Origin of the sequence: Streptomyces sp. NPDC000229 (assembly GCF_040300825.1) — a bacterium.
Classification (GTDB): domain Bacteria; phylum Actinomycetota; class Actinomycetes; order Streptomycetales; family Streptomycetaceae; genus Streptomyces.
This window is the reverse complement of the sequence record NZ_JBEPEL010000008.1, coordinates 1-56,936: the sequence shown is the minus strand read 5'-3', so window position 1 is coordinate 56,936 and position 56,936 is coordinate 1. Positions and strand designations below refer to the sequence as shown.

51 protein-coding genes, 4 pseudogenes and 1 riboswitch (1 of these 56 running past the window's edge) are annotated in these 56,936 nt (G+C 70.6%); of the genes and pseudogenes, 34 read left to right on the top strand and 21 right to left on the bottom strand.

Annotated elements, in window-relative coordinates; translation table 11 throughout:
* From ABT360_RS07170 to ABT360_RS07155, 4 genes are all read left to right on the top strand, one after another.
* Positions 1-924, top strand: partial view of a M16 family metallopeptidase gene (locus ABT360_RS07170; RefSeq protein ID WP_351812011.1) — the 3' portion only. Its footprint begins 420 nt before the window's first position; the window shows 924 of its 1,344 coding nt (coding positions 421-1,344); the start codon falls outside the window, past its left edge; the stop codon is at positions 922-924.
* The gene (locus ABT360_RS07165) at positions 921-2,315 is read left to right on the top strand and encodes a M16 family metallopeptidase (RefSeq protein ID WP_351812008.1); all 1,395 of its coding nucleotides are present in this window, start codon (positions 921-923) and stop codon (positions 2,313-2,315) included. The genes ABT360_RS07170 and ABT360_RS07165 overlap by 4 nt, the downstream gene beginning before the upstream one ends.
* 204 nt (positions 2,316-2,519) lie before the next feature.
* A riboswitch (cyclic di-AMP (ydaO/yuaA leader) is annotated at positions 2,520-2,683 on the top strand.
* A gap of 13 nt (positions 2,684-2,696) precedes the next feature.
* Positions 2,697-3,485: a M23 family metallopeptidase gene (locus ABT360_RS07160; protein WP_351812005.1), complete on the top strand. Its 789-nt coding sequence runs from the start codon at positions 2,697-2,699 to the stop codon at positions 3,483-3,485.
* 202 nt (positions 3,486-3,687) lie between these two features.
* Complete coding sequence (locus ABT360_RS07155) at positions 3,688-4,398, top strand: GntR family transcriptional regulator (RefSeq protein WP_351812003.1); 711 nt, start codon at positions 3,688-3,690, stop codon at positions 4,396-4,398.
* A 288-nt stretch (positions 4,399-4,686) separates the two neighbouring features.
* Here ABT360_RS07155 and ABT360_RS07150 read toward each other — a convergent pair whose 3' ends face one another.
* Entirely contained in the window at positions 4,687-4,968 is a 282-nt protein-coding gene (locus tag ABT360_RS07150) for an HPr family phosphocarrier protein (protein ID WP_030021209.1), read from the bottom strand.
* A gap of 176 nt (positions 4,969-5,144) precedes the next feature.
* On the opposite strand from ABT360_RS07150, the gene ABT360_RS07145 reads away from it, so the two are divergent.
* From ABT360_RS07145 to ABT360_RS07130, 4 genes are all read left to right on the top strand, one after another.
* Positions 5,145-8,063 carry a bifunctional acetate--CoA ligase family protein/GNAT family N-acetyltransferase gene (locus ABT360_RS07145; protein WP_351811999.1) on the top strand — a complete coding sequence of 973 codons (2,919 nt, stop codon included), beginning with the start codon at positions 5,145-5,147 and terminating at the stop codon, positions 8,061-8,063.
* 99 nt (positions 8,064-8,162) lie between these two features.
* A complete protein-coding gene (locus ABT360_RS07140) occupies positions 8,163-8,747 on the top strand; it encodes a DUF5998 family protein (RefSeq protein WP_073755400.1) in 585 nt (194 codons plus the stop codon).
* The gene (locus ABT360_RS07135) at positions 8,747-9,952 is read left to right on the top strand and encodes an alkaline phosphatase family protein (RefSeq protein ID WP_351811996.1); all 1,206 of its coding nucleotides are present in this window, start codon (positions 8,747-8,749) and stop codon (positions 9,950-9,952) included. The genes ABT360_RS07140 and ABT360_RS07135 overlap by 1 nt, the downstream gene beginning before the upstream one ends.
* Positions 9,953-9,993: 41 nt before the next feature.
* A complete protein-coding gene (locus ABT360_RS07130) occupies positions 9,994-10,641 on the top strand; it encodes a thymidine kinase (RefSeq protein WP_351811993.1) in 648 nt (215 codons plus the stop codon).
* A gap of 14 nt (positions 10,642-10,655) precedes the next feature.
* Here ABT360_RS07130 and ABT360_RS07125 read toward each other — a convergent pair whose 3' ends face one another.
* A complete protein-coding gene (locus tag ABT360_RS07125; RefSeq protein ID WP_351811990.1) occupies positions 10,656-11,429 on the bottom strand; it encodes a VOC family protein in 774 nt (257 codons plus the stop codon).
* Between the two features lie 279 nt (positions 11,430-11,708).
* Here ABT360_RS07125 and ABT360_RS07120 point away from each other — a divergent pair, with 279 nt between their 5' ends.
* Positions 11,709-12,536, top strand: a complete 828-nt coding sequence (locus ABT360_RS07120; protein ID WP_351811987.1) for a sulfurtransferase — start codon at positions 11,709-11,711, stop codon at positions 12,534-12,536.
* Positions 12,537-12,666: 130 nt separating this feature from the next.
* Here the strand turns inward: ABT360_RS07120 and sepH are convergent, their stop codons facing one another.
* A complete protein-coding gene (gene sepH / locus ABT360_RS07115) occupies positions 12,667-13,710 on the bottom strand; it encodes a septation protein SepH (protein ID WP_351811984.1) in 1,044 nt (347 codons plus the stop codon).
* 598 nt (positions 13,711-14,308) lie between these two features.
* Between sepH and ABT360_RS07110 the strand changes: the two genes are divergently transcribed.
* Positions 14,309-15,028 (top strand): hypothetical protein, encoded by a 720-nt coding sequence (locus ABT360_RS07110; protein WP_351811981.1) that lies wholly within the window; start codon positions 14,309-14,311, stop codon positions 15,026-15,028.
* A 19-nt stretch (positions 15,029-15,047) separates the two neighbouring features.
* On the opposite strand, the gene ABT360_RS07105 is transcribed toward ABT360_RS07110, so the two are convergent.
* Positions 15,048-16,379, bottom strand: coding sequence for a D-arabinono-1,4-lactone oxidase (locus tag ABT360_RS07105; RefSeq protein ID WP_351811978.1), 1,332 nt, complete (start codon positions 16,377-16,379; stop codon positions 15,048-15,050).
* Positions 16,327-17,586 carry an MFS transporter gene (locus ABT360_RS07100; protein ID WP_351811975.1) on the bottom strand — a complete coding sequence of 420 codons (1,260 nt, stop codon included), beginning with the start codon at positions 17,584-17,586 and terminating at the stop codon, positions 16,327-16,329. The genes ABT360_RS07105 and ABT360_RS07100 overlap by 53 nt, the downstream gene beginning before the upstream one ends.
* Before the next feature lie 181 nt (positions 17,587-17,767).
* Between ABT360_RS07100 and ABT360_RS07095 the strand changes: the two genes are divergently transcribed.
* Positions 17,768-18,895: a ferrochelatase gene (locus ABT360_RS07095; protein WP_351812176.1), complete on the top strand. Its 1,128-nt coding sequence runs from the start codon at positions 17,768-17,770 to the stop codon at positions 18,893-18,895.
* Positions 18,896-18,904: 9 nt separating this feature from the next.
* On the top strand, positions 18,905-19,714 hold the full coding sequence (locus ABT360_RS07090) for an inositol monophosphatase family protein (RefSeq protein WP_351811972.1): 810 nt from the start codon (positions 18,905-18,907) through the stop codon (positions 19,712-19,714).
* A gap of 188 nt (positions 19,715-19,902) precedes the next feature.
* Here ABT360_RS07090 and ABT360_RS07085 read toward each other — a convergent pair whose 3' ends face one another.
* Positions 19,903-20,076 (bottom strand): hypothetical protein, encoded by a 174-nt coding sequence (locus ABT360_RS07085; protein WP_351811970.1) that lies wholly within the window; start codon positions 20,074-20,076, stop codon positions 19,903-19,905.
* Between the two features lie 338 nt (positions 20,077-20,414).
* Here ABT360_RS07085 and ABT360_RS07080 point away from each other — a divergent pair, with 338 nt between their 5' ends.
* The 4 genes from ABT360_RS07080 to ABT360_RS07065 all read left to right on the top strand — a co-directional run bounded on the left by ABT360_RS07080 (position 20,415) and on the right by ABT360_RS07065 (position 23,927).
* The gene (locus ABT360_RS07080) at positions 20,415-21,068 is read left to right on the top strand and encodes a response regulator transcription factor (protein WP_351811967.1); all 654 of its coding nucleotides are present in this window, start codon (positions 20,415-20,417) and stop codon (positions 21,066-21,068) included.
* 5 nt (positions 21,069-21,073) lie between these two features.
* Entirely contained in the window at positions 21,074-22,297 is a 1,224-nt protein-coding gene (locus ABT360_RS07075) for a sensor histidine kinase (RefSeq protein WP_351811964.1), read from the top strand.
* A 394-nt stretch (positions 22,298-22,691) separates the two neighbouring features.
* The gene (locus tag ABT360_RS07070; protein ID WP_003955561.1) at positions 22,692-22,988 is read left to right on the top strand and encodes a DUF4193 domain-containing protein; all 297 of its coding nucleotides are present in this window, start codon (positions 22,692-22,694) and stop codon (positions 22,986-22,988) included.
* A 12-nt stretch (positions 22,989-23,000) separates the two neighbouring features.
* Positions 23,001-23,927, top strand: coding sequence for a hypothetical protein (locus ABT360_RS07065; protein ID WP_351811960.1), 927 nt, complete (start codon positions 23,001-23,003; stop codon positions 23,925-23,927).
* A 64-nt stretch (positions 23,928-23,991) separates the two neighbouring features.
* Here ABT360_RS07065 and ABT360_RS07060 read toward each other — a convergent pair whose 3' ends face one another.
* A complete protein-coding gene (locus ABT360_RS07060; protein ID WP_351811957.1) occupies positions 23,992-24,477 on the bottom strand; it encodes a DUF3093 domain-containing protein in 486 nt (161 codons plus the stop codon).
* Between the two features lie 58 nt (positions 24,478-24,535).
* Here ABT360_RS07060 and ABT360_RS07055 point away from each other — a divergent pair, with 58 nt between their 5' ends.
* The 8 genes from ABT360_RS07055 to ABT360_RS07020 all read left to right on the top strand — a co-directional run bounded on the left by ABT360_RS07055 (position 24,536) and on the right by ABT360_RS07020 (position 31,911).
* Complete coding sequence (locus tag ABT360_RS07055; RefSeq protein WP_351811954.1) at positions 24,536-25,111, top strand: PaaI family thioesterase; 576 nt, start codon at positions 24,536-24,538, stop codon at positions 25,109-25,111.
* A complete protein-coding gene (gene dut / locus ABT360_RS07050) occupies positions 25,111-25,623 on the top strand; it encodes a dUTP diphosphatase (RefSeq protein ID WP_156691883.1) in 513 nt (170 codons plus the stop codon). The genes ABT360_RS07055 and dut overlap by 1 nt, the downstream gene beginning before the upstream one ends.
* 1 nt (position 25,624) lies before the next feature.
* A complete protein-coding gene (locus ABT360_RS07045) occupies positions 25,625-26,389 on the top strand; it encodes a DUF3710 domain-containing protein (protein WP_351811950.1) in 765 nt (254 codons plus the stop codon).
* A 192-nt stretch (positions 26,390-26,581) separates the two neighbouring features.
* Positions 26,582-27,310 (top strand): ABC transporter ATP-binding protein, encoded by a 729-nt coding sequence (locus ABT360_RS07040; RefSeq protein ID WP_351811947.1) that lies wholly within the window; start codon positions 26,582-26,584, stop codon positions 27,308-27,310.
* Between the two features lie 143 nt (positions 27,311-27,453).
* Entirely contained in the window at positions 27,454-30,009 is a 2,556-nt protein-coding gene (locus tag ABT360_RS07035; RefSeq protein WP_351811945.1) for a sensor histidine kinase KdpD, read from the top strand.
* On the top strand, positions 30,006-30,689 hold the full coding sequence (locus ABT360_RS07030; protein ID WP_351811942.1) for a response regulator: 684 nt from the start codon (positions 30,006-30,008) through the stop codon (positions 30,687-30,689). The genes ABT360_RS07035 and ABT360_RS07030 overlap by 4 nt, the downstream gene beginning before the upstream one ends.
* Positions 30,690-30,723: 34 nt before the next feature.
* Positions 30,724-31,122 carry an OB-fold nucleic acid binding domain-containing protein gene (locus ABT360_RS07025; RefSeq protein WP_351811939.1) on the top strand — a complete coding sequence of 133 codons (399 nt, stop codon included), beginning with the start codon at positions 30,724-30,726 and terminating at the stop codon, positions 31,120-31,122.
* 3 nt (positions 31,123-31,125) lie between these two features.
* Positions 31,126-31,911, top strand: coding sequence for a DUF3159 domain-containing protein (locus tag ABT360_RS07020; RefSeq protein WP_351811936.1), 786 nt, complete (start codon positions 31,126-31,128; stop codon positions 31,909-31,911).
* A 236-nt stretch (positions 31,912-32,147) separates the two neighbouring features.
* On the opposite strand, the gene ABT360_RS07015 is transcribed toward ABT360_RS07020, so the two are convergent.
* Together ABT360_RS07015 and ABT360_RS07010 are read right to left on the bottom strand one after the other, a co-directional pair.
* Positions 32,148-32,825, bottom strand: a complete 678-nt coding sequence (locus ABT360_RS07015) for a potassium channel family protein (RefSeq protein WP_351811933.1) — start codon at positions 32,823-32,825, stop codon at positions 32,148-32,150.
* Positions 32,825-33,493 (bottom strand): potassium channel family protein, encoded by a 669-nt coding sequence (locus ABT360_RS07010; protein WP_351811930.1) that lies wholly within the window; start codon positions 33,491-33,493, stop codon positions 32,825-32,827. Before ABT360_RS07010 ends, ABT360_RS07015 begins: the two co-directional genes overlap by 1 nt.
* 349 nt (positions 33,494-33,842) lie before the next feature.
* On the opposite strand from ABT360_RS07010, the gene ABT360_RS07005 reads away from it, so the two are divergent.
* Both ABT360_RS07005 and ABT360_RS07000 read left to right on the top strand, forming a co-directional pair.
* Complete coding sequence (locus ABT360_RS07005) at positions 33,843-35,891, top strand: APC family permease (RefSeq protein ID WP_351811927.1); 2,049 nt, start codon at positions 33,843-33,845, stop codon at positions 35,889-35,891.
* Between the two features lie 70 nt (positions 35,892-35,961).
* Positions 35,962-37,287, top strand: a complete 1,326-nt coding sequence (locus tag ABT360_RS07000; protein WP_351811924.1) for a class I SAM-dependent RNA methyltransferase — start codon at positions 35,962-35,964, stop codon at positions 37,285-37,287.
* A 128-nt stretch (positions 37,288-37,415) separates the two neighbouring features.
* On the opposite strand, the gene ABT360_RS06995 is transcribed toward ABT360_RS07000, so the two are convergent.
* The 3 genes from ABT360_RS06995 to ABT360_RS06985 form a co-directional block, all read right to left on the bottom strand.
* Positions 37,416-38,051 (bottom strand): very short patch repair endonuclease, encoded by a 636-nt coding sequence (locus ABT360_RS06995; protein WP_351811921.1) that lies wholly within the window; start codon positions 38,049-38,051, stop codon positions 37,416-37,418.
* Positions 38,052-38,221: 170 nt separating this feature from the next.
* Positions 38,222-38,617, bottom strand: a complete 396-nt coding sequence (locus tag ABT360_RS06990; RefSeq protein ID WP_351811918.1) for a hypothetical protein — start codon at positions 38,615-38,617, stop codon at positions 38,222-38,224.
* Between the two features lie 26 nt (positions 38,618-38,643).
* A complete protein-coding gene (locus ABT360_RS06985; RefSeq protein ID WP_351811915.1) occupies positions 38,644-40,269 on the bottom strand; it encodes a hypothetical protein in 1,626 nt (541 codons plus the stop codon).
* Between the two features lie 696 nt (positions 40,270-40,965).
* On the opposite strand from ABT360_RS06985, the gene ABT360_RS06980 reads away from it, so the two are divergent.
* Complete coding sequence (locus tag ABT360_RS06980) at positions 40,966-41,355, top strand: helix-turn-helix domain-containing protein (RefSeq protein WP_351811912.1); 390 nt, start codon at positions 40,966-40,968, stop codon at positions 41,353-41,355.
* Positions 41,356-41,945: 590 nt separating this feature from the next.
* On the opposite strand, the gene ABT360_RS06975 is transcribed toward ABT360_RS06980, so the two are convergent.
* Both ABT360_RS06975 and ABT360_RS06970 read right to left on the bottom strand, forming a co-directional pair.
* On the bottom strand, positions 41,946-42,341 hold the full coding sequence (locus ABT360_RS06975) for a hypothetical protein (RefSeq protein ID WP_351811909.1): 396 nt from the start codon (positions 42,339-42,341) through the stop codon (positions 41,946-41,948).
* Entirely contained in the window at positions 42,338-45,208 is a 2,871-nt protein-coding gene (locus tag ABT360_RS06970) for a wHTH domain-containing protein (protein ID WP_351811906.1), read from the bottom strand. Before ABT360_RS06970 ends, ABT360_RS06975 begins: the two co-directional genes overlap by 4 nt.
* Before the next feature lie 52 nt (positions 45,209-45,260).
* Between ABT360_RS06970 and ABT360_RS06965 the strand changes: the two genes are divergently transcribed.
* Positions 45,261-45,662 (top strand): DUF2399 domain-containing protein, encoded by a 402-nt coding sequence (locus ABT360_RS06965; RefSeq protein ID WP_351811903.1) that lies wholly within the window; start codon positions 45,261-45,263, stop codon positions 45,660-45,662.
* A 54-nt stretch (positions 45,663-45,716) separates the two neighbouring features.
* On the opposite strand, the gene ABT360_RS06960 is transcribed toward ABT360_RS06965, so the two are convergent.
* From ABT360_RS06960 to ABT360_RS06950, 3 genes and pseudogenes are all read right to left on the bottom strand, one after another.
* Entirely contained in the window at positions 45,717-46,115 is a 399-nt protein-coding gene (locus ABT360_RS06960) for a PIN domain-containing protein (RefSeq protein ID WP_351811900.1), read from the bottom strand.
* Positions 46,112-46,427: pseudogene (locus tag ABT360_RS06955) on the bottom strand (hypothetical protein). The gene ABT360_RS06960 and the pseudogene ABT360_RS06955 overlap by 4 nt, the downstream one beginning before the upstream one ends.
* A 302-nt stretch (positions 46,428-46,729) precedes the next feature.
* A complete protein-coding gene (locus ABT360_RS06950; RefSeq protein ID WP_351811897.1) occupies positions 46,730-47,278 on the bottom strand; it encodes a tellurite resistance TerB family protein in 549 nt (182 codons plus the stop codon).
* A 386-nt stretch (positions 47,279-47,664) separates the two neighbouring features.
* Between ABT360_RS06950 and ABT360_RS06945 the strand changes: the two are divergent.
* Positions 47,665-47,928: pseudogene (locus ABT360_RS06945) on the top strand (SCO5918 family protein); the annotation flags it as partial.
* Here ABT360_RS06945 and ABT360_RS35345 read toward each other — a convergent pair.
* Positions 47,910-48,099: pseudogene (locus tag ABT360_RS35345) on the bottom strand (hypothetical protein); the annotation flags it as partial. The pseudogenes ABT360_RS06945 and ABT360_RS35345 overlap by 19 nt on opposite strands.
* A gap of 48 nt (positions 48,100-48,147) precedes the next feature.
* Positions 48,148-48,483, bottom strand: a complete 336-nt coding sequence (locus ABT360_RS06940; RefSeq protein ID WP_351812173.1) for an ATP-binding protein — start codon at positions 48,481-48,483, stop codon at positions 48,148-48,150.
* A gap of 893 nt (positions 48,484-49,376) precedes the next feature.
* Between ABT360_RS06940 and ABT360_RS06935 the strand changes: the two genes are divergently transcribed.
* From ABT360_RS06935 to ABT360_RS06920, 4 genes and pseudogenes are all read left to right on the top strand, one after another.
* A complete protein-coding gene (locus tag ABT360_RS06935) occupies positions 49,377-49,715 on the top strand; it encodes a MerR family transcriptional regulator (protein WP_351811895.1) in 339 nt (112 codons plus the stop codon).
* Positions 49,716-50,006: 291 nt separating this feature from the next.
* Positions 50,007-50,594 (top strand): annotated as a pseudogene (gene trhA / locus ABT360_RS06930) (PAQR family membrane homeostasis protein TrhA).
* 174 nt (positions 50,595-50,768) lie between these two features.
* Positions 50,769-51,125 (top strand): PRC-barrel domain-containing protein, encoded by a 357-nt coding sequence (locus tag ABT360_RS06925; RefSeq protein WP_351811892.1) that lies wholly within the window; start codon positions 50,769-50,771, stop codon positions 51,123-51,125.
* Positions 51,126-51,161: 36 nt separating this feature from the next.
* Positions 51,162-51,329: a hypothetical protein gene (locus ABT360_RS06920; RefSeq protein ID WP_351811889.1), complete on the top strand. Its 168-nt coding sequence runs from the start codon at positions 51,162-51,164 to the stop codon at positions 51,327-51,329.
* Between the two features lie 81 nt (positions 51,330-51,410).
* Here the strand turns inward: ABT360_RS06920 and ABT360_RS06915 are convergent, their stop codons facing one another.
* Both ABT360_RS06915 and ABT360_RS06910 read right to left on the bottom strand, forming a co-directional pair.
* A complete protein-coding gene (locus tag ABT360_RS06915; protein ID WP_351811886.1) occupies positions 51,411-52,649 on the bottom strand; it encodes a PP2C family protein-serine/threonine phosphatase in 1,239 nt (412 codons plus the stop codon).
* A gap of 1,020 nt (positions 52,650-53,669) precedes the next feature.
* Positions 53,670-53,810, bottom strand: coding sequence for a hypothetical protein (locus tag ABT360_RS06910; RefSeq protein ID WP_351811884.1), 141 nt, complete (start codon positions 53,808-53,810; stop codon positions 53,670-53,672).
* Between the two features lie 600 nt (positions 53,811-54,410).
* Between ABT360_RS06910 and ABT360_RS06905 the strand changes: the two genes are divergently transcribed.
* Positions 54,411-56,936 (top strand): RICIN domain-containing protein (locus tag ABT360_RS06905; protein WP_351811881.1); only part of this gene is annotated, 2,526 nt, incomplete at its 3' end.

The window sequence follows — 56,936 nt, the reverse complement described above, 5'->3', positions numbered from 1 at the left end:
GTCAAGAACGAGCGCCGCCAGCGGTACGACAACGTTCCGTACGGCACCGCCTTCGAGAAGCTGACCGCCCTCGCCTACCCGGAGGGCCACCCTTACCACCACACCCCGATCGGCTCCATGGCCGACCTGGACGCCGCCACCCTCGAGGACGCGCGGAACTTCTTCCGTACGTACTACGCGCCGAACAACGCCGTCCTGTCGGTCGTCGGCGACATCGACCCCGAGCAGACGCTGGCGTGGATCGAGAAGTACTTCGGCTCCATCCCGCCGCACGACGGCAAGCAGCCGCCGCGCGACGGGACGCTGCCCGAGATCATCGGCGAGCAGCTGCGCGAGGTCGTCGAGGAGGAGGTTCCGGCCCGCGCCCTGATGGCCGCCTACCGCCTGCCGCACGACGGCACCCGCGAGTGCGACGCCGCCGACATCGCCCTCACCGTCCTGGGCGGCGGCGAGTCGTCGAGGCTCCACAACCGCCTGGTGCGCCGCGACCGCACGGCCGTGGCGGCCGGCTTCGGCCTGCTGCGCCTGGCCGGGGCGCCCTCGCTCGGATGGCTGGACGTCAAGACGTCCGGCGGCGTCGAGGTGCCCGACATCGAGGCCGCCGTCGACGACGAGCTGGCCCGGTTCGCCGCCGAGGGCCCCACCCCGGAGGAGATGGAGCGCGCCCAGGCCCAGCTTGAGCGCGAGTGGCTGGACCGGCTCGGCACGGTCGCCGGCCGCGCCGACGAACTGTGTCGGTACGCCGTCCTGTTCGGCGACCCGCAGCTCGCCCTGACCGCCGTCCAGCGCGTCCTGGACGTCACCGCCGAGGAGGTGCAGGCGGTCGCCAAGGCCCGCCTCCGCCCCGACAACCGGGCGGTGCTGGTCTACGAACCCGTCAGCACCGACCACAGCGACCAGGCAGAAGAGGGGGCCGACCAGTGAGCGACGCCGCTGTGTCCCTGACGTCCATGGAGTTCCACCCGCAGCCCCGCCCCGGGACCGCCAAGCCGTGGGCCTTCCCCGCCCCCGACCGCGGCACGCTCGGCAACGGCCTGACCGTGCTGCGCTGCCACCGTCCCGGCCAGCAGGTCGTGGCCGTCGAGATCTTCCTCGCCGCCCCGCTGGAGGCCGAGCCCGAGGGCCTCGACGGCGTCGCCACGATCATGGCGCGGGCCCTGTCCGAGGGCACCGACAAGCACTCGGCCGAGGAGTTCGCCGCCGAACTGGAGCGCTGCGGCGCCACCCTCGACGCACACGCCGACCACCCCGGCGTACGGGTCTCCCTCGAGGTCCCGGTCTCCCGGCTCGGCAAGGCCCTCGGGCTGGTCGCCGAAGCGCTGCGGGCCCCCGCCTTCGCCGACAGCGAGGTCGAGCGCCTCGTCCGCAACCGGCTCGACGAGATCCCGCACGAGATCGCCAACCCGGCCCGCCGTGCCGCCATGCAGCTGTCCAAGGAGCTGTTCCCGGCCACCTCCCGGATGTCGCGTCCCCGCCAGGGCTCGGAGGAGACCGTCGCCCGGATCGACGCCGCGGCCGTACGCGCCTTCTACGAGGCCCACATCCGCCCCGCCACCGCCACCGCGGTCGTCGTCGGCGACTTCACCGGTGTCGACCTCGACGCGGTGCTCGCGGACACCATCGGCGCCTGGACCGGCGACAGCGCCGAGCCCCGCCCCGTACCCCCCGTGACGGCCGACGACACCGGCCGCGTCGTCATCGTCGACCGCCCCGGCGCCGTACAGACGCAGCTGCTCATCGGACGGATCGGCCCCGACCGGCACGACCGCGTCTGGCCGGCCCAGGTGCTCGGCACCTACTGCCTGGGCGGCACCCTCACCTCCCGCCTGGACAAGGTCCTGCGCGAGGAGAAGGGCTACACCTACGGCGTACGGGCGTTCGGTCAGGTGCTGCGCTCCGGCCCGGAGGGCGGCGCGGCCATGCTCGCCATCAGCGGCTCGGTGGACACGCCCCACACGGGTCCGGCGCTCGACGACCTGTGGAAGGTGCTGCGCACCCTCGCCGCCGAGGGCCTGACCGACGCGGAGCGCGAGACGGCCGTCCAGAACCTGGTGGGTGTCGCCCCGCTCAAGTACGAGACGGCCGCCTCCGTCGCGGGCACCCTCGCCGACCAGGTCGAGCAGCACCTCCCGGACGACTTCCAGGCCCAGTTGTACGCCCGGCTCGCCGAGACGGGCACCGTGGAGGCCACCGCGGCGGTCGTCAGCGCCTTCCCGGTGGACCGTCTGGTGACGGTCCTCGTCGGCGACGCGGCTCAGATCAAGGAGCCCGTCGAGGCGCTCGGGATCGGCGAAGTGACGGTTGTCACCGGCTGATTGACACGGGCCTTCCCGCGAACCGGTTCAGGACCCCGGCATCACCCGATGCCGGGGTCCAGTCATATGTCCGATTTGTTGCGGAGGTTCGGTGTCTGCCCTGTGGCGTGCGCTACAAAAAACCGTGTCTGTTTGGTGATTGAAAGATCGGCCGCTTAGCGTCTGATGCGCTGCCCGACCGGTACCCGCCGCACCCGCGGCACCGGGCAGCGATCGCCGAGTCCCCATCAGGCGCGAGCCTGGGGAGCCGGGGACCCACGAAGTCCCTGGGGTGAATCGGACGCCTTCGCACCCGTGCGGAGGGGCCCGTAGGAGACCTTCCTGCTCCGAACCCGTCAGCTAACCCGGTAGGCGAGAAGGAAGGAAAGGACCAGCCACTTCATGGCGTTCACCCGTGCCACCGGGAAGCACCGTGCCCCGAGCCGCCTGAGCCGTAAGAGCGCACACGTCGCCGGAGTCGCGGCCCTCGCCACCACCGGCGTCATCGGAACCCTCGCTTCCCCGGCGCTGGCCGCCGCCCCGGACGCCGCCCCCGGCTCGTTCGAGGACACCGGCCTCAACCAGGCGGTCATCACCGACACGCTCGCCGAGCAGGTCGACGCCCAGGCCGAGGCCCAGGAGCTGGAGGCCCAGGAGGCCGCCGCCAAGGCCGCCGCCCAGGCGAAGGCCGAGGCGGAGGCGAAGCGCAAGGCCGAGGCCCGGGTGAAGGCCGCCCGCGATGCCAAGGAGCGCGCCGACCGCGAGGCCGAGCGCCAGCGGCTGAACGCCTTCCAGCTGCCGATCGCGGGCACCTACGTCAGCACCGGCTACCAGACCGGTGGCGCCATGTGGTCCTCCGGCAGCCACACCGGTATCGACTTCCACGCCGCCTCGGGCTCGCGTGTGGTCTCCGTGGGCGCGGGCACCGTCGTCGAGGCGGGCTGGGGCGGCGCGTACGGCAACAACGTGGTGATCAAGATGAACGACGGCACGTACACCCAGTACGGCCACCTGTCGTCGGTCAACGTCTCGGTCGGCCAGAGCGTGATGCCGGGCCAGCAGATAGGCCTCTCCGGCTCGACCGGCAACTCGTCCGGCCCGCACCTCCACTTCGAGGCCCGTACGAGCGCCGAGTACGGCTCGGACATCGACCCCATCGCGTACCTGCGCTCGCACGGCGTCAACGTCTGACCCCTTCCGCTGTTCGGTGAAGGCCCTGGTTCGGGATGCGAACCGGGGCCTTCGTCATCCCACGGCATCCGGCGGGGGCTTCTGGCCAAAAAGAACTCCATGGAATCCTGGTGGCTATCGGAAATTCCGGCCCTCTGCAATAGAGTCACTCGACAGGCGTCAATCGGCTGAGTTTCGCGCGGATCAAGTTGGGGGTTCTGGTATGCGCATTCCAGCGCACTCGGTATGCACGGCGATCCGCGACGACATCGTCACCGGCGTGTTCGAGCGCGGCAGCCGGCTCACCGAGGAGCAGCTGGCCCGCCGTTACGGCGTCTCCCGTGTTCCGGTCCGCGAGGCGCTGCGCACCCTGGAGTCGGAGGGCTTCGTCACCACCCGCCGCCATGTCGGCGCGTGCGTCGCCGAGCCCACCGAGCAGGAGGCGGCCGACCTGCTGGAGATGCGAACGCTGCTGGAGCCGCTGGGCGCCGCGCGCGCGGCCCAGCGCCGCACCGAGGCGCACCTGAAGGTGCTGCGCGGCCTGGTCAGGCTCGGCCAGGAACGGGCCCGTCGAGGCCAGGGGGAGGACCTCCGCTCGCTGGGCGCCTGGTTCCACGAGACGCTCGCCCAGGCGGCCGGCAGCGCGGCGCTGACGGCGCTGCTGACCCAGCTCCGGCACAAGATCGCCTGGATGTACGCCGTCGAACAGCCCGCCCGGCCGATGGAGGCGTGGGCCGAGTACGGCGCGATCGTGGACGCCGTGGCCCGCGGCGACGCCGAACGCGCCCGCGCCCTCACCGCCCTCCACGTCGAGCGCACCGTGACCGCGCACCGGCTGCGCCGCCCGGAGCGGCCGGGCCGGTCGGAGCGGTCGGGCGGCCGGGTTGTGAGGACTTCGCAACATCGCGTAAACACCGCGAGCGCCCGCAATTAACAGCGGCACCGTATACAAAGGCAGGGGAATTCTCGGCGGTAATTTCCCCTGCCCGAAAATGACGCGTGCCGTAAAAGAGGGACGCCTCACCCCGAAAATCGGGTGGGGCCCGGAATCGGAAAGTCTCCGCCGTGCTCGGCCGCGGAGAATGCCCGAGCTCCCGAAACGGCCCGACGGCGCCCGATGCCGGGCCGCGCCGTGCAAGGACCGGCGGCGGCAAAAAGCGGAGCCGTACCGCCCGGTTTCCCAGGGGTACGGCTCCGCGGTGCTGCAAGGGTGACCGGGAGGTCAGACGGTCTCGGGGAGCTCCTCGAGACCTTCGGCGACCAGCTTGGCCAGACGGTCCAGGGCGGCGTCCGCGCCCTCCGCGTCCGAAGCGAGCACGATCTCCTCGCCGCCCTGCGCGCCCAGGCCCAGCACCGCGAGCATCGAAGCGGCGTTGACCGGGTTGCCGTCGGCCTTGGCGATCGTCACGGGGACGCCGGCGGCCGTGGCGGCACGGACGAAGATGGAGGCGGGGCGGGCGTGCAGGCCCTCGGCCCAGCCGACGTTGACGCGGCGCTCAGCCATGGTGTTGCCCTTCGAGTCTCGGCAGTTGTCTAGACCAGTTGTCGAATCCAGTCTCTCATGTCCCGCAGGGTGCTCGATCCGGCCTCCACGGGGCCGTTGCGGGCCGCCCGGCCCGCCTCACCCTGCGTTGTCCACAGCACCTCCGCGACCGGCGCCCGCACCGTACCCTGGGGCCCATGCGGACCCCGTCGGATCAGCCGGAACACGTGTACCCCGACCACTGGGAGGCCGACGTGGTGCTGCGGGACGGCGGCACCGCACGGATCAGGCCGATCACCACGGATGACGCCGAGCGCCTGGTCAGCTTCTACGAGCAGGTCTCGGACGAGTCGAAGTACTACCGGTTCTTCGCACCCTACCCCCGGCTCTCCGCCAAGGACGTGCACCGCTTCACCCACCACGACTACGTGGACCGCGTGGGTCTCGCGGCCACCATCGGCGGCGAGTTCATCGCGACCGTCCGTTACGACCGGATCAACGCACAGGGTCTGCCCGCGAGCGCCCCCGCCGACGAGGCCGAGGTCGCCTTCCTCGTCCAGGACGCCCACCAGGGCCGCGGCGTCGCCTCCGCGCTGCTCGAACACATCGCGGCGGTCGCGCGTGAGCGGGGCATCCGGCGGTTCGCGGCCGAGGTCCTGCCCGCCAACAACAAGATGATCAAAGTCTTCACGGACGCCGGGTACACCCAGAAGCGCAGCTTCGAGGACGGCGCCGTACGTCTCCACCTCGACCTGGAGCCCACCGACCGGTCGCTCGCCGTGCAGCGCGCCCGCGAACAGCGCGCCGAGGCCCGGTCCGTGCAGCGGCTCCTCGCTCCCGGCTCCGTCGCCGTCATCGGGGCCGGCCGCGCCCCGGGCGGAGTGGGCCGCACGGTCCTGCGCAACCTCCTGGACGCCGGGTACACAGGCCGTACGTACGCCGTCAACCGCGCCCTCCCCGAAACGACGACCACGCTGGACGGGGTGCCCGCCTTCCGTTCCGTCGCCGACATCGGGGAGCCCGTCGACCTCGCCGTCGTCGCCGTACCGGCCGAGCGGGTCCCCGAGGCCGTCGCCGACTGCGGCGAACACGGCGTACAGGGCCTGGTGGTCCTCACCGCCGGTTACGCCGAGCAGGGCGCCGAGGGCAGGGCCCGTCAGCGCGAACTGGTGCGCCAGGCACGGTCGTACGGCATGCGGATCATCGGCCCCAACGCGTTCGGCATCATCAACACCGCGCCCGACGTGCGGCTCAACGCCTCGCTCGCACCGCACCCGCCCGCGCGGGGACGCATCGGGCTGTTCACCCAGTCCGGCGCCATCGGCATCGCCCTGCTGTCCGGGCTGCACCGGCGCGGTGCCGGCCTGTCGTCCTTCATCTCGGCGGGCAACCGCGCGGACGTGTCGGGCAACGACCTCCTCCAGCACTGGTACGACGACCCCGAGACCGATGTCGTCCTGCTCTACCTGGAATCGATCGGCAACCCCCGCAAGTTCACGCGGCTCGCCCGGCGCACGGCGGCGGTGAAACCGGTCGTCGTCGTCAAGGGCGGCCGGCACAGCGGCAGCGCGCCCCCCGGCCACGCCGTACCGGCCACGCGCATCCCGCACACCACGGTCTCGGCCCTGCTGCGGCAGGCGGGCGTGATCCGCGTCGACACGGTCACCGAACTGGTCGACGCCGGTCTGCTGCTCGCCGGGCAGCCACTCCCGGCGGGCCCGCGCGTGGCGATCCTCGGCAATTCGGAGTCGCTCGGGCTGCTGACGTACGACGCCTGCCTGACGGAGGGGCTCAGGCCCCGGCGGCCCCGCGACCTGACGACGGCGGCCACGCCGCAGGACTTCCGTACGGCGCTCACCGAGGCCCTCCGGGACGACACGTGCGACGCGGTCGTGGTCACCGCGATCCCCTGGGTCGGCGAGAACGGGGTGACCGAGTCCGGCGACGGCGAGGTCCTGGCCGAGGCGCTACGGGCCGCCTTCGCGGAGGCACCGGCGAAGCCGGTCCTGGTGGTCCACGTGGAAATGGGCGCCCTTGCCGACGCCCTGGCGGCAGCCACCAGCACGGCACCGGCGGCCCGCCGCGACCCGGCACCGGCCCCGCGTACGCCGCCGCCCCCCGTCCCCGAGCTCCCGGCCGCCGAGACGCCCCCCGCCCCGGCCGCCGAGACGCCGCCCACCCCGGCCGTCGGCGCGCAGGAGCCGACCGCCCGCGCGGCATCCGTACCCGGCGCCCCCGGCGGCGGGTACCGCATCCCCGCGTACCCCGCCGCCGAGCGGGCCGTCCGGGCGCTGGCCCAGGCGGTCAGGTACGGCCAGTGGCGGCGCCAGGCCGCCGAGCCGGGGCGGGTCCCCGAGCTCGCGGGCATCGACGAGGCCGGAGCCGCCGCGCAGATCGAGCGGGCGCTCGCGCACGACGTGGACGAGCGGGGCGTCACCCTCGCCCCCGACGCCGCCCGCGAGCTGCTCGGGCGCTACGGCATCGCGGTACGCCGCACGCTGCCCGCGCCCACCCCGGACGACGCCGTCCGCGCCGCCGCCGGCCTCGGCTACCCCGTCGCGCTCAAGACCACCGCCCCCCACCTCCGCCACCGCCCCGACCTCGGCGGCGTACGCCTCGACCTGGCCACCGAGGAGCAGCTGCGCGCGGCCTACGCCGAGCTGACCGAGACCCTCGGCAAGCCCGAGGAGCTGCAGCCGGTCGTCCAGGCCATGGTCCCGCGCGGCGTCGACACCGTCGTACGCGCCGCCATCGACCCCGCCGTCGGCGCCGTCCTGTCCTTCGGGCTCGCGGGCGCGCCGTCCGAGCTGCTGGGCGACACCGCGCACCGCCTGCTCCCCGCCACCGACCGGGACGTCGCCGAACAGATCCGCTCCATCCGCACCGCCCCGCTCCTGTTCGGCTGGCGCGGCTCCGCACCCGTGGACACCCCCGCCCTCGAGGAGCTGCTGCTCCGGGTGTCACGGCTGGTCGACGACCACCCGGAGATCGTCACCGTCGGCCTGGAACCGGTGGTCGTCGCCCCGCGCGGCCTCGCCGTTCTCGGTGCGACCGTCCGGCTCGCCCCGCCCCCCGCCCGCACGGACGTCGGCCCCCGCCGGCTCCCCAGCTACTGACGCCCGCCCACCGACCGCCTCGCCGAGCCACCGATGTCCACCACCGACCCGGATCCCGAGCGTGCCGCGCAGTCACCGCGCCCCCGTAGGATGGAGTCCATGGCGAAGACCGGTACGACCACCCAGGGGCTGCGCGCGGCGATCGAGCGCAGCGGCTACTACCCGGCCCTTGTGGCCGAGGCGGTGGAGGCCGCCGTCGGCGGGGAGCCGATCGCGTCGTACCTGGTCCACCAGGAGACCACCTTCGACGCCAACGAGGTGCGCCGCCATGTCACCGTTCTCGTTCTGACGGCCAACCGCTTCATCGTCAGCCACACCGACGAGCAGAACGCCGACACCAGCTCCCCGACGCCGTACGCCACGACCTCCACCGAGTCGGTCAAGCTCGGCCGGATCTCGTCCGTCGTCCTCAGCCGCGTCGTCGCCAACCCCGAGTCGTACACGCCCGGCACCCTGCCGCGCGAGGTCGTCCTGACCATCGGCTGGGGCGCCGTCTCCCGGATCGACCTGGAGCCCGCCGCCTGCGGCGACCCGAACTGCGACGCCGACCACGGCTACACCGGCAATTCCACCGCCGACGACCTGAGTCTCCGCGTCAGCGAGGCCGGCGACGGCCCCGAGACCGTCCGTCAGGCTCTGGCCTTCGCCCAGGCGCTGTCCGAAGCCACCGCGGCCACCCGCTGATGGTCCAGCCCGCACACATGGCGTCCGCCTGGCCCGACGAACCGGTGCCGCTCGCCCTCGACACCGCGCCGGTCCCCGAGTACGGCTCCGGCTCCCTCGCCGATCTGTTGCCGACCCTCGCCGCCGGCATCGGCGTGCCCGGGTTCGAGCACCGCATCGCCGAGCTGACGCCCGCCGACCGGAACTGCGTGTTCCTGATCGACGGCCTCGGCTGGGAGCAGATCAAGGCCCATCCCGGCGAAGCCCCCTACCTGACGTCCCTCCTCGACAGCTCCCGGGGCGGCACGGGACGGCCCATCACCGCCGGGTTCCCCGCCACCACCGCGACCTCGCTCGCCTCGGTCGGTACGGGGCGGCCGCCCGGCGAGCACGGCCTGCCCGGCTACACCGTGCGCGACCCCGCGATCGGCGAGCTGATGAACCAGCTGCGCTGGAAGCCCTGGACGCCGCCGCACGCCTGGCAGCCGTACCCGACCATCTTCCAGCTCGCCGACGCCGCCGGCGTCCACACCGCGCAGGTCTCCTCCCCGACCTTCCGGGACACGCCTCTCACCAAGGTCGCGCTCAGTGGCGGAACGTTTCACGGGCGGCTCACCGGCGAGGAGCGGATGGACCTGGCCGCCGAGCAACTGGCCGCCGGGGACCGTTCGCTGGTCTACACGTACTACAGCGAGGTCGACGGCAGCGGCCACCGCTTCGGCGTCGACTCCGACGCCTGGCGCGGCCAGCTGATGTGCGTCGACCGGCTCGTCCAGCGCCTCGCCGAGCAGCTCCCGCCCCGTGCCGCGCTGTACGTCACCGCCGACCACGGCATGATCGACATCCCGTTCGACGAGCAGTCCCGGATCGACTTCGACGAGGACTGGGAGCTGCGCGCCGGAGTCGCCCTGCTCGGCGGTGAGGGCAGGGCCCGCCACGTCTACGCGGTGCCGGGCGCCGAGACCGACGTACTGGCGTGCTGGCGCGAGGTGCTCGGCGAGCAGTTCTGGGTGGCGAGCCGCGACGAGGCGATCGCGGCCGGCTGGTTCGGCCCGACGATCGACGAGCGCGTCCACGGCAGGATCGGCGACGTCGTCGCCGCCGCCCATGACGACGTCGTCATCACGGCGTCCGTCAACGAGCCGAACGAGTCCGCGATGGTCGGCGTGCACGGCTCGATGATGCCCGTCGAGCAGCTGGTTCCGCTGCTCGAAGTCCGTTCGTAAAACGCTCCTCACGCCCTGACCCGAAAGGTCGTCACTTCCCCATGCCCGAGCTGGTGTTCTTCTCCGGAACCATGGACTGTGGAAAGAGCACCCTCGCTCTGCAGATCGAACACAACCGCTCCGCGCGCGGGCTCCAGGGCATGATCTTCACCCGTGACGACCGGGCCGGCGAGGGCAAGCTGTCCTCCCGGCTGGGTCTGGTCACCGACGCCGTCGAGGCCGCCGAGGGCTTCGATTTCTACGCCTACCTCGTCGCACACCTCTCCAAGGGCGGCCGCTGCGACTATGTGATCGCGGACGAGGCCCAGTTCCTCGCGCCCGAGCAGATCGACCAGCTCGCCCGCGTCGTCGACGACCTCGAACTGGACGTCTTCGCCTTCGGTATCACCACGGACTTCCGCTCCAAGCTCTTCCCCGGCTCACAGCGCCTCGTCGAACTCGCCGACCGTGTCGAGGTGCTCCAGGTCGAGGCCCTGTGCTGGTGTGGTGCGCGCGCCACCCACAACGCGCGCACCGTGGGCGGCGAGATGGTCGTCGAAGGCGCCCAGGTCGTCGTCGGTGACGTCAACGCCGGTGACGAGGTCGGCTACGAGGTGCTCTGCCGCCGCCACCACCGACGCCGTATGACGGCCGCCACCGCTCGCGCCGCAGCCCTCTCGCCGGATGTGCTGCCCGTACCGGCCGAGTAGCCCAGCGACCATGCTCAGCGACCGGACGACCGTACGATCGTGAAGACCGCGCCCTCGGGGTCGACGACGGTCGCCAGCCGCCCGGCCGGGTCGTCGCGCGGCCCGTCCAGCACGCGACCGCCCAGCTCGGTGACCCGCTGTGCCGCGTCGTCGGTGTCCGCGACTTCGAACCAGGTCATCCAGTGGGCGCCCCGGTCGCGCGGCAGGGACGCGCCGAGGCCGTGCAGGGAGGCGACCGGGCGGTCGTCGACCTTCAGCGTCACCAGGTCCAGATCGGGCGACGGAACCGGATCGAGCTCGTACCCGAAAACCGTCTTGTAGAACTTGCTGACCGACTCCGTCTCCTGCGTCAGCAACTCGTTCCAGGCCGGTGTGCCGGGCGCGCCCACGACAGCCGTACCGAGGTGCGCGGCGGCCTGCCAGACTCCGAAAACGGCTCCCGTCGGGTCGGAACAGATCACCAGCCGCCCCGCGTCCGCCGCGGCGAGCGGTCCGACGGCGACCGTGCCGCCGCTGCACCGGATCGCCTCGGCCGTCTCGGCGGCGTCATCGCTCGCCAGGTACGTCGTCCAGGCGATCGGCAGGTCCCGGTCCGCCGGAAGCTGGCCGATACCCGCCACCTCCTTGCCGTCGAGCAGCCCGCGTACGTACGGGCCGAGCTGGTGCGGACCCGGTTCGAACCGCCAGCCGAACAGGGCCCCGTAGAACTCCTGCGTCGCGTCAAGGTGATGCACCATCAAGCTCACCCAGCAGGGTGTACCGGGTTTGTGCCGAGTCGCCTCGGTCATCGTCACTCTCTCCTCGGACCATCGTCGTGGCCGTGCGGGGACCCGGCGTGTGCCGGGCCGGTGCGGATCGCCGGTGCGGGGTGCCGGTGCGCTGTCGGCCACCGGCTGTAGGCCCTGCAGTACGCCTCGTCAGATGCTTGCACCATCGGCCGCGCGGTGCGGCCCGGCCGCGCCGTGAATTGGCGCGATCCCGAAGGAGGATGCCCGAAAATTGGTTGCCCATCCTCACCGTGACCGTCTCGGGGACCCGTACGCCCGCACCTGCGCGAGGATGGCGTCATGAATCCCATCATCTCGGCAACCGAACTCGCGATTGAGCTCTCCTCGGAGCGCCCCCCGGTCCTCCTGGACGTGCGCTATCAGGTGGGCGGCCCGCCCGGCCGTCCGGCCTACGACACGGGGCACATCCCGGGCGCCGTGTACGTCGACCTCGACGCCGAGCTGGCGGGGCCGCCCGGTGCCGGGGGCCGGCACCCGCTGCCGGACGTGGCGGAGTTCGGCGCGGTGATGCGCAGGGCGGGCGTACGCGCCGACTCACGGGTCGTGACCTACGACGGCGGCCAGGGCTGGGCGGCCGCCCGGGCGTGGTGGCTGCTGCGCTGGGCGGGGCACCCGGACGTCCGGGTGCTGGACGGCGGCCTCGCGGCCTGGCGGGGCGAGTTGTCGACGGACACGCCCACGCCCGTGACCGGGGACTTCACGCCCGAGCCGGGCGCCCTGCCGTTGCTGGACGCGGACGGGGCGGCGGCGCTGGCCCGGACGGGCCTGTTGCTGGACGCGCGGGCGGGGGAGCGGTACCGGGGCGAGGTGGAGCCGATCGACAAGGTGGCCGGACACATTCCGGGCGCGGCCTCGGCGCCGACGACGGAGAACGTCGACGAGAGCGGCCGCTTCCTGCCGGCCGGGGCCCTGGCTGCCCGCTTCAAGGCCCTGGGCGCGACCGACGCCCCGGAGGTCGGCGTCTACTGCGGCTCGGGCGTCTCGGCCGCCCACGAGGTCCTGGCCCTGGAGATCGCGGGCATCCGGGCGGCGTTGTACGCGGGTTCCTGGTCCGAGTGGTCGTCCGACCCCACCCGCCCGGTCGCCAAGGGCGCCGCACGCGGCTGACCACCCGGGCCTGTGCCACCGGGAGCTGCGCCCGCACGGGCCGGGCCGGGCACCTGGTGGCCGGGCTTCCCGGCCGTCCGGGCCGTCCCGGCCGTCCGGCCGGACGCGGGCGCCCGGCCGGAGCAGGCGGTTACTCCTGCTTCTTGCGGCGCGTACCGAACACGATCTCGTCCCAGCTCGGGACCGCCGCCCGGCGGCCCGGGCGGACGCCGTCCGCCTCGGCCTGGCGGTCGGTCGTGCCCGTGAGGCGGTCACGGTGACCGCTCACCGCGCGGGGCATGAGGACGTCCGCGTACGCCGAGCCCGCGCCCGCAGAGGCGGCAGGGGCCGGGGGCTCCTCCGCGTCCGGTTCCTGGACCGGCTCGGTCACCGAGGGTTCGACAGCCGGGCGCTCGGGGACGACCATGTCGCCCCGGAAGCTCGGCACCGCCTCCAGCAGGCTGGTCAGGGAGTCGCGCTCGGGCTCCTCCTCCGGCTCGGGGGCGGGGACGGGCGCCGGGCGCTCGATCTGCCGGTCCAGGGCACGGTCCAGCGGGCGGTCGCGCGGGAGGCGCGCGATGCGCGGGACGAACGGGAAGCTCGGCTCCTGGACGGCCACCGCGTCGTCGGTCTCGCCGATCAGCGCGCGCGCCTCGTCGTCCACGGCCTGGACCAGCCGACGGGGCGGGTCGTACGTCCAGCTCGCCGAGTGCACCTCGCCGGCGACGCGGTAGACCAGCAGCACTTCCCATGTGCCGTCGTCCCGGCGCCAGGAGTCCCAGGCCACCGTGTCCTTGTCGGCGCCGCGCAGCAGCAGCCGCTCCTGCACCGCCTCGCCCAGCTGCGGACCGGTGTTCTCGCCGGGCCGGCGAACAGGCGTCTTGCGGGCCCGCTCGGCCATGAAGGCGCGTTCCGCGAGGACGGGACCCTCGAAGCGGCGTACGCGCTCGACGGGGATGCCGGCGAGCTGGGCGACCTCTTCGGCGGAGGCACCCGCGCGTATACGCGCCTGGATGTCGCGGGGGCGGAGGTGGCTCTCCACCTCGATCTCGATCTGGCCGAGGCGGGCACGGTCGTTGCGTACGGCGGCGCGCAATCGCTCGTCGATCGGAAGCGTGTACTCCGTGCTGTCAGCAGCCTTCAGCACCAGTCGTGTGCCGTCGTTGGAGACGGCCACGACACGCAGTTCGGGCATGGGGACCTCCCGGGTGGTGCCTGCCGACGTCACCTGCGTCGCTGCTTCCGCTAGTCGAGTGTGGCCTGCCCGGGTGCAGCCTGCCACAACCTTGCCGAGTTGCCCGGCGTGTCGGGCGTGGGCCCTGGAACGCCGTTATGGCACGGTTACCTATTTTGCAACGCAGGGTGACCGGTGTGGACACCCCGTGCAGCAGGCGGCCGTGCGGTGCTGCGGCGCCGCCGGAACGAGTGCCGCTTTCGGCCCCCTCCCGTTGGTCCCGGACACCCGAAAGGGATCGGGGCCCAGGGCTCGCCACAGTACTCCATTCGGGCCACCTGGGTGGACCGGCGCGCCGCCGAAGTTCTCCCCGCGTACGGCAGTTGACTTCCCTGACTGTGCGTCATACATGGCTTCCTTCACAGAATCCGCAGAAATGGAACTATTCGCTTCGCCCAAAGGTCTCTTCTCTGTGCATGCTGGGACAGATGGGTGAATCGATGTCGGAGATGGACGAGAAGGTGTACACGCGGAATAACGGAACAGAAGGGGTAAGGGGCAGGAGGAAGCGGTCGACCTGAACGCCGCCCAGGTCGCGGGCAGCGCGGTCGCGGCTGTCGTGGCCGCCAAACTGGCCGCCAAGATGGGCGTGTACGGCACCGTCCTGGGCGCGGGAGTCATCAGCGTCATCGCCACGTGCGGCAGTTCGGTCTTCCAGCACCTGTTCAAGAGCACGGGAGAGCGGGTACGCGGGGTCACGGTCCAAGCGGTCCGCCCGAAGGCCTCCCAGGTCCGTCCGGCGCGCCAGGCCGGTCACGCCGGTCAGGTGACTCAGGCCGGTCAGGCCGGCGGGCGGTTGCCGGGTGCCGGCGGAGGGTTCGGCGAGGCCACCACGTACGGCACCCGCGTCCGTGGCTGGAAACGTTCGGCGATCGCGGCGGTGCTGGTCTTCGGCGTGGCCATGACGGGCATCACCGCGTACGAGCTGATGACCGGGCAGGACTTCAGCGGGGGCAAGGGGACCACCATCAGTGGTGTCGTACGCGGCGGCGACTCCGGGCACCAGCCCTCCACCACCCCGTCACCCACTCACCAGGAACAGCACCAGGAACAGCACCAGGACGAGCGCCAGCAGCCGGAGCGGTCGCCGACGCCGGTGGCGCCCGGCACGGCACGGGACGGCGCCGCCGACACCTCGAGCCCCACGCCGGGTCCGGACAGCCCCACCGTCCCCACGCCGGACCCCAGTAGCCCGACGGCCCCCACGCCCACGCCGCCGCCCCCGACCCCGGTGCCCACTCCCACCCCGACGCCGTCCCCGGAAGGCTCGGCGGAGTGAGCGCACCCCGGGCGGACGGTCACTCGCCCAGCACTCGCCGCAAGTAGTCGTTGCCGAACACCCGCTCCGGGTCCAGGCGGTCACGCAGCGCGGTGAACTCGCCGAACCGCGGATAGGCCTCCGCGAAGTACGCCGCGTCCCGCGTGTGCAGCTTGCCCCAGTGCGGCCGGCCGCCATGCGCCGTCATGATCCGTTCCGCCGCCGTGAAGTACGACCGGTACGGCGTGCCCTTGTACATGTGCACCGCGATGTACGCGCTCTCCCGGCCCGACGCCGTGGAGAGCGTGATGTCGTCCGCGGGGGCCGTCCGCACCTCCACCGGGAAGCTGACGCGCAGCGGCGACCGGTCGACCATCGCCTTGAGTTCGCGCAGCGCGGCGATCGCCGCCTCCCTCGGAAGCGCGTACTCCATCTCCAGGAACCGCACCCGGCGCGGACTTGTGAAGACCTTGTAGGGAATGTCCGTGTACGTACGCGCGGACAGCGCGCGGCTGGAGACCTTCGCGATCGCGGGGACGGCCGAGGGCACCGCCCGGCCGATCGAGTTCACCACCTGGAAGAGCCCGTTGGAGAGGAATTCGTCCTCGATCCAGCCGCTGACCCGCCCGGGCGGTGCCGCCGGGCCCGCGCTGCGATTGTTGCGCTTGGTGCTGCAGTTGCCGGTGTGCGGGAACCAGTAGAACTCGAAGTGCTCGTTCTCCGCGTGCATCGCGTCGAATTCCGAGGTGACCCGGTCGAAGGTCATCGGCTCCTCGCGCGCGGTGAGCAGGAAGATCGGTTCCACCACGAAGGTGATGGCCGAGACGACCCCCAGCGCGCCCAGCCCGATCCGGGCGGCCGCGAAGACCTCGGGGTTCTCCTTCTCGGAGCAGGTCAGCACCCGGCCGTCCGCCGTGACCAGCTCGAGCTCCCGGATCTGCGCGGCGATTGACGCCGAGTCCCGGCCCGTCCCGTGCGTACCGGTGCTGGTGGCGCCCGCCACCGTCTGCTCCATGATGTCGCCCATGTTCGTGAGCGAGAGGCCCTCCCGCGCGAGGGCCGTGTTCAGCCGCTTCAAGGGGGTGCCGGACTCCACGGTCACGGTCAGCTCGCGCCGGTCGATCCGCCGGATGCCGGTCAGCAGATCCGGGCGGATCAGCACGCCGTCGGTGGCGGCGATGGACGTGAACGAATGACCCGTACCGACCGTCTTGACCCTCAGGCCCTCCTCGGCGGCGGTCCGCACCGTGTCCGCCAGCTCCTGGACCGAAGCGGGACGGGCTTCCCGGACGGGCCTGGCGGCCACGTTCCCCGCCCAGTTACGCCACGTGCTGCTGCTCCGGCTGTTCCGGGTCCTGCTCGCGCTGCTCACGCTGCCCCTGCCCCTCCTGCGTCGGCACCGGCCTGCGCAGCCGGCGGTACCCCAGGAACGCCACCACGGCCGCGAGCACTCCCGCGATGCCGGGCACCGCGTACCCCGCGGCCGCCCCGTGCGCGTCGACCACCCAGCCGGCGGCCGAGGAGCCGAGCGCCACGCCGACCGCGAGCCCGGTACCCGTCCAGGACATGCCCTCGGTCAGTTTGGTGCGCGGTACGTGGGCCTCGACGAGGGCCATGGTCGTCACCATCGTCGGCGCGATGGCAAGGCCCGCGACAAAGAGCGCCACGGCCAGGAACGGCAGGCTCCCGGCCAGTTGGAGGGGGATCATACTCACGGCCATCGCGCAGACACCCAGAACCCACCTGCGGGACGGTTCACCCTTGAGGTGGAGCAGGCCGAAGACCGCACCCGCCACACACGAGCCCAGCGCGTACACGGCGAGCACCAGGCTGGCCGCGGCCTTGTGGCCCTCCTCCTCGGCGAACGCCACCGTCACCACGTCCACCGCGCCGAAGATCGTGCCGGTGGCGACGAACGCGGCCACCAGCACCTGGAGGCCGGGGGACCGCAGCGCCGAGCCGCCGGTGTGCTGCTCGATCGGGTGCGGCACCGGCTCGGTGCCGCGCTGCGCGGTCAGCCACCACACACCGACCAGCAGGAAGAGGGCGGCCAGCAGCGGGCCCGCCTCGGGGAACCAGATGGTCGACAGCCCGATGGAGACGATCGGACCGAAGATGAAGCACACCTCGTCGATGATCGACTCGAAGGAGTACGCGGTGTGCAGCTCGCGCGCCGAGCCCTGGTAGATCGTCGCCCAGCGGGCGCGGGTCATCGCGCCGATGCTCGGCACACAGCCGGCCGCCGCCGAGAAGACGAACAGCGTCCACTCCGGCAGCCCCTGCTGGGCGCACACCAGCAGCCCCGCCACGGCCACCACCGTGATCAGGGTGGCCGGGCGCAGCACCCGCCGCTGGCCGTACCGGTCGACCATGCGCGAGACCTGCGGGCCGAGTACGGCGGCGGAGACGGCGAGCGTCGCGGAGAGCGCGCCGGCCAGTCCGTACCGGCCGGTGAGCTGCGAGACCATCGTGACGATGCCGATGCCCATCATGGCCAGCGGCATCCGGCCGAGGAAGCCTGCGGCGGAGAAACCCACGGTTCCGGGGGCGGAGAAGATCGCACGGTAGGGACTGGGCAAGGGGGTACTCCGGCCGGTGAGGCATGGGGCGCCTGGCGTAAGGCGTATGGGCAGCCTTCACAGGTTACGTCCGATTGGGTGACAGTGCACGGCGGTTTTCCGGCTGTCGGACCGTGGTGGCAGGATCGATCCCATGTCCGATGCCATGGCCGATCCCGTGTCCGACCCCGTGTCGGACCCCGTGTCCGATCAGCGCGATCCAGCCCCGTACGACGCCCTGCTGCTGCTCTCCTTCGGCGGGCCGGAGGGCCCCGACGACGTGGTCCCGTTCCTGGAGAACGTGACCCGGGGGCGGGGCATCCCCAAGGAACGCCTCAAGGAAGTGGGGCAGCACTACTTCCTCTTCGGCGGGGTCAGCCCGATCAACGACCAGAACCGCGCGCTGCTCGCCGCGCTGCGCAAGGACTTCGCGGACGCGGGCCTCGACCTGCCCGTGCACTGGGGAAACCGGAACTGGGCGCCGTACCTCACCGACACGCTGCGCGAGATGGTCGTCGACGGCCGTCGGCACATCGCCGTCCTCGCCACCAGCGCGTACGCCTCGTACTCCGGCTGCCGCCAGTACCGGGAGAACCTGGCGGACGCCCTCGCCACGCTGGAAGCGGAAGGGCTGCCGCTGCCCCGGGTCGACAAGCTGCGGCACTACTTCAACCACCCGGGGTTCGTCCGGCCCATGGTCGACGGCGTCCTGAGGTCACTGGCCGAGCTGGACGAGTCCGTCCGCGCGGGTGCCCACCTCGCCTTCACCACGCACTCCATCCCGACCTCCGCCGCCGACACCTCCGGCCCGGTCGAGGAGCACGGAGAGGGGGGCGCGTACGTCCGGCAGCACCTGGACGTCGCCCGGCTCATCGCGGAGGCCGTACGGGACGAGACGGGCGTCGAGCACCCCTGGGAGCTCGTCTACCAGTCCCGCAGCGGCGCCCCGCACATCCCGTGGCTGGAGCCCGACATCTGCGACCACCTGGAGGCCCTGCACGGCGCCGGGGCACCGGCGGTCGTCATGGTCCCGATCGGGTTCGTCTCGGACCACATGGAGGTCCTGTACGACCTGGACACCGAGGCGACCGCCAAGGCCGGCGAGCTGGGCCTCCCGGTGCGGAGGTCGGCGACCGTGGGCGACGACCCGCGCTTCGCGGCCGCCGTCCGCGACCTGGTCCTGGAGCGGGCGGCGGCCGAGCGGGGGACAGTGGTGGAGCGGTGCGCGCTGGGCGCCCTCGGCGCGTCGCACGACCTGTGCCCCATCGGCTGCTGCCCGGCCCGCGGCGAGCGGCCCGCGGCGGCCGGCGCCGACAGCCCGTACGCGTAAGGAGACGCTGTGACCGACTCGCGTGACCCGCTCCTGACCGAACTCCTGGAACTGGCCCTGGAGGCCGGGCGTCAGGCCGGTGCGCTGCTGCGCGACGGCCGCCCGGCCGACCTCGGCGTCGCGGCGACCAAGTCGAGCCCCATCGACGTCGTCACCGAGATGGACATCGCCGCCGAGAAGCTGATCACCGCCGTCCTCGCCGAGCACCGCCCGGACGACGGTCTCCTCGGCGAGGAGGGGGCCGAAACGGAGGGCGTCAGCGGTGTCCGCTGGGTCGTCGACCCCCTGGACGGTACGGTCAACTACCTCTACGGCCTGCCGACCTGGGCGGTGTCCATCGCCGCCGAGCGGGCCGGCGAGACCGTCGTCGGGGTCGTCGTGGCCCCGATGCGCGGGGAGACGTTCCGCGCGGTGCTCGGCGGCGGCGCGTTCCTGAACGACCGGCCCATCCGCTGCCGGCCCGCCCCGCCGCTGGACCAGGCCCTGGTCTCCACGGGCTTCAACTACGTGTCCGAGGTCCGCGCCCACCAGGCCGACGTGGCGCAGCGCCTGATCCCGCGACTGCGGGACATCCGGCGCGGCGGCTCCGCCGCGATCGACCTGTGCGACGTGGCCGCGGGCCGCCTGGACGGGTACTACGAGCGCGGGCTCAGCCCCTGGGACCTGGCGGCCGGGGCCCTGATCGCCCGGGAAGCCGGCGCCCTGACCGGCGGCCGCCCCGGCACGCCCCCGTCGGGCACCCTGACGGTGGCGGCGCCTCCGGGCGTCTTCGAACCGCTACAGGCCCTGCTGGACGACTTCGGCGCCTGGCACGACTGACGGGCGACGCCGAGCACCCGGCCCGTCCGCCACGGGCGGATCGTGGGGCGACGCGTCCCCCTGTGGCAGCCCCCGGGGCGACGCGTCCGCCCCCGGGGGCTGCACGGGGCCATGGCGGCCCGGACATGCAAAGGGCCCCGGCCTTCCGCAGGGATCCGCAGGAAGGCCGGGGCCGCGCGCCGTGCGAGTCAGGCGATCGCGGTGGTGATCTCCACGCCGTGTTCCGCCGCGAGGCGGTGCAGGTCGTCGAGCTCAGCCTGCTCGACGTCGGCCAGGAAGTCGTCTCCCGTCTCGCGAGCCCGTGTGAGGTCGGTCTCCGTGGCCCTTATGCGCTGCAGCAGTCCTGCGGTGAAAGCGTCCATCGTGCGCCCCCTCGTCATGGGTCGGTGGCACGGGGGTGTGCCGAGGGTTGTCGGTCGATCACGCACTGCACCTCTGGGGGACAGAGCGTTGTGTGGCGCGCCACATACGGGGCGTGATCTCGGGTGTGCAGTCGTCCTCCCCAGAGGCTTCCTCACGGAAACCTCAACTCCGCCGTGAATCCGGCTGATTCCCGTATCGCTTCACGTGCGTACCGGGCGGTCCCTAAGCGGCCGCAGGTCGCCTTACAGCCGGTTTACGCGCGTACGGGGCAGGATGGATACGCACAGTCAGTGTGGAAGACCTGCCCGGAACCGGGCTCGGAGGAAGGAACAACGCCGTGCGCGTACTCGTCGTCGAGGACGAGCAGCTGCTCGCCGATGCGGTGGCCACCGGACTGCGCCGGGAGGCCATGGCCGTCGACGTCGTGTACGACGGGGCGGCCGCCCTGGAGCGCATCGGGGTCAACGACTACGACGTCATCGTCCTCGACCGCGACCTGCCGCTCGTCCACGGGGACGACGTCTGTCGCAAGATCGTCGACCTGGGCATGCCCACCCGCGTCCTGATGCTCACCGCCTCCGGCGACGTCAGCGACCGTGTGGAGGGCCTGGAGATCGGCGCCGACGACTACCTGCCCAAACCCTTCGCGTTCAGTGAGCTCACCGCCCGGGTGCGGGCGCTGGGCCGGCGTACGACGGTCCCGCTGCCGCCCGTGCTGGAGAGGGCCGGGATCAAGCTCGACCCGAACCGGCGCGAGGTGTTCCGGGACGGCAAGGAGATCCAGCTGGCGCCCAAGGAGTTCGCGGTCCTGGAGGTCCTGATGCGCAGCGAGGGCGCGGTCGTCTCGGCGGAGCAGCTGCTGGAGAAGGCCTGGGACGAGAACACCGACCCCTTCACCAACGTCGTACGCGTCACGGTGATGACCCTCCGTCGCAAGCTGGGCGAACCGCCGGTGATCGTCACCGTGCCGGGCTCCGGTTACCGGATCTGACCCCCGTGGCCGCCACCCCCGCGCCCCCACAAGCGCCCCCGAAACCGACCTGGGACCCCAGGGAGCCCGTCCGCCCCTGGCTGCGTCCGACGATCCGCATACGGCTCACGCTGCTCTACGGCGGGATGTTCCTGATCGCCGGCATCCTGCTGCTGTCGATCATCTACCTGCTGGCGGCCCAGGCCCTCCACATCGGCAGCGAACTCCCGTTCAAGATCGTCAACGGCCAGGTGACGAGCAACGTCTGCAACTTCCCCGTCGAGGCCGGGCCCGACGAGTTCAACCGGGCGATGAACGCCTGCGTCAACGAACAGCGCCAGCACGCCCTGGACGACCTGCTGCGCCGTTCGCTGTTCGCCCTCCTGGGGCTGAGCGTCATCGCCTTCGCCTTCGGTTACGCCATGGCGGGCCGCGTCCTGTCGCCGCTGGGCCGGATCACCCGGACCGCCCGCAATGTGGCCGGCACGGACCTCTCCCGCCGGATCGAGCTGGACGGCCCGGACGACGAGCTCAAGGAGCTGGCGGACACCTTCGACGACATGCTGGACCGGCTGGAGCGGGCGTTCACCGCGCAGCAGCGGTTCGTCGCCAACGCCTCGCACGAGCTGCGTACGCCACTGGCGATCAACCGCACCCTGCTGGAGGTGCACCTCTCCGACCCCGGGGCGCCCGTGGAGCTCCAGCAGCTGGGCAAGACGCTGCTGGCCACCAACGAGCGCAGCGAGCAGCTCGTGGAGGGCCTGCTGCTGCTGGCCCGGAGCGACAACGAGATCGTGGAGCGCAAGCCCGTGGACCTGGCGGAGGTCGCCTCCCGGGCCATCGACCAGACCCGGGCCGAGGCCGAGGCGAAGGGCGTGGAGATCCGTGGCGAGCGGGCTCCCGTCGTCGTCCAGGGCAATGGCGTCCTGCTGGAACGAATCGCCCTGAACCTGGTGCAGAACGCCGTGCGCTACAACGTGGACGACGGCTGGGTGGAGGTCACCACCGATGCGCAGCCGGGCCAGGCGGTGCTCGTGGTGGCGAACACGGGTCCGGTGGTTCCGGCGTACGAGATCGACAATCTTTTCGAGCCGTTCCGGCGGCTCCGGCAGGAGCGCACCGGCAGCGACAAGGGCGTCGGACTGGGGCTTTCCATCGCCCGGTCGGTCGCGCGGGCTCACGGGGGCCGTATCATCGCGGAGCCCCGCGAGGGCGGCGGCCTCGTCATGCGCGTCACGCTTCCGGCGTGACACGCCGGTCGAGCCGTCCATGGTGTTCGCTTTGCGCGGAATTTTCGTGACCCGTTCACGCGAGTTCCGTGTGTGATCGATCACAAGGGACCCTTTCCGGTCATCTACTCTCCGTGATCAAGAATCCCTCCGGAAAACCCGGAAAAGTCCGGGTTTCCGGGGGGTGGGATCACGGGAAGTACACGGGGTGGCGCCTCCAGGGCGCGGCTTCCGGACCGTGTACGGTCCCGTTCGCCATCCAAACCTGATCACTCTCGAGGGGTCCGGTTGGGTGTCGATTGAGTAACAGACCTTGATGTGAGGCAAAATCTCCGCCTCAGGTCGGGCACAAGTCCGGCCTCTCACGCGTTACGTGCGCTGGAGACACCGCAACCACCCAGAGGGGGAGAGCGACATGGCAACGGATTACGACACCCCACGCAAGACCGACGACGACGTCGACTCGGACAGCCTTGAAGAGCTCAAGGCCCGGCGCAACGACAAGTCGACCTCGACCGTCGACGTCGACGAGTTCGAGGCGGCGGAGGGTCTGGAACTGCCCGGCGCCGACCTCTCGAACGAGGAGCTGGCCGTCCGTGTGCTGCCCAAGCAGGCGGACGAGTTCACCTGCATGAGCTGCTTCCTGGTCCACCACCGCAGCCAGCTGGCCCGCGAGAAGAACGGTCAGCCGATCTGCCGAGACTGCGACTGAGGTCGGTCGGCCGTGGCAGGCGACACCCCGTCTCGGAAGCGACGCTTCCGGCTCCACAGGAAGCCGGAGGCGTACCAGGGCGGCACAGACCCGGCACCAGGCGCACAGGACGCGCCCGCCGAGCACTCCGCCCTCCTGCCCTCCCCCGGTGCGCGTGACGACGAGCGAGGCCCCTCGGCCTCGCTCGAGGCGGCCGGAAGGGCGGGGGCGCCGGCCGACCGGACCGCGCCGTCCGGTACGCCCGCCAGGGCGCGGCGTCTCGACGCCGTCCGGCGCGGCGTACTCAAGGGCCGCGAAGGCGCCAGGGCGGGCATCGCCCACCTCGCCGACCGGCTCATCGAGAACGCCCCGCGCGTTCCCGTCCGGGACCTGGCCACCTTGCGCAGGCAGTTTCCGGGCCTGACACCCGAGCAGCTCGCGGACAAGCTGATCGCGGGCGCCGCCAATGCCACCTCCACCGTGGGCGCCGGTGTCGGCGCGGCCGCCATGCTGCCCGTACCGCCCGCGATGCCGGCCGAGCTCGCCGCCGAGATCACGGGCGTCGCGGCGATCGAGCTGAAGCTCATCGCCGAGCTCCACGAGGTCTACGGCCAGCGGCCCCCGGGCAACCGCAAAGAGCGGGCGACGGCATACCTCACCTCCTGGACGGAGGAGCGCGGTATCGACGTCACCAAGCCCGCCACCTTCAACGCCGCTCTCGGCGGCCGTATGAAGCGCGAACTGCGCCAGCAGATCATGAAGCGCATGGTGCGCAACCTGCCGAACCTGATGCCGTTCATGGTCGGAGCCGCCGTCGGCGCCGTCATGAACCGGCGCGACACCAAAAAGCTCGCCGAGCGCATCCGCGAGGACCTCCGCCGCCGTCAGGTGCCCTGGGACGCGCTACCCGCGCTGCCCCCGCTGGACCAGCCGGACAACCCCAAGGAGATCGGCTTCTAGCCCCCTCCAGGACCCCGGACCAGGACGCTGGGCCCGCGCAGGACCCCAGGCCGCAGCCAGGACCCTAGGCCTGCGCCCGTACCGCGCTCAGCGCCGCCGCCAGGGCCTCCGGGTCCCGGGTGGACAGGTACACGTACGGCGTCGGATCGGCCGGGTCCGTGACCTCGACGCGCACCGCCGCCGGGATGTAGCCGCGCATCAGCATGAAGGCGCGCGTGTCCGCCTTGTACGTCCGCCAGGCGCGCGCCTCCTCGGCGTCCAGCACCTCCGGCTCGCCCAGCGCCGACACCGGGATCCGGGCGTCCCCCGCGACCAGCGAGCCCGCCACCACGCGGATGCGGGCCGAGCCGTACGAACTGACCGCCATCGACGCGAGCGCCCCCGCGAGGATCAGGCCGCCCAGCAGGGGCAGCGTGCCCAGCGGCAGCATGATCAGCCCGCCCGAGACACCCAGCAGGGCGGCCAGCAGCCACCAGGAGCGGGGGGCGGTGAGACGCTCGTCGTACTGCGGGGCGGAGGCCGGGACGGAGGCCGCTGCGGAAGGCTGCATACACCCAAGCTTGGCACGGCGCGACCGGTGGTCCGCCGCGCGGGTAAGGTCTCCCGCTGTGAGCACTGCACTGACGCCCCCGGCCGATGCCATACCGCCGGTACGGCACCCCGACGCGCCCGCCCCGGGCGAGCTCCTGGGCGCCCACTACGAGCACTGCTTCGGCTGCGGCGGCGGGCAGCCCCACGGGCTGCACCTGGAGGCGCGGGCCGGCGAGGGCGTGACGATCACGGCCGAGTTCACGGTCACGACCGACCACCAGGGCGCCCCGGGCCTGGCGCACGGCGGCATCCTCGCCACCGCGCTCGACGAGACGCTCGGCTCGCTGAACTGGCTGCTGCGGGTCATCGCGGTGACCGGCCGGCTGGAGACCGACTTCGTGCGCCCGGTGCCCGTCGGCACGGTGCTGCACCTCCAGGCCGAGGTCACCGCCGTACACGGCCGGAAGATCTACTGCACGGCGACCGGCAGGATCGGCGGCCCCGAGGGGCCCGTGGCGGTCCGCGCCGACGCCCTCTTCATCGAGGTCAAGGTCGATCACTTCATCGACAACGGCCGCCCGGAGGAAATCCAGGCGGCGATGGCCGACCCCGACCAGGTCCGGCGCGCCCGCGCCTTCGAGGTGAACCCCTGATGCGTAACCCTGTCGACGTCCTGATCCGCCGCGTGGACCCGGAGGTGCCGATTCCGTCGTACGGGCACCCGGGCGACGCGGGCGCCGATCTCGTCACCACCGAGGCCGCCGAACTGGCCCCCGGCGAGCGCGCGGTCCTGCCCACCGGGGTGTCCATCGCACTGCCCGACGGGTACGCCGCCTTCGTGCACCCGCGTTCGGGGCTCGCAGCTCGTTGCGGAGTGGCTCTTGTGAATGCCCCAGGGACGGTGGATGCCGGGTACCGTGGAGAGATCAAGGTGATCGTGGTCAACCTGGACCCGCGCGAGAGCGTCCGGTTCGAACGGTTCGACCGGATCGCCCAACTGGTCGTTCAGCAAGTCGAGAAGGTCCGTTTCCACGAGGTGGCGGAGCTTCCCGGCTCGGCGCGGGCCGAGGGGGGCTTCGGGTCCACCGGCGGTCATGCCGCCACGGAGGGCTGGACGGGTGGGAATCGATACGCTTCGGTCGTATCCGACCGGGAAGGACAGTGACGTGTTCGGACGTCGCAAGAAGAGCGGTGCCGCTGCCGACGCAGCGGGCGAGGCCGAGCAGGTCGTCGACGAGGTCGGCACTGACGACGCGGCGGACAGCGAGCCGCGCCGGGTGAACCTCCCGCCGGCACCCCGGCCCGACGGGCCCTGGGACGTCTCCGAGGTCTCCAGGCCCGAGGAGGGCCGGGTGGACCTGGGAGGCATGTTCGTGCCCGGAGTCGAGGGCATGGAGCTGCGCGTGGAGGTCGCGGGCGACGCGATCGTCGCGGCGACGGTGGTGCTGCGCGACAGCGCCATCCAGCTGCAGGCGTTCGCCGCCCCCAAGAAAGAGGGCATCTGGGGCGAGGTCCGCGAGGAGATCGCCTCCGGCATCACGCAGCAGGGCGGTGTCATCGACGAGGTCGAGGGCCCGCTCGGCTGGGAGCTGCGGGCCCAGGTGCCGGTCAAGCTGCCGGACGGCACCGGCGGTGTGCAGCTGGTGCGCTTCGTCGGCGTGGACGGCCCCCGCTGGTTCCTGCGCGGGGTCATCTCCGGGCAGGGCGCGGTGCAGCCGGAGGCCGCCGGTCTGCTGGAGCAGATCTTCCGGGACACCGTCGTGGTACGTGGCGAGGGCCCGATGGCCCCGCGCGACCCGATCGTCCTGAAGCTGCCGAACGACGCTCAGATGGTGCCCGAGGGCGTTCAGCAGGAGGACCAGGAGACGTCGCGGTTCTCGGGCGGCATGGGACACCTGCAGCGGGGCCCGGAGATCACCGAGGTCCGCTGAGCCGGCGCCCTACGCCTGACGCATACGGACGGTGGGCCGTATCCCGTACTTCGCGGGATCCGGCCCACCGCGTTTTCCCGTGTGACGCGGGAGCGGTTGTCCACAGGGGCACGCGGACGGTTGTCCACAGGCCGTTGCCGCGCTGATCCGGTCCCCACATACTGAACGCGCACAGTGACGGGGGGAGAACCGATGTCCGAGCAGCACAGTGGGGAAGTCGCCGCCACGGCAGTCGCCGACGGCCCTGCGCCCATGGTGCGCGTGGAGAACGTGCACCGGTCGCACGGGACGGGTGCCGCCGCCGTCCACGCGCTGCGGGGGGTCTCCTTCGAGATACCGCACGGCGAGCTCGTCGCCCTCAAGGGCCGCTCGGGGTCCGGCAAGACCACGCTGCTCAACCTGGTCGGTGGTCTGGACACGCCCGACCAGGGCCGGATCACCATCGACGGCACGGACCTCGCCGACCTCGGTGAGAAAGGTCTGCTGGAGCTGCGCCGCGACCGGATCGGATTCGTCTTCCAGACGTTCGGACTGATCCCGATCCTGACGGCCGCCGAGAACGTCGGCGTACCGCTGCGGCTGCGCAAGGCCGATCCGCGCGAGCGCGAGGAGCGCGTCGAGCTGCTGCTCGCCCTCGTCGGCCTCACCGACCACGCGGCGCAGCGCCCCGGAGAGCTGTCCGGCGGCCAGCAGCAGCGCGTCGCGATAGCCCGTGCCCTGGCCAACAAGCCCACCCTGCTGATAGCCGACGAGCCGACCGGCCAGCTCGACGCCGAGACCGGCCTCGCGGTGATGGAGCTGCTGCGTGCCGTCGTCCGCAGCGAGGGCGTCACCGCCCTGGTGGCCACCCACGACGCCCAGCTCCTGGGCCTGGCGGACCGGGTCCTGGAGCTGAGCGACGGCGAGCTGACCGAGCACTGAACCACACCGGTCCCGTCCGGGCGTGCCTGTATCAGAATCCCGTCAAGACGCCCGGGAACCGACCTCCCCGTCCGGTTTGCCCGTGCCCCTGGTCGTAAGGTCTACGCACAAGCAGTCGAACGAACAATCACGACAATGGGGCCATGGGACGCGGCAAGCTTCGGATCTACCTCGGTGCGGCACCGGGCGTCGGCAAGACGTACGCCATGCTCTCCGAGGCGCACCGCCGCGTCGAGCGCGGTACCGACTGCGCCGTCGCCTTCGTCGAGCACCACGACCGCCCCCGTACGGAAGTGATGGTGCACGGCCTCGAACAGATACCGCGGCGGACCATCGAGCACCGGGGCGCGACCTTCACCGAGATGGACGTCGACGCGGTGCTGGAGCGCCGGCCGGCGGTCGCCCTGGTGGACGAGCTCGCCCATACCAACGTGCCCGGCTCGCGCAACGCCAAGCGCTGGCAGGACGTCGAGGAACTGCTCGCCGCCGGCATCGACGTCATTTCCACGGTCAACATCCAGCACCTGGAGTCGCTCGGCGACGTCGTCGAGTCCATAACCGGCGTACGACAGCAGGAGACCGTGCCCGACGAGGTCGTCCGGCGCGCCGACCAGATCGAGCTGGTCGACATGTCGCCCCAGGCGCTGCGCCGCCGCATGGCCCACGGCAACATCTACAAGCCGGACAAGGTCGACGCCGCCCTCTCCAACTACTTCCGTCCCGGCAACCTCACCGCCCTGCGCGAGCTGGCCCTGCTGTGGACCGCCGACCGGGTCGACGAGTACCTCCAGCAGTACCGCGGCGAGCACAACATCCGCACCACCTGGCAGGCCCGCGAGCGGATCGTCGTCGGCCTCACCGGCGGACCCGAGGGCCGCACCTTGATCCGCCGCGCCTCGCGGATGGCCGCCAAGGGCTCGGGCAGCGAGATCCTCGCCGTCTACATCGCCCGCAGCGACGGCCTGACGTCCGCGTCCCCCAAGGAACTGGCCGTCCAGCGCACCCTCGTCGAGGACCTCGGCGGCTCCTTCCACCACGTCATAGGCGACGACATCCCCTCGGCGCTGCTGGAGTTCGCCCGTGGCGTCAACGCCACCCAGATCGTCCTCGGCTCCAGCCGCCGCAAGACCTGGCAGTACGTGTTCGGGCCCGGCGTGGGCGCCACCGTCGCCCGTGACTCGGGGCCCGACCTGGACGTCCACATCGTCACCCACGAGGAGGTCGCCAGGGGCCGGGGTCTGCCCGTCGCGCGCGGCGCCCGCCTCGGCCGCTCCCGGATCATCTGGGGCTGGGTGACCGGCGTCGCCGGCCCCGCCCTGCTCACCCTGCTGCTCACCCACGTCGACGCGGACCTCGGCATCGCCAACAACATGCTGCTGTTCCTGTCCCTGACCGTGGCGTCCGCGCTGCTCGGCGGCCTGGTCCCGTCCCTGGCGTCGGCCGCCTTCGGCTCCCTCCTGCTCAACTGGTTCTTCGCCCCGCCCCTGTACCGGTTCACGATCGCCGACCCCCGGAACATCGTCGCGATCGCCGTCTTCTTCGGGGTCGCCGTCTCGGTCGCCTCCGTCGTGGACCTGGCCGCCCGCCGCACCCACCAAGCCGCCCGGCTGCGCGCCGAGTCCGAGGTGCTGTCCTTCCTCGCCGGCAGCGTGCTGCGCGGGGAAACCGCCCTCGACGCCCTGCTGGAACGGGTCCGCGAGACGTTCTCCATGGAGTCCGTGGCGCTCCTGGAGCGCGAGAACGACGTCGAGCCGTGGACCTGCGCGGGCAGCGTCGGGCGGCGGCCCGTGGCGCGCCCCGAGGACGCGGACGTCGACATGCCCGTCGGCGACCACATGGCGCTCGCCCTGTCGGGCCGCGTCCTGCCCGCCGAGGACCGCCGGGTGCTGGGCGCCTTCGCCGCGCAGGCCGCCGTCGTACTGGACCGCCAGCGGCTGGTCGGCGAGGCCGAGGAGGCCCGCAAGCTCGCCGAGGGCAACAAGATCCGTACGTCGCTGCTCGCGGCCGTCAGCCATGACCTCCGTACCCCCCTCGCGGGCATCAAGGCGGCCGTGTCGTCGCTGCGGTCCGACGACGTGGAGTGGTCCGAGGAGGACCGGGCCGAGCTCCTCGAAGGCATCGAGGCGGGCGCCGACCGGCTCGACCACCTGGTCGGCAACCTCCTCGACATGTCCCGCCTCCAGACCGGCACGGTCACGCCGCTCATCCGGGCCATCGACCTCGACGAGGTCGTGCCCATGGCGCTCGGCGGTGTGCCCGACGGCAGCGCCGAGCTCGACATCCCCGAGAGCCTCCCGATGGTCGAGGTCGACAAGGGCCTGCTGGAGCGGGCCGTCGCCAATGTCGTGGAGAACGCCGTCAAGTACAGCCCGGCCGCCGCACCGGTCCTGGTGTCGGCCAGCGCCATGGCCGACCGCGTCGAGCTACGGGTCGTGGACCGCGGCACCGGAGTGCCCGACGAGGCCAAGGACCGCATCTTCGCCCCCTTCCAGCGCCACGGCGACGCCCCGCGCGGCGCCGGAGTGGGGCTCGGCCTCGCCGTCGCGCGCGGGTTCGTGGAGGCGATGGGCGGCACCATCACGGCCGAGGACACACCCGGCGGCGGCCTCACGATGGTCCTCACGCTCAAGGCGGCCACCCCGGCCGCCGCTCCCACCGCCCCCCAAGTCCCCTCGCTGGAGAAAGCAGGCCCCACATGACGCGGGTGCTCGTGGTCGACGACGAGCCGCAGATCGTACGCGCCCTCGTGATCAACCTGAGGGCACGGAAGTACGAGGTCGACGCGGCCCCCGATGGCGCCACCGCGCTCGAACTGGCCGCCGGCCGCCATCCGGACGTCGTCATCCTCGACCTCGGCCTGCCCGACATGGACGGCGTCGAGGTGATCAAGGGCCTGCGCGGCTGGACCCGCGTACCGATCCTGGTCCTCTCCGCCCGCCAGACCTCCGACGAGAAGGTCGAGGCCCTGGACGCCGGCGCCGACGACTACGTCACCAAGCCCTTCGGCATGGACGAGCTGCTCGCCCGGCTGCGCGCCGCCGTGCGCCGGGCCGAACCCGTGGGCGGCGACGACGGCACGGTCGTGGTCGAGACCGCCGGCTTCACCGTCGACCTCGCGGCGAAGAAGGTGCAGCGCGACGGACGGGACGTCCGGCTGACCCCCACGGAGTGGCACCTGCTGGAAGTACTCGTACGCAACCGCGGCCGGCTCGTCAGCCAGAAGCAGCTGCTCCAGGAGGTGTGGGGGCCGTCGTACGGCACCGAGACCAACTACCTGCGGGTGTACATGGCCCAGCTGCGCCGGAAGCTGGAGGCGGACCCCTCGCACCCCAAGCACTTCATCACCGAACCCGGTATGGGATACCGGTTCGAGCGCTGATTCCCCCGACAGTGGGGGCCGGTACGCTTTCTGTATGAGTGCAGCACCGCGAACCGAGAAGCAGACCGGCCGCTTCCGCCGGATGCTCGACCGGCTGTCCAGCTCCCAGGGGGAACTCGAGTCGGAGGAGCTGCGGGAGGACACGCAGGCTTCGGGGTGCATCCGTATCTCGGACTGCGACGACCGGCAGATCGTCAAGGTGACTGGTACCTTGCGGACGGTCACCCTGCGCCCGCGGGCCGGTGTGCCCGCACTGGAGGCGGAGCTCTTCGACGGCACGGCCCCGCTGGACGTGGTGTGGCTGGGCCGGCGTTCCATCGCGGGCATAGAACCGGGGCGCAAGCTCATCGCCTCCGGCCGGATCTCCATGAGCCACGGCCGCAGGGTCCTCTTCAATCCCAAATACGAACTCCGACCGCTCGGACAGGAGTAGCCGGTGACGTCACTCGACAAGCCGACCACCACCGACCAGGACGCCACCCGGGGCCCCGACCCCCAGGGCGCCCACGACTCGAAGGCCGTGACGGAAGCGGCCCTGTTCGACGCCTTCGGCGGAGTGCGCGGCATGGTGGAGACAGTCCTCCCCGGCCTCCTCTTCGTCACCATCTACACGATCAACAAGGACCTGCACCTGTCGGCCATCGCGGCGCTGGGCGTGTCCCTGCTGATGGTCGTGGTCCGCCTGGTCCGCCGCGACACCATGAAGCACGCCTTCAGCGGCGTCTTCGGTGTCGCCTTCGGCGTGGTCTTCGCGATGATGACCGGAAACGCCAAGGACTTCTACCTGCCGGGCATGCTCTACACGCTGGGCCTGGGCGTCGCGTACATCGCCACCACGCTGGCGGGGGTCCCGCTGATCGGTCTGATCCTCGGCCCGGTCTTCAAGGAGAACCTCTCCTGGCGCACCCGCAACCCCGGCCGCAAGAAGGCGTACGCCAAGGCCAGCTGGGCGTGGGGCCTGATCCTGCTCGCCAAGTGCGCGATCCTCTTCCCGCTGTACTGGTGGGCGGACACCACCCAGCTCGGATGGGTGCTGGTCACCCTGAAGATCCCGCCGTTCCTGCTCGCGGTGTACCTGACGTGGGTGTTCCTGGCGAAGGCGCCGCCGCCGATCGACGTGTTCGCGGAGATGGAGGCGGAGGAGCGCGCCGAGAAGGAACGCAAGGCCGCCGCAGCCGCGTCCCAGGCCGCCCAGCCCCACCCCCACCACGGCGAGGCCTGACCCCGGCGCGCCCCGTCGCCCCGGCGGCGGCCCGGCGCTCGGGGCCGTCGGCGGCCCGCACGTCTCTCCGGCGGTCGCACGCTTTCGCACCGCCCCGGCGGCGGCCCCCGCCCGCACCCGGGCGGCGACCCGCGGGGACCGGGCTACCGAGGCACCGGGGAGCCGGAAACGTACGACGAGGGGCTCGGGACCATGTGCGGTCCCGAGCCCCTCGTCGCACTCAGCCGACGGCACACTCAGCCGGTGGCGTCCTCGCGGCGCACCGAGAGCAGGTCCTCCAGCTGTTCCTCCCGTGCCTGGGCCGCCACGAAGAGCAGCTCGTCGCCCGCCTCCAGGGTCTCCTCCGCGCTCGGCGTCAGGACGCGCGAACCACGGATGATCGTCACCAGCGAGGTGTCCTGCGGCCAGGCCACGTCGCCCACGGACGTACCGGCCATCGCCGACTCCGGCGGGAGCGTCAGCTCCACGAGGTTGGCGTCGCCGTGGCTGAAGCGCAGCAGCCGGACCAGGTCGCCGACGCTCACCGCCTCCTCCACCAGCGCCGACATCAGGCGCGGCGTGGAGACCGCGACGTCGACGCCCCACGCCTCGTTGAACAGCCACTCGTTCTTGGGGTTGTTGACCCGGGCGACCACCCGCGGCACCCCGTACTCGGTCTTCGCGAGCAGCGAGACGACCAGGTTCACCTTGTCGTCGCCGGTCGCCGCGATGACGACGTTGCAGCGCTGCAGCGCGGCCTCGTCCAGCGAGGTGATCTCGCACGCGTCGGCCAGCAGCCACTCCGCCTGCGGCACCCGCTCCACCGAGATCGCGGTGGGTGCCTTGTCGATGAGGAGCACCTCGTGCCCGTTCTCCAGCAGCTCACCCGCGATGGAGCGGCCCACCGCACCGGCGCCCGCAATAGCGACCCGCATCAGTGACCGCCCTCCTCAGGGCCTTCGGCGAACGCCGCCTCGACCTTCTCGATCTCGTCCGTCCGCATCATCACGTGCACCAGGTCGCCCTCCTGCAGCACCGTCTGCGACGTCGGCAGGATCGCCTCGCCCAACCGGGTGAGGAAGGCCACGCGTACGCCGGTCTCCTCCTGGAGCCGGCTCACCTTGTGCCCGATCCACGACGGGGACGTGTGGACCTCGGCGAGCTGGACGACGCCACTCGGGTCCCGCCACAGCGGCTCGGCGCCCGACGGCAGCAGCCGCCGCAGCATCTGGTCGGCGGTCCAGCGCACGGTGGCGACCGTCGGGATGCCCAGCCGCTGGTACACCTCGGCGCGCCGGGGGTCGTAGATCCGGGCGGCGACGTTCTCGATGCCGAACATCTCGCGGGCGACCCGCGCCGCGATGATGTTGGAGTTGTCGCCGCTGCTCACCGCGGCGAACGCCCCGGCCTCCTCGATCCCCGCCTCACGCAGGGTGTCCTGGTCGAACCCGACGCCGGTGACGCGCCGCCCGCCGAAGCCGGAACCCAGCCGTCGGAAAGCCGTCGGGTCCTGGTCGACGACCGCGACCGTGTGGCCCTGCCGTTCCAGGGTCTGCGCGAGTGCGGCTCCCACTCGCCCGCAGCCCATGATGACGATGTGCACGTCCGCTTACCCCGCACTCCTGGTCATCTTGCTGACCTGCGAAAACACCCTGCTCACTCTTCTCTCTCAGCCTGCGTGCGGTGTTGCCCGATGATGAGCTTATGCCGCCACCGCGCTCCTGCCCTCATCCGAGGGCCGCCGACGCGTCGGCAGCCTCTTCAGGCCACTCACCGGCACCCAACCCTCCGTCAAGGACGTGACAGCCGTCCGCTCGGTTGCGGCCGAAACCCACCCACGGTGGCACGCGTCACAGCATTCTGTGCCGTCCGCGTTAAGGGAACGCAAGTTTCCGCGGGAAGCAGGGGTGGTGGGTGGGCGGGTCTCTTTTCGAGCGCTTACGATCCTCTGCGTGTCCAAACTGACCGACGTGCCCAAACGGATCCTGATCGGCCGGGCGCTGCGCAGCGACAGGCTGGGAGAAACTCTCCTCCCCAAACGCATCGCACTCCCCGTCTTCGCATCCGACCCGCTTTCCTCGGTGGCGTACGCACCGGGAGAAGTCCTGCTGGTCCTCTCCATCGCGGGTGTGTCGGCGTACCACTTCAGCCCGTGGATCGCGGCCGCCGTCGTGGTGCTGATGTTCACGGTCGTCGCCTCGTACCGCCAGAACGTCCACGCCTATCCCAGCGGCGGCGGGGACTACGAGGTCGCCAACACCAACCTCGGTCCGAAGGCCGGTCTGACCGTCGCCAGCGCCCTCCTCGTCGACTATGTGCTCACCGTGGCCGTCTCCATCTCCTCCGGAGTGGAGAACCTCGGTTCGGCCATTCCCTTCGTCGTCGAGCACAAGGTCTTCTCCGCCATAGCGATAATCCTGCTCCTCACCCTGATGAACCTCCGGGGTGTGAAGGAATCAGGGAAGCTCTTCGCGATTCCCACGTATGTCTTTGTCGCCGGCGTCTTCATCATGATCGCGTGGGGTGCGTTCAAGGGAATCGTCCTCGACGACACCATGAAGGCCCCGACGGCCGACTTCGAGATCCGGGCCGAGCACCAGGGCCTCGCCGGATTCGCGCTCGTGTTCCTGTTGCTGCGCGCCTTCTCCTCCGGCTGTGCCGCGCTCACCGGCGTCGAGGCGATCAGCAACGGCGTACCCGCCTTCCGCAAGCCCAAGAGCAGGAACGCCGCCACCACCCTCGCCCTGATGGGCGGCCTGGCCGTCACCATGTTCTGCGGCATCATCGGCCTGGCCATGGCCACCGACGTGAAGATGGCCGAGCAGCCCGCCCACGACCTGATCCGCGACGGCGTGCCGGTCGGCGAGGACTACGTACAGAACCCGGTGATCTCCCAGGTCGCGGCCGCCGTCTTCGGCGACGGCACGTTCTTCTTCATCCTGCTCGCCGCGGCCACCGCGCTCGTCCTGTTCCTGGCGGCGAACACCGCGTACAACGGATTCCCGCTCCTCGGCTCGATCCTCGCCCAGGACCGCTACCTGCCGCGCCAGCTGCACACACGCGGCGACCGGCTCGCGTTCTCCAACGGCATCGTGCTCCTCGCCGGCGCCGCCATGCTGCTGGTGTGGCTGTACGGCGCGGACTCCACCAAGCTGATCCAGCTCTACATCGTCGGCGTCTTCGTCTCGTTCACGCTCAGCCAGACCGGCATGGTGCGGCACTGGAACCGCCACCTGAAGACCGAGCGCGACCCCGCCGTGCGCCGCCGCATGATCCGCTCCCGCGCGATCAACACCTTCGGTGCCTTCTTCACCGGCCTCGTCCTGGTCGTCGTACTCGCCACCAAGTTCACCCACGGTGCCTGGGTCGCCCTGCTCGGCATGGTCATCTTCTACGGGACGATGACCGCGATCCGTAAGCACTACGACCGGGTCGCCGAGGAGATCGCCGCCCCCGACGAGCCCAGTGACGACACCGTCCGGCCGTCCCGCGTGCACTCCATCGTCCTGGTCTCCAAGGTCCACCGGCCGACGCTGCGGGCCGTCGCGTACGCCCAGCTGATGCGCTCCGACAAGCTGGAGGCGCTCAGCATCAACGTCGACCCGGCCGAGACCAAGGCGCTCAAGGCGGAGTGGGAGCGCCGCGGCATCAACGTGCCCCTGAAGATCCTCGACTCCCCGTACCGCGAGGTCACGCGACCGGTCGTCGAATACGTCAAGGGCATCCGCCGCGAGAGCCCCCGCGACGCGGTCAGCGTGATCATCCCCGAGTACGTCGTCGGCCACTGGTACGAGCACCTTCTGCACAACCAGAGCGCGCTGCGCCTCAAGGGGCGGCTGTTGTTCACCCCGGGCGTGATGGTGACGTCCGTCCCGTACCAGCTCCAGTCGTCCGAGGTGGCGAAGAAGCGGGAGAAGAAGCGTCAGGAGTGGAACGCGCCCGGCTCGGTGCGCCGCGGCCCGGCCGTGGAGCGCCCCAAGGAGCCGACGGCGAAAAGCTGACACCTGGGGGACGTAGACTGGTGGGCTGCCGCTTGGCAGCCCCCGTCTCACTCCCTGGAGTCACCCCGTCATGCCAAACGCACCAGAGTCCTCCCTCATCGGGGAGGAGTACGAGGTCGAGGTCGGCCCCGTCGCGCATGGCGGCCACTGCATCGCCCGTACCGACGAAGGCCGCGTCCTGTTCGTCCGGCACGCGCTGCCCGGCGAGAAGGTCGTCGTCCGCGTCACGGAGGGGGCCGAGGACTCCCGGTTCCTGCGCGCCGACGCCGTCCAGGTCCTGGAGGCCTCCAAGGACCGGGTCGAGGCGCCCTGTCCGTACGCCGGACCCGGCATGTGCGGCGGCTGCGACTGGCAGCACGCCAAGCCCGGCGCCCAGCGCCGCCTCAAGGGCGAGGTCGTCGCCGAGCAGCTGAAGCGGCTCGCCGGCCTGACGCCCGAGGAGGCCGGCTGGGACGGCACGGTCATGCCGGCCGAGGGCGACAAGGTCCCGGCGGGCGAGGTCCCGGCCTGGCGCACGCGCGTGCAGTACGCGGTGGACGCCTCCGGCCACGCGGGCCTGCGCAAGCACCGCTCGCACGACGTCCAGCCCATCGACCGCTGCCTGATCGCGGCGCCGGGCGTCACCGAGCTGGGCATCGAGAAGCGGGACTGGTCCGGGATGGCGTCGGTCGACGCGATCGCCGCGACCGGCTCGCAGGACCGCCAGGTCGTCCTGAACCCCCGCCCCGGCGCCCGCCTCCCGCTCGTGGAGCTGGACAAGCCGGTGTCGGTCCTGCGGGTCGCCGAGGACGGGGGAGTGCACCGCGTCCACGGCCGCCCCTTCGTGCGCGAACGCGCCGACGACCGCACGTACCGCGTCGGCAACGGCGGCTTCTGGCAGGTCCACCCGAAGGCCGCCGACACCCTCGTCCGCGCCGTCATGCAGGGCCTGCTGCCCCGCAAGGGCGACACCGCCCTGGACCTGTACTGCGGCGTCGGCCTCTTCGCGGGCGCGCTCGCCGACCGGGTGGGCGACAAGGGCGCGGTCCTCGGCATCGAGTCGGGCAAGCGCGCGGTGGAGGACGCCCGCCACAACCTCCAGCACTTCGAGCGCGTGCGCATCGAGCAGGGCAAGGTCGAACAGGCCCTCCCGCGCACCGGCATCACCGAGGTCGACCTCATCGTCCTCGACCCGCCCCGCGCCGGCGCCGGCAAGCAGACGGTCAAGCACCTGGCGGGTCTCGGCGCGCGGAGGATCGCTTACGTCGCTTGCGACCCGGCGGCCTTGGCCCGGGACATCGCGTACTTCCGCGACGCGGGGTACCGGGTGCGTACGCTGCGGGCGTTCGACCTGTTCCCGATGACGCACCACGTGGAGTGCGTCGCGATCCTGGAGCCCGTGAAGAAGGACGCCTGACCTGGGGTTTTGCGGGTGGGCGGTATGTGCGGTGTGGGCGTTACGGGCGATATCTTGACGCTGAGATGACGCTCGTGACGCTCATTTGACGCTCGTTCTGATGGGGTGTCAGGTCAGGGGCGGGCCGCTCAGGCCGTTCCCCTCCTTGTCCTGCCGACTGCGCAAGGCGTCTGCCACCTCCACTGGAGTGGTGCTGGCATCGTGGGAGCTTCCCCACGACAGAGAGTCCCTCCCCGCGCGTGTTTGCATGCCGTATGCGCTCCTCTACGAGCCCTCGGCTGCCCGTTCCGGTATGGGCGCCCAGGTGCTGATGGCCAGGCGCGGGGATGCCCCCGGGTGGCGAGCGCCGCCGCCACCCGCTTGACCGCGCCGTCGACGGTCTCGTGTTCCCAGATGCGGAGGGGCAGCCAACCGATCAGCGTGAGGTGAGCATCGGTTTCCTCGTCGCGGCGGGCATTGCCCCGAAGCTTCTGCCGCCACCACTCCGAGTTGTGCCGGGGCGCGTGCAGGTGACTCGGGCATGCGTGCCAGAAGCAGCCCTGTACGAACACGGCGGTGCGCCACTTCGTGAAGGTGACGTCGGCGCGACGACGTGGCATGCCGACGACCGGCAGGTCCACGCGGTAGCGGAGGCCCAATGAGTGCAGAGCACGGCGAAGCGCAAGCTCCGGAGCTGTGTCCCGTCTTCGCTGGGCCGCCATGACCCTCCGCGCGTTGGCATCGCGCGGCGTCGGCGTCCCTCTACGGCGTTCCTGGATACTCACGCCTGATCAACCATCGGGTTGCCTGACCGTTACGGGCGGCGTACCGGTGATCCGACCGGGCCGTTCACGACCGCCGCTCATGCTGCGACCGAACTCGGCATCGCGTTCCTTCCCGGTCTCACCGAGGGGCTTTGTAGCAACGTCGGACGTGGCTGTGCGACGGGGAGGCATCAGGAGCCGGGCAGCAGCGCCGTGACCGTGGATTGAACGAGTTGGGCCGCCGCGAGGACGCCGGGGATGCCTCCGCACCGTTCGACCAGGCTCTCGATCATGTAGCGGAGGGCTCCGGGGTCTCGGTCGGGCTCGTCCAACCGTGGGGCAATCATGTCGAGGTCGCGCAGGGCGCCGTCCACTCCGGGGTGTTGGTCGCGTAGCTCTTCCAGGCGTTGGCGCAGTTCGTCGATGCTCTCGCGGGCCCTGTCCACGGCCTCGTTGGCGAGGTTGTTGGTCTGAGCGGCGTTCTGGGAGAAGGGAGCGGCTTGGGCGGGTCCGGTCATGCGGCCGGTGTTGATGATGCCGAAGTTCACGCCGTTCGGGACGGGGTCGGGCTGGCCTCGGAGGGGCATGCTGGGCTCCTGGCTTGTTCGAAGGGTCAGTTGCTCATGGACGGATTGGCCGAGAGGGGCGCTGCCTGGACGGGGCCGGTCATGGTGCCGCCGTTCATGACGCCGAAGTTGTAGATCGCAGTGGACTGCTGGCGGTAGGCGGCGATGTCGACGTTGTGGTCGCGCAAGAAGATCTCCGTGGAGTCGAAGACCCTGCGTTGCATCATCTGTACGTAGTAGCGGGCGTCGTCGTAGGCGTGCATGTCGTCCAAGCGGCGGGTGCTGTAGACCTCGCGGAGGCTCACTGGGCCGCTGCCTGGGTCGAGCTCGGGGCGAGGGCGTGTCTTGCGGCGCAGGAGACGGTCAAGGCCGACGTAGACGTCCACGAGCGCGTTGAAGGCGGCCCGGGCCAGCCACTTGGGGGTGAGCGGGAGGGCCGGGACGAGTCCGGCCACCTTCGGATTGAGGGGCCCCATGATGTGGGGGCGAACGGTGACGCGCAGGAAGCCGCCCTGGTAGGCGAAGTGGACGAGTACGGCCGCCACGAGCTCCCCGTTCCAGGCGGTGACGCGGGCCCAGATGTACCGACGGGCGATCTCCTCGGCGGGCTTGTCACCGGTCTCGTCCGCGGCGAGGGCGTGGAGGCTGCGCCAGGTGTCGTCATCGATCTGGTTCCACCGCTTCTGGTGGATGCCGGCGATTCCCACGACCTCCACCCGGAGTTTCGGATGGCTCTGGTGGTGGGAAGGGGCCGGGTCGTTGAGACGGCGTGCGATGTAAGTGTGCAGCTGAGCGGCGGTGAAGTGCTTCAGCGGTTTCTTGGCCACCGGCTCGTTGTGCTTCGTCAACGCGTCAAGCACCGCCTTGGCCACCGCTGCCATGTCGGGGCTTCCGGAGCGCAATGTCGGTGAGCCAGGGCTCGGGAACGGTTCCGCTGCGGCATCGTGCTCGGCGTCCTGGTTCTCAGGGGCCGGCTCGACGTCGATGCCGATGACGGCCTCGTGCCACGCTTGGAGCCCCGCCCCGATGAATCGGTGCCGGTCGCCGGTCGGGCGGCGTTCGTATTGGTAGGGCAGGGCGTGGGCCTGCTCCGCTGCCATAGGCGCTTTCAGTTCCCCGGCCAGTAGGGCATTGAGCCGCAACTGCGCCAAGTAGCGATCCACCAGGTGGACGCCCCATGACCCGGCCAGTAGGACGAGGGCCGCCCAGCCCGGGGCGAGGGTGCCGACGACCATTTGCCACGCGACGGCAGCGACGAGGGCCACGATCGCCGTCCGGCGTCCACGCATGTGCCGGACGGCCCGGTCGCACGCATGCACCACCGGCTCCTGGTGGAAGCCGTAGACCGGTACTGGTCGCGCCGGCTTCTTGATCCGACGACGGACCCAGACGGCGTAGTCCTCACCCAGCACGACCGCAGGGGGCGCCGACTCTGCTCGTTCGGCGGCCTCTTGGGCCTTCTCCGGGAAGATCCATCGCAGACGCATCCGTACTGCGGCCTTCAGGGCTTTCCAATGCTGCGCCAGAACGGCGCGGAGGACGGCCGACCAGTCGGCGCGGGCGAAGGCGGCGGCGCTCAGTCGACGGGTGACGCCTTCGGTGTAGGTGCCGTGGCCGATCGTCTCTCGAGCTTTGGCTGCGGTGCCCAGGGGCACCGCAGGAGCTGAGAACACCGACTGGTGCTCCGCGTATGACAAGGTCCCACCCCCGTGTCTCCTCGTGTCGACCGCGCTGAAGATCAGGGGCGGACACAGAGGGGCATCGTCCTCGGGTGGAGGAGGGGCCGCCATACCGCAAACCCGCACAAGGCGGTCGGGGAGGCGCTCCGGTCGGACAATGGCCGAAAGCTACCTCCTCGTGGAGGGGTTGTTTGGGTGCTCAAGATTTCCGGTTCGGCCTGAATCGAGTGCTTGGGGCAGCCGGTGACTCACCCTCGCTGTCGACGCGAAGGGGGCGACGTGTGTTCATCCCGAGGGGCGGGGCCTCATCCGGAGCTTGGGGGCGGACATGTCGATCGTTCGATCACCGTTGAGGAACCGTGTGTTACCGGTGAATGCCTCCCGTCGTGCGCCTCCGCAGGGCTCTAATCTTCGGCCAAGTGCTTAGAAGGGACTTGGTGGATGAGGGGCCGAGGTCGCCTTGACCTGCGCGAACGTGTCCGGCAGCTTGCCGTGGGCGACAAGTTCTGGCGTTTTCGGGACGTGTAGGGCTCTTGCTGGGCGTGGCTGCCGCTGTGGAAGCGCGTACTCCGAATGGTCAACACTCGAAGGCGAGGAGCCGCTACAGGATGAACGGTGGTCCCGCCCCGTATCTCCTGGCGCGATGCCGCGTTTGCTGATCGGTTCATCTCACCAATTGGAGGTACGTCCGTGTCCTTTGACTCTCGCTTCGCCCCTGATGAGCGGGCTCAGTTCGCCGATCTTGTTCTCAACGGAGAGAAGACGGTTCGCGAGATCTCGGACGAACACCAGATCTCGCGGAAGACCGTGCAAAACTGGGTGGAAAGGCGCCGCGCGGAGCTTGGCGTCCCGACCCCTCCCCGAGGGGCCGGCCCAACGATGCCGACACGCGCCCTGGTGCGGATCGAGAAGGCCGAGAAGGCGCGCAGCGAGGCTGAGCAGCGGGCTACCGTTCTGGAGGCCCGCGTCGCTGAGCTTGAACTGCTGAATCGTCAGCAGAACTCGGCCATCGCTCACCTCAAGGGCACCCTGCAGATCTACATGCAGGCCGAGCTGTCGGCTTCTGTCGTAGCTGTCTGACACGCAGCCGTCCCGGATCGTATGGTGATGCCAGGCCATGCCCCTGGGGCAGCCCTCCACAGTTCTACTTGCTGGCGAGTGCTTCTGGCCCCTCGTACCAGCTGGCGGGCTTTTCGAGTCGCCAGGCGACTACGCATCGATTTCGATCGAGCCTGGATGCTTGCTCGTATCTCGGAGCACCCAGACGAACTCTCGTATGCGCTGCATCAAAGTGCGATGGGAGATCGATGACCTCACCGTTGCAGGGCCGTACGACGTAAGGGTGGCAGTTCTGCCATGAGACGACAACGGTCCTTCCTCGCCCTCGGGGGGCACGCTCATGTTCTAGGTCCAGCTAGTGAGCGGGGTGGATAGTGAGCGTGCTGCGCTTCGGGTGACTGGTGGGCCATAACGGACTTGGTGGCCGCAGAGCTTGGTCATGTCATCGCTGTTAAATGTCGGGAGGGCGACCGGTTGCGGCTGGCTGGACACTGCCGGGATCTCGCGGAGAGGCGAGGCGCGCTGTCTGACTGCCGTATCGCCCGTTGCAGGGTCTACTGGTCGGCGTATTGGCGTTGGCCGAAAACCCCACGGCCATCGCGGGTGCTCAGTCACAGGTCTTGCCCGGCTTCACGCTCACCACCACCGTCCACGACAAGGAGACGTGACCATCCGACTTGGTGCTGATTTTTGTCCGGCGGGCCTTGCGGATGGGCGTGGCCACACTCGCAGAAGTGCACCTCCGCCAGCAGCGGCTCAGGTACGTCTTCGGCCTTCCGGGTGGCCCCTCTTCCGAAGAGCAGGCTGAGTGCGCCCTTGGTGCCCATGCCTGGTCGGCCCCACGGGAACAGCGTTCTGGTTGCGCCGTGACAACGAGGGCACGTCCCCGCGACGACCACGCCCTCTCCGCCCTGGGCCGGCTGCTGGGTGAACAGAGCGGCGTCGATCTCGCCAAGATCTTCGTCGACGTACGGCACGCCGTGATCGTGCCGGGGGGTGCTTGTCATGGCCTGTCTCCTCGGTTGACGGTCTCCTCTAGCCGGAACGCGAACATCCCTGCATAGATCTCCAGGCGCCGTCGCACCCACTCGGGCGTCTCCTCCACTGCCCGGGCACAGCGCTCTACCCGGTCCCGCCCGACGTGACCGGTCAGCGCCGGAAGTTTCCCGTCGTGGCCTTCGGAGAGGATCGCCAGGTCCTGCCAGCCAGGCACGACGTCGGGTACGTCGGTGATCGACGACGGTGTCTCCTCCAGCGCGAGATACGGCGTGACGCGCTGTTGCCAGGTGTGTCGTACGGACTCACCTAGACGGCCCGCGATGCTGACCAGATCAAGGGGCAGCAGTCGGGTGCCGAGCTCGGAGACGCGATACGCCGGGTCGACCGCCACGGCATCGCGGGCGCTGGGCACTTTGTCCGGCAGGGCCGCCTCCGCCTCGGCTGTCAGCGCCGGCACGAGTGCGCCAATGGTCCGGAACGGGGTGAGAGCCCGGTAGGCTGCCCGGGCGCCGATGGTGCGGGCGCGGGCGTAGCCCACCAGCCTCTGCGCCGTGAGCGGGACCCAACGAGGGGTCTCAAACCACTCGTAGTCCACGTCCTCGTCCGGGCCGACTTCGACCAGCGCCGCGATCTCGTCCCACGTCGGGACGAACTGCCTGAGCTCTTCGGGCGGCTCTGGGGCCACGAGGGCCGCGCTCAGCCCCAGGTTGCGGGCCTCCCGCTGCGCGGTGTCCCACAGGACGGACAGCTCCTGGCGAAGTCGCTGACTTCCCGTGAACAGCACGGCCGAGGTCGCCGGTACGGGGTAGTCGGCACCGGCCCAGCTGGGGTCCTCACCGGAGAACGCGTATCTGCTGGGCGTCGGCAGTTCGTCCCAGGCGCGCAGCAGGCGCGCCGCGTCCGGGAGATCCGCCCCGACCTCTCTCAGCTCTTCGAGGTAACACGCGAGTTCGTCGAACGGCGTCTCGTGTGAGCGGACGAACGCGAGGTCCCGTAGCGACACGCCGTCCTCCAGGCAGATGCCCTCTTCGTGCAGCCATCGTGCGAGATGGCCGGTATCGGGTGAGGGAATGGTGTCTCGCTCGGGGGAGCGCCTGGTGTAACGCCGGCGGTGGACCATTCCGACACCATCCGCTTCACGGGCGAGCGCGCGCTCGGCCTCCCACACGGTCAGTTCGCACTCCGCGGCCAGCTCGATGGCGGCGCCCCAGGGGAGTTCTGGTCGGCCTCCGGAGCCGGGGACGATGTAGTGGCGCATGACGGTGGAGATCTCTGACGGGACCTCGGCCCATCGGGCGGCCAGGACCGGATCGGGCGCGGGGCGGCCCAGCCACGCGAACGCGGCCATGCGCCGCTGCACCTCTTCCACATCCAGACCAGTCGCGGCTGCCACCAAGGGAACGTCCCAGGGGTGCACGGCGGGCCGCCAGCGGTGCTCGTCCTCCTGGAGGTACAGGAGCCTCAGCTCAGCGTCTGTGCAAACGTGGTCCCGGTGATGGTCCGGGACGGCGTTCAAAGGCTCCCTCACGAACGGCGCGTACCGGCTACACGCCTCGGCCAGCTCGCCGAGCGGCCGACGAGCATGCGCGGAGGCCCGGACGACGCCGGACAGATCGCCGGGTGGGTGTTGGTAGTGGATCTCGAGGGAGGCCCGGCGCTCGCGTGCCAGAGGACGGCCCCAGACCGTGATCCTGAGGCCGTCCAGAGGGTCGCGTTTGCTGCCCAGCAGCCCTTTCATGACATACCAGTCGGTGAACTCCGGCTCCCAGTCCAGGTCACCGTTGCCGACGACCGCCGGCCCCGCCAGCCGGGGATGGGCGATGCGCAGGCCCCGGGTCGCGCGGAGAACCTCCGCCACGGTGGTGCCCTGCTCGTAGGCCACCAGAACCGCGCCACGCCAGTCGTCCCCGACCTTCGCCGCGACGTCCGACCAGCCCGGCTGCGGAACCGGGTGGCCGGAGAGGGACAGCGGAACCGCTTCCTTCCGGGTTCGGAACTCGGGACCGAGGGCAGCCAGCCGCCAGGGCCGGACCGCCTCCACAGGCTTCTCCTCCTCACGCTGCCCGCGCTGCCCCTCCAGGGCGGCGTCCATCCGGAACCAACCCACCTCGTCGAGATTCACGCGCTGGCCGAAGTCGCCCGACGCGAGCGCCCCTTGGCCTCGCAGTGCCTTCCAGAGGATGTGGGCGACGGAAGGCTCTCGGGACTCCATGCTCCAGAGCCATTCAAGGGGCAGCTCAGAGCTGTCCGCCAGCACGCGCGCCCCCCGCTGGTGCTGCTCGGCCGCCCACCGAGTGTCGTAAGCCTCCAGTTTTTTCCGGTTGGCGCTGAGTTCCCCGGCGTGCGGGCCCGAGAGGTTCAGCACGTACCCGAACGTCTGCTTGTCCGTGGCGATCCCGTCACACACGATTGCTCCGTTGCCCGAGACCCACCACAGCGTTCCTGGTACGGCTTCGATGGTGAATCTGGTGGAGAACGAGTTCTCCCCCTCACCGGATTTCAGCTGTCCGGGCAGCCAGATCTCCTCCGTGCCGTCACCGTCGCGCACCTCCAAACGGAATTCGCTGATCAGAACCAACGAACGCAGCACCGACACGACGGAGCCTGCGGACGGTACCCCTGCTCCGCGCAGATGCAGCCGGACGCTCGTGCCGCCCTCGGGCAGCGCCGCGCCCTCGCGCTCGTCCTCCTCCCGGACCCGGAAGAGACTGCCGCTTACCGGGATCTCGACGCGCAGTGCCCTCGCGGCGGGACGGCCGTCCGGGCCGACCGGCCGGGTCACGATGGTCATCTCGTCGGCCAGCATGAAATAGCTGAAGACGCCGATGCCGAAACGGCTGTTGGGATACAGCCGTAGCGAACCGTTCGTGCTCACCCTTCGCCAGCTCACTCGCCGACCGCCGGCCGTCGCCCCTCCGATGGTGTGGATGTGCGAGAACCCGACCGTCCTCGCGGCGGTGGCCGACGCCCTCGGCCCCGCCTGCCCGCCCCTGGTCTGTCTCCAGGGTCAGCCCTCCTCCGCCGCCCTCACGCTGCTCCGAGGGCTGCACGAACACGGAGCGACCCTGCACTTTCACGGTGACTTCGACTGGGGCGGCCTCCGGATCGCCGGCGTCCTTCACCGCCACGTCCCGTGGCGGCCCTGGCGCTATACGGCTGCCGACTACCGCGCCGCCGTGTCCCGCAACGCCTCACCCCCTCTGTCACCGCTCATCGGCGCCCCGACGGAGACCCCCTGGGAACCCGCGCTCGCGGCGACCGTCGCGGAACTCGGCGTACGCGTCGAGGAGGAGAGGGAGCTGGAGTTGTTGTTGTCCGACCTCGCGTGAGGTGGATTGGCACTCGGGGACAGGCGTTGCGCGGGCCCGGCGTGGCGTTGCGAGTCAGATCTTCTCGGCGATCACGCGTGGGTGGTCGGTGGTGAGCATGGTGATGTCCTCGACGTCGGACGTCAGGATCGTGACTCGGCCCGGCTGGGCGAGGGCGGAGGCGCAGAGCATGGCGTCGATGGCGTACTTGTGACCGTGCAGCCCGGCCGCGTGCAGCAGAGCGGTGGCGGACTGGGCGAGGGCCTGGGTGACCGGCTCGACTCGGAGCCGGGACAGCGTCCACTTCAGCGCGGCGTCATTGATCCTGGAGTGGATCACCTCGACGAGCACCGCGGCTGAGGTGCTGACGGGCAGGTCGGCGTCGCGGGCGGCGGTGAGCCATTCGTGGACCTCGGGGTCGCGCTGCACGGCCTTGGCCAAGCTCTCGCTGTCCAGGATGAGGGCGCCGCTCATGTGGCGGCCCCGGCCCCGGAGGAGGCGCTGCCGGTGAGCTTGGCCCGCTTGGAGGCCACCGCTTCCGGATCGGCGGGGCCGTTGGTCTTGTCGAAGTCGGCGATCAACTCGTCCGGGTTGTCGCGCTCGATCTGCCGTTGCGCGGCCTTCTCCAGGTACGCGGACACACCCCGCTTGCCGACCCGCTCACGGATCGCTCGGAGGGTGCCGGCGGTCAGGGAGACGGGAGACGCCGCTGCTGGGGCCGTGGCCGGGGAGGAAGTCGGTGTCGTCTGTCAGCCATGGCGCGAGGATGGCATTTTTGAATGCCATAGGCGGGATCCGTGCTGGATCTCCGTTGTCGCCGAGCCGGGGTTGCTGCGAGCAGCGGGGCAGCTTTGACGCCCGGCATGGTGATTCAGACGGCGACAGCCCTTCTGGCCGGTTCCGGCTGCCCCCCTCGGGCGCCGCAATTCAACCGTCGAGGTTGTTGTTGGCTTCCGGTGATGAACCAGACCCCGGCATCCTCATCGGCCTCCCGAGCGCCGCTTCTGGCCACCGGACGGCATGCCGGCCGTCCGGCTCCCCTGATGTGATCCTGCGTCAGCCGCCTGGGGGTCCGGACCGCGGGCAGATCAGAGCTGGAACTCGGCGGGAGACACCCCCAGCACTGTGCAGGCATCCCGGATGATCGTTTGCTCGGCCTGGGAGAAGTCGCCGTCGGCCCCGGCGATGACGATGCCGGTCTGGATCACCGCCCTCGCCTCGGTCGGCTTTTTGGCGGTCTTGGCGATGTCCTGCATCGCCTCGGCCTTGCCCTGCTGGAAGTTGTGCGTCAGCTGGTCCACATGCTTGTTGAAGCGCTGGCGCAACTGCTCCGGCGGGAAGTTCTGCAGCACCTCATTGCTGAGGATCATCGACTCGACGTGCTGCCGCTCGGCCGGGTCCACATGCCCGTCCGCGGCCGCGACCAGTGCGCACATCGCCATGCTCGCGTCCCGGTAAGCACCGCTCTTCAGCTCGGTCTTGAGGGAGCCGAGCTGCGTCTTCAGTGTGCTTACCAGCTGGGCGCGTGGACCACCGCCGGACCCTGCGCCGCGGCTCGGTCCGTGGGTCGCACCGCCCCCGCGCTGGGCCTGCTGCAGATTCTTGGCCTGGTCCTTGAGTCGGTCCCACATAGCCATCGACGTCACCTCGGTATTCCTCTGCGTCATCGGTCGCGATTCCGCTCTCGCGTTCACCTGACCAACGGCTGCCTCCGGGCAAAGGTTCCGCAAAATACACTGGCCCGCCCCCTGCCGGCTTCAAGGCAGTAAGGAACCGGGCGGGCAAGTCTGGCAGGCAAAGGATCACTGCCGTTTCCTGGGAACCGCCGGCAGGTCCCTCGTCGGGTCACGAGGTCGTGGCCGCCGTCGGTACCGTGCACGAGACCCTGCCCGCGCCGCTTGCCCACCGCCCGGACGTGGCGGTGCTGGATGTCCGAATGCCGCTCGGGTTCCGCGACGAGGAACTGCGTGCGGCGCTCGGGCTGAATAATATCCGCGCTCGCGAGGGGAGAGTTCAACGGACCGTGCAGTGGGAGCTGTTGAAGCAACGGTCGGAGGGCATCAAGCCCGAACCGGTCACCGGTGAATCGGTGACCATCGGCCGCCGCCACTACCCCGTCAAGCAAGTCGGCCAGGTCATCACCCGCCGGGACCGCCGTGACTTCAGCGCCGCCGAAGTCCTCCGGGCCATGACTCAGCTCGGTTTCACGTGCCGCTCCCTCCCCACGGCCGCACCCGTACGCATCCTCAGCTCGCTCCAGCAGGCTTCCGCGATGCTCGGCACCCCCAGGCTGGACGAGCCAGCCAGGACCTCCGACACGTTGCCTCCGTACGACCTCGGGAGCCAGCCGACCCGTGACGACAGCGCCACCGCTGACCACGGTCAGGGACATCTGATTGCTCTGCCCGGCCTCCACCAGGGCAGCGACATCAACGAGCAGCTCGTCAGGCTTCGACATCAGCACCGATCCTCTTCACCGGTCGTTCCGTCCCCTCGACCGGTCCCGTTACCGAGCGAGAAGTACGGTCACCGTCTTTCCGCCAGAGGCCCGGCGGGTGACCGCGGTCGCTCTGGCGAGACGGTTGGCCAGTGGCAAGCCGAAACCCCCGGTACCGCCGTTCAGGTCGGGGGCGCGCATGCGCGGCGCCTGCGGGCTGGGGTCATGAACGGCCACCTCGATACAGCCCGGGTGTGCGGTCAGGCCCAGGGTGCAGGTGTCACCGCCGTGGCGCAGGGCGTTGGTGCCGAGCTCCGAGACGACCAGGACCACGGTATCGGCGGCCTCGGCTGCTGGCGCCGGGACAAGACCTTCGAGGGGCTCCCGTGCGCTCTCGCGTGCGATGGCGACGGACCCCGAGGGGTGGGCGGTTGGGACTCACCAATGCCTGCCCCGCCTGCGCGGGCTCGTGCCCCGGCCTGTGGCGGGTAACCGGGCGTTGGCTGTCTTTGCGCCTGCCCGTGTCACTGTTCGAGGTCGATTATCTCACCGTCGAACATACGGAAATCTATGTTGGTCAGAGTAGACATTGGGTGGTGTTGTGGTTATGGTTTCTCTCGTAGCCCAGAGAGACCGCAGGGCTCGGCAGAGACGAACTGCCGGCAGTATTACCCGTAGTTGCAGTTCGCAGGACGGTGCGGTGACGGAGTTTCGAAGCCAGGGTTGTTGTTGCAGGACGGCGACGGGACTGGTGACCGGACCGGGTGGCCCGCAGTGATGGGGGGCCGCCGTGAGCAGGACCCGTAAGTGAGTGCAGTTAGCAGTACCCAGCAGTGAAGTCAGTGAGCAGTACCTCGGTGAAGGCGTCGGCTGCGGGCGCGCGCACCGGGAGGTTCGGCAGCGGGGTTCTAAGCCAGAGCAGACGCAGGATGGGCAACGGGGCTGGCTGCCGAAGTGGCGCTGTGAGAGGCCACAAGCAGCACGCAACACCAGCAATACAAGCGGTTCGCAGTTCCCGCTTGGTAAGTGATTGATCCAGAGGGAAGAACGGAGGAGCCGAGCGCCATCAGGATCGCCTGGGCGGAAGTCTTGAGCCCGGGTACCGCAGGACATCGATAGTGAGGTGGTCTCCGGTCACGCATCCGCGATCCCCGCACCCCCGGCAACATTTCGATCGGGCGTGCGGAACTGGAAGGCCGGCGCAGTATCAGGGCCGGTAGATGGTGTAGCAGTTCCTTCGGGGCCCTGGTGCCGGTACCGGCACCAGGGCCCCTCCACGCGTTTCACAGAGAGGTGCAATGACCGCAGACGACTCGTACGGCCGTCTCGACGACGACGACTACCCCGCCTACACCATGGGCCGGGCCGCCGACATGCTCGGCACCACCCCCGCCTTCCTCCGCGCCATCGGAGACGCCCGCCTCATCACCCCGCTCCGCTCCGCAGGCGGACACCGCCGCTACTCCCGCTACCAACTGCGCATCGCCGCCCGCGCCCGGGAACTCGTCGACCAGGGCACCGGCATCGAAGCCGCCTGCCGCATCGTGATCCTCGAGGACCAGCTTGAGGAAGCCCAGCGCATCAACGCCGAATACCGCCGCGCCGCCGAATCATCCAATCCGATGCCCGCAGCGTGAGATGAGCGTGCCCGCCGGCAATGGCGGGCACCGCACGCACAGTCCCGGTGTCGGCGTGATCGTTTACGTGGTGACGTCTGAGGACAAGAACCTGTGTCCCACGACGCCGCTGAAGCCGAACGCATTCACGTCGCCTCAGCGCGTGGAGAATGTCGTGAAGACGGGCTGCCCTGCGGATCACGAGGTGACGATGCAGGGGAGAACGCTCACTCGGTTGCCGCTCTGCTGGAGCGGGCGGCCGACCTGGCCGAACCGATCAAACCCAGGTTGCGTGGCTGGCTTCATGCCGGAATGGTCCCCGCCGCGCTGATCGCAGGCATCGTGCTCATCTGCCTGGCCCGCACCCCCTCAGGCGGCCCTGGCCTGCGCCGTGTACTCGGTCACCGCCTGGCTGCTGTTCCTAACGAGCGCCATCTACCACCGCGGCACCTGGGGCCCGCTCGGCGAGGCTCTTCTGCGACGCCTCGACCACGCAAACATCTTCCTCATCATCGCAGGTACCTGCACCCCCCTCGCCGTGCTCCTCCTTCCGGTGGAACAGCGGTCCATGCTGCTGTGGATCGTGTGGACGGGTGCATTGGCGGGCATTGCATTCCGGGTCCTGTGGGTCGCAGCTCCGCGCTGGTTGTACACCCCGTGCTACCTGGCCCTGGGGTGGGCACCGGTGCGCTACCTGCCCGGCTTTCTGCACACCGGCGGAGCGGCCGTACTCGCCCTGATCGTGGCCGGCGGTCTCCTCTACAGCGCGGGCGCGGTCGTCTACGCCCTCCAGCGCCCCGACCCCTCGCCCGCTGGTTCGGCTTCCACGAGGTGTTCCACGCACTGACCGTGGCAGCATTCACCGCGCACTACATCGCCATCTCCCTGGCCGTCTACTGACCGCGACGGGCTGGGCGACCGCCGAGGCATCGCCCACGCGCGAAAGCCGTTTGCCCTTCCGGCCTGCAAGTTGGCTGCTCTCCGGGGTGTGACGTCCCGTAGGCAGGTAAGGAGGGAGGAGCGAGAGAAGGACGAGACAGCGGTCTTCAGCCGACCTGTGACAGAGGGGGCCCCGTGTTCGAGGCGGAAGACGTCAGGGAGTGGCGTGGTCACAATGTGGTCGACCACGAGCGGCACAGGATCGGCGTCCTGGAGGCGGTCTACGTCGACACGGCCACGGACCAGCCCGCGTTCGCGACGGTCACGGTCGGCCTGCCGACCCGGCACCGGCTTGTGTTCGTCCCCCTGGGCGGCGCGACGGTCGGTCCCGGGTATCTGAAGGTCGCCTACGACAAGAAGCAGGTCAAGGAAGCGCCTTCGATGGGCACGGACGGCGAACTGCTCGCGGAGAACGAGAAGACGGTCTTCGCGCACTACGAGCTCGCCTACCGAACGGGTGCGGGCGGCGAACGTCGCCTCGCCCGCCGCTGATGCCCCACCAACTTCCCCCACCATGAGGTGACACGGATGGCTCTCTTCTTCCTGCTGGTCATCGTGGCCATCGTGCTCGGCATCATCGGAGTGGTGGCGAAGGGCCTGTTCTACCTGTTGGTCATCGGTGTGGTGGTTTTGGTCGCCGACTTCGTCCTCCTCGGCCTGCGCCTGGGCCGCCGCCGCAGGAACCCGCCCCGGTGACGCGGCCACCCCGGGCAGAGCACCCCGCTTCGCCCGCCCAAGGTGACCGACCACAAGCGGGGTGTCGGAGCGGTCATCGAGTCATTGCCCCGGAGTGGTCCGCCCCGTCCGAGAGGGGGCGGAGGCGTCGGCGAGGTCGGCGCCGGTGTCGGCGTCCCGCCGGGAGTGGCCGACGCCGTGCCAGTCCAGGCACATGACGGTCGCGTCGTCCTGCAGGTGGCCTTGGTTGGCGTCGACGACCGCCGCGATGAGGGTGCGGGCGGCCTCGCGGGGATGCAGCGCGCGGGTGCGGACGATCAGGTCGGGCAGATCGAGGCTGGTGGCGTTGCGCTCCAGCATGCCGTCGGTCAGCATCACCAGCCGGTCGCCCGGCTGCAGGTCCAGCGACTGGACCCGGTAGGTGTGGGGGACTTGGAAGCCGAACGGCATATCGATCTCCGGACTGACCTCCCGCACCTGTCCGTCCCGCATCCGAAGCGGCCAGGGGTGCCCGGCGTTGATGAACTCGGTCTTGCCGTTGATCAGGCTGATGCGCAGGAGCTGGCCGGTGACGTAGCTCTGGCGGCCGTGCTGGCGCATGGCCCGGTCGGCCTGGCGGGCCTGTTCGGCGAGGTCGGCACCGGCCCGCCGTGCCCGGCGCAGGGCACCCACCAGGAGAGTTGCCAGCAATGCGGCGTCAACATCGTGCCCCATGGCATCGGTCACGGAGAGCTGGACCGTGTCCCGGTCGATCACGTAGTCGAAGGTGTCACCCCCGACGTGGTCGGCCGGCTCCAGCGCCCCGGCCACCGCGAACTGCGCCGCCTCACACGCCAGCGACGCCGGGAGCAACCGGTGCTGGATCTCCGCGGCCAGACTCAGCGGGCTGGTACGGCGGCCCCACTGGTACACGTCGGTGAAGGACCGGTTCGCGATGACGATGTACGCCAGGGCGTGCGCGGTCTCGCCGACCTCCCGCATCACCTCCGCGTTCGGTGCCGACGGCAGGAACAGTTCGAGGAGCCCGATGGCGTCCCCGCGGTTGGTCACCGGGGCGACGATCCGCACCAGCGCGCCCTCGCCGTGGTCCTCCACGCTCGGCCGCTGGGTGCGGATGACGTCGTCGTACAGGGTGCCCCGCAGTCTGATGCGCCGGGCGGGTTCATCGGTGTCGACGCTGCCCGCCGCCCCCAGCCGTACGACCGAGCCGCCGGTGAAATCGGTGATCAGGAACGATACCGACGCGGCCCCGAGGCGCTCCTTGAGCATGCGCGCCACCACGTCAAGCGACTCCACGGGCGCCGCGGTCTCCGCCGCCGCCAGCGCCCCCGCCAAGGTCATCGCCCTGCCCCGGCCGGCCCCGCTCTCAGGAGTGCGAGGGGTAGCCGCACCGTCCCCGTCAGCTCCACGTACGGCCACGGCGACTCCTCGCTGCTCGCTGACTCTCAGGGCTCCGTCCCGGTTGCGCGAGGGGCCGGCGCCAAGCCCGGTGCCGGGCAGATGTCACATTGCACCACAGGGCCCTGAACGGATGCAGCTGCCGGCCGACCGGCCGTCGAACGGCCCGGCATCGGCGCCACGTGGGGTTTTCCCGAGCCTGGCAGCCACCCGGCCACCAGGGTTCATGTCCCACCGGCACCGGCGGCGACCCATGGTGCTCCCCGGTGTTCCGCTCCAGGGTGCTCCATGATGCGGACACAACCGCTGCGCTTCCGGACGTTCTCAGGTGCCCCGGCTCCCGCCGGGACGAGGTCCTCAGGAAGCTGCCGTTCGAGAATGCGGCGGGGATGAGCCCGGACAGCATTCCTGGTCGTGGAGCTTGGCCATGGCGATTGACCACGCGTTCATGGACCCGATCGCGAACCCGGTGCAGGTGAGGGAGACGAAGAGCATCGCCAGGCCGGGCTGGTCAGCCGCTGCCCCGGCCCGCCGACCATGCTCGTCGGCTGCGCGGGACGCCGGCACCGGGTGGGCGGTGCACAGGCGACGGTGGCGGTGCCGACGAGACCGAGGGTGGCGGTGACTGCCGGCGCGAGGGACGGGCTGTACTCGGAGGCGAGCGCGGCGTGCCGCAGTCGGGGATTGGGCAGCACACTCGACCGGAACGCCCGGTCCCAGGCCTCCAGGGGCGGCGTGGCCAGCCGGCGGCGACGACCGCCGTGGCGAGGGCTGGCCTTCCTTGGGGCCCGACGACAAGCAGCCGCCGGAAGCGCGGAGTTGAGCAGGCGACGGGTCGATGCGCGGCGATCTGTCCGTGGCGGTCCATCAAGCGTCCCTTGACCGGCTGTGGCTGCGCGAAGGGCGGCCCGTAGAGCCCTGAGCAGCCCGCCGAAGGCGACGCTGCCTCAGGTCCGAGTGGGCTCAGTGCTGGTGGTGGCGCGAGGCGGTGGCGTGGGTGGTGTGGTCTCCACGGCGGGTCGCGGGCGGGACCCGTATGGCGGGGGTGCGGCGCGGTGGCAGGAGGGCGACGGCCGCGCCGAGGTCCTTGGCCGTGTCGTGCACTTCGCGGTGAGGAAGTCGATCCGCCGGCCGAGTGCGGTGAGCCGGGCTGCGCGGTCTCCAGTGCGCTGGCCAACCACCCTGCAGCCCCTATGAGGACGGTTCGCCCCGGGGGCTCGGTCGTGGCAGCTTTCGCCCTTGCGGTGCACCGGAGACAACCAGTCAATCTATGGCCAGATATCTCCATCACCTGCGCCTTTCTTTACATGACTCACACAAGTCACCCCAAGTGTGACCTTGGTATTTGCACTCCCGCGCGACGAGAAACCGGCGCAACTGCATTGCCGCGGCGCTGGTGGACCACCGACCCGAGACCTTGCCGGAGCCCGATCCCCTGTGGCTAAGTTGAGCGCCGCGCACCTGGGAGGGGGCCTGACCACCCCGCCACCTCGGGCGCATGTCATGGGCGGCCGGGTAATACGCCGCCACGGGGGAGGGACGCATCGTCATGCCGCGACACCGGCTCACAGTGAACGCCGCCTGATCACCGCGATCCGCCACCTCTGGCTCCGCGCCAAGACAGCGGGTTGAGCTGCGCGAAGTGGCGCCGCTTTCTCCGGGCGGTCGCCCTCGCCTGCGCTTGTTCACTACCAAGGATGGACTTTGCGATTCAAACCGGGGTTGTTCAACCCCAGATCACGCTCATCGACCAGCCTCACCACGGCCATCACCTCCGTCGTCGCCCTGGGCGTCCTCGGTGGTCTGGCCGTCCGGCCCGACCTGGCCAACCGCGACGCCGAACCGCCCATGGCCACGGTGGGCGACTCGTACGACGGCCATAACACCAAAGTCGCCGAACAGCTGCGTGAGGATCAGTGCGTGGCCGCTGAGGCCCTGAGCAAGGGCGGGCCCAACGTGTTCGCCCTTGCGCACGAGGCCATGACTTTGCCGCCCGATCAGCTCCACAAGAAGCTCGAACGGGACGTCTTCAGTGACAAGACCCCGCTGCACCTGGCCTACAAGGCGGACGGTGAGGGGAAGGACCAGTGGGTCGACAAGGTCAACAAGCAGGGGCAGGCGTGGACGGGCGCCACAAGTGGCCTGGAGTCCTACCCCGACGCACCGAGCGGCGCGAACGAAATCTTCTGGAAGATCGGGCTGCTCCCTTGGCTGTACCAGTCTTACTCCGATCCCATCGAGGTGTTCAACCCCTTCTACGACCCGTCGCCCACTGCTGACGACAAGACGAAGGCAGCGGCGCTCGCGATCGGCGACCCGCAGTACGCCACCGGAGGGACACCGCAGGAGCAGCAGGCATGGGCGCTGTGGAAGAAGAACTCCGGGAAGATCGAACCCAACCAGATGTTCGTTCCCCGGGTGTTCGCCGATGACGCGCGCATCTTCCTGGCGTCGGGCGGTTTCCCCCGAACCGCCCCGGCCGCGGGCACGCCGGAGTTCCGGATCGCGGTCGAGGATCTGAAGGCGCGTTACGCGTCGTGTGCGTGGCGCGACCCGATCGACCCGAACCGGGTGCTCGGCAAGGAGGTGGCGCAGGCGTCCACCGAGTGGCAGCAGGAGATCGCCGCCCAGGCCACGCAGCGTCAGCAGATACTCACCGCCGGCAAGGACGCCACGAAGGCGTTGCAGGACGGCACGTTCGCCCTGGGCCAGACACTTGGTCAGTCGTGGCTCGCCGACTACTACACCCGCTGGCAGGACTACTGGTCCGCGGGCGGTGTGGGATGGATCGGTGAGAGCCCTGTGACGATCGAGGTCCCGGGCGCCGGCGGCAACTGCCTGGACGTCCAGGGCGGTGGCAAGACCAACGGTACGCCGGTCCAGATCTACACCTGCAACGGCGGCGCGGCGCAGCAGTGGACGATCGAAGGCAGTGAGAGCGATCTCCACCTGCGCAATGTCGGTTCGCTCAAGTGCCTGGACGTGGCCGGGAACGCCTCGGCGAACGGCACGAAGATCCAGATCTCGGACTGCTACAAGTCCAAGGGCCAGTCATGGAAGGGCGACGTCCGCGCCTCCTCGCCGCTGAAGAGCCTGTCCACGGGCAAGTGCCTGGATCTGAGTGCGTTCACCAAGAGCACCGATGCTCGGCTGTGGGACTGCAAGGATTCCAGTGCGCAGAAGTTCCTGATCAAGCCGTCGGGCCACAAGGGCACCGACAGCCTGTCGTATCCGGAGAAGGCGCAGTTCGACAAGGCGAAGAAGGGCATCACCGACACCCAGACCGCGGCGAAGAAGCACGTGGCTACGCTCAAGGCGCAGTTGGAGAGCGCCAAGAAGGCGGCCACCGCGTCCGACGCCGCCCAGCAGGCGGCGTATGGCATCGCGGATGCCGCTGGTGCCCCGCGGGGTCGTGGCCTTCTGGTCGCTCAGCAGAAGGCCCAGGTGACCAAGGGTGCCGTCGCGGCGTTGACGGCGATGGTGAAGGCTGCCGAGACCGCGGAGGCCGCCACCCGTGCCGCTGCCGGTGACAGTGCGACGATCACCCAGCGCGCCCTGGCGCAGGCCGCGCAGGTCAACGCCGAGTTTCGCAAGGAGGCCGCGCACACGGCGGAGTTGCAGGCCAAGGCCGCAGCGGACGCGGCGAAGCTGCACCGGGACAACGCCAAGAAGGACAAGGAGACTGCCGAGGCCAAGCTCGCCGTCTCGCTGAAGGCGGAGGCGGACGCGAAGGCGGCCGCCGCCGACGCGCACGCCAAGCGGCTCGCGGCCGAGGCCGAGGAGAAGACGGCCAAGGCGGAGAAGGAGACCGCCGCCGTCAAGCAGGCCGATGCGGCCCAGCACAAGCAGACCGCGCAGGCCGAGGCGGCGAACGCGAAGGACGCCAAGGAGAAGGCGGAAGCCGCCGAGGCGACCGCGGTCGAGCGCAAGAACGACGCGGTCAAGGCCCGTGACAACGCCGGCGATCTGCGGGACGACGCCTGGGACGCCGCGCAGAAGGCGGATGCCGCCCGCGCCAAGGCCGATGCGAAGGAGGCGTTCGCCCAGGCCCACGAGTCCGACAGCAATGCCAAGGAGTCCAGGACCGCGGCGGATGCGGCGTCCGCGCACGCGGACGACGCCGAGGCGGCCGCGGGCCGGGGCGATGCCCTGGCGGGCGGGCCACATGCCGTTGAGCCGGAACCAGCCGGCGGCGGTGACGGCCTGGAGCAGGACCAGCGGGAGCAGCAG

Coding starts and splice junctions, on each gene's coding strand:
- ABT360_RS07070 (WP_003955561.1), top strand. CDS start 22,692: ATGGCAACGGATTACGACACCCCACGCAAGACCGACGACGACGTCGAC.
- ABT360_RS07035 (WP_351811945.1), top strand. CDS start 27,454: ATGGGACGCGGCAAGCTTCGGATCTACCTCGGTGCGGCACCGGGCGTC.
- ABT360_RS07085 (WP_351811970.1), bottom strand. CDS start 20,076: ATGGACGCTTTCACCGCAGGACTGCTGCAGCGCATAAGGGCCACGGAG.
- dut (WP_156691883.1), top strand. CDS start 25,111: ATGCGTAACCCTGTCGACGTCCTGATCCGCCGCGTGGACCCGGAGGTG.
- ABT360_RS07160 (WP_351812005.1), top strand. CDS start 2,697: ATGGCGTTCACCCGTGCCACCGGGAAGCACCGTGCCCCGAGCCGCCTG.
- ABT360_RS06950 (WP_351811897.1), bottom strand. CDS start 47,278: ATGGCTATGTGGGACCGACTCAAGGACCAGGCCAAGAATCTGCAGCAG.
- ABT360_RS07120 (WP_351811987.1), top strand. CDS start 11,709: ATGAATCCCATCATCTCGGCAACCGAACTCGCGATTGAGCTCTCCTCG.
- ABT360_RS07150 (WP_030021209.1), bottom strand. CDS start 4,968: ATGGCTGAGCGCCGCGTCAACGTCGGCTGGGCCGAGGGCCTGCACGCC.
- ABT360_RS06935 (WP_351811895.1), top strand. CDS start 49,377: ATGACCGCAGACGACTCGTACGGCCGTCTCGACGACGACGACTACCCC.
- ABT360_RS07015 (WP_351811933.1), bottom strand. CDS start 32,825: ATGCGGGTCGCTATTGCGGGCGCCGGTGCGGTGGGCCGCTCCATCGCG.
- ABT360_RS07025 (WP_351811939.1), top strand. CDS start 30,724: ATGAGTGCAGCACCGCGAACCGAGAAGCAGACCGGCCGCTTCCGCCGG.
- sepH (WP_351811984.1), bottom strand. CDS start 13,710: ATGCCCGAACTGCGTGTCGTGGCCGTCTCCAACGACGGCACACGACTG.
- ABT360_RS06975 (WP_351811909.1), bottom strand. CDS start 42,341: ATGACAAGCACCCCCCGGCACGATCACGGCGTGCCGTACGTCGACGAA.
- ABT360_RS07060 (WP_351811957.1), bottom strand. CDS start 24,477: ATGCAGCCTTCCGCAGCGGCCTCCGTCCCGGCCTCCGCCCCGCAGTAC.
- ABT360_RS07140 (WP_073755400.1), top strand. CDS start 8,163: ATGGCGAAGACCGGTACGACCACCCAGGGGCTGCGCGCGGCGATCGAG.
- ABT360_RS07000 (WP_351811924.1), top strand. CDS start 35,962: ATGCCAAACGCACCAGAGTCCTCCCTCATCGGGGAGGAGTACGAGGTC.
- ABT360_RS07145 (WP_351811999.1), top strand. CDS start 5,145: ATGCGGACCCCGTCGGATCAGCCGGAACACGTGTACCCCGACCACTGG.
- ABT360_RS07130 (WP_351811993.1), top strand. CDS start 9,994: ATGCCCGAGCTGGTGTTCTTCTCCGGAACCATGGACTGTGGAAAGAGC.
- ABT360_RS06920 (WP_351811889.1), top strand. CDS start 51,162: ATGGCTCTCTTCTTCCTGCTGGTCATCGTGGCCATCGTGCTCGGCATC.
- ABT360_RS07155 (WP_351812003.1), top strand. CDS start 3,688: ATGCGCATTCCAGCGCACTCGGTATGCACGGCGATCCGCGACGACATC.
- ABT360_RS06990 (WP_351811918.1), bottom strand. CDS start 38,617: ATGCCCCTCCGAGGCCAGCCCGACCCCGTCCCGAACGGCGTGAACTTC.
- ABT360_RS07030 (WP_351811942.1), top strand. CDS start 30,006: ATGACGCGGGTGCTCGTGGTCGACGACGAGCCGCAGATCGTACGCGCC.
- ABT360_RS07040 (WP_351811947.1), top strand. CDS start 26,582: ATGTCCGAGCAGCACAGTGGGGAAGTCGCCGCCACGGCAGTCGCCGAC.
- ABT360_RS06965 (WP_351811903.1), top strand. CDS start 45,261: ATGTGCGAGAACCCGACCGTCCTCGCGGCGGTGGCCGACGCCCTCGGC.
- ABT360_RS07125 (WP_351811990.1), bottom strand. CDS start 11,429: ATGACCGAGGCGACTCGGCACAAACCCGGTACACCCTGCTGGGTGAGC.
- ABT360_RS07135 (WP_351811996.1), top strand. CDS start 8,747: ATGGTCCAGCCCGCACACATGGCGTCCGCCTGGCCCGACGAACCGGTG.
- ABT360_RS06960 (WP_351811900.1), bottom strand. CDS start 46,115: ATGAGCGGCGCCCTCATCCTGGACAGCGAGAGCTTGGCCAAGGCCGTG.
- ABT360_RS06915 (WP_351811886.1), bottom strand. CDS start 52,649: ATGACCTTGGCGGGGGCGCTGGCGGCGGCGGAGACCGCGGCGCCCGTG.